General features: G+C 34.9%; 42 protein-coding genes, 1 tRNA gene and 1 pseudogene (1 of these 44 running past the window's edge). 22 read left to right on the top strand and 22 right to left on the bottom strand.

All coding sequences use genetic code 11. The annotated features are described in order from the left end of the window. The 6 genes in view from purH to rodA are tightly spaced (at most 57 nt apart) and all read left to right on the top strand, a layout consistent with a single transcriptional unit that may run on beyond the window. A protein-coding gene (gene purH / locus BMW63_RS02680; protein WP_074720942.1) for a bifunctional phosphoribosylaminoimidazolecarboxamide formyltransferase/IMP cyclohydrolase crosses the window boundary here: on the top strand, positions 1-86 show its 3' end. The gene continues 1,441 nt to the left of window position 1, outside the view; the window shows 86 of its 1,527 coding nt (coding positions 1,442-1,527); its start codon lies off the left edge, out of view; it ends in the stop codon at positions 84-86. A gap of 55 nt (positions 87-141) precedes the next feature. After that, complete coding sequence (locus BMW63_RS02675; RefSeq protein ID WP_074720940.1) at positions 142-1,170, top strand: rod shape-determining protein; 1,029 nt, start codon at positions 142-144, stop codon at positions 1,168-1,170. A 57-nt stretch (positions 1,171-1,227) separates the two neighbouring features. Then, positions 1,228-2,052, top strand: coding sequence for a rod shape-determining protein MreC (gene mreC, locus BMW63_RS02670; protein ID WP_074720938.1), 825 nt, complete (start codon positions 1,228-1,230; stop codon positions 2,050-2,052). After that, entirely contained in the window at positions 2,045-2,551 is a 507-nt protein-coding gene (locus BMW63_RS02665; protein WP_074720936.1) for a rod shape-determining protein MreD, read from the top strand. The genes mreC and BMW63_RS02665 overlap by 8 nt, the downstream gene beginning before the upstream one ends. Then, positions 2,548-4,482 (top strand): penicillin-binding protein 2, encoded by a 1,935-nt coding sequence (gene mrdA, locus BMW63_RS02660; protein WP_074720934.1) that lies wholly within the window; start codon positions 2,548-2,550, stop codon positions 4,480-4,482. Before BMW63_RS02665 ends, mrdA begins: the two co-directional genes overlap by 4 nt. 17 nt (positions 4,483-4,499) lie before the next feature. After that, positions 4,500-5,735 (top strand): rod shape-determining protein RodA, encoded by a 1,236-nt coding sequence (gene rodA, locus BMW63_RS02655; RefSeq protein ID WP_074720932.1) that lies wholly within the window; start codon positions 4,500-4,502, stop codon positions 5,733-5,735. A gap of 23 nt (positions 5,736-5,758) precedes the next feature. Here the strand turns inward: rodA and BMW63_RS02650 are convergent, their stop codons facing one another. The 3 genes from BMW63_RS02650 to BMW63_RS02640 are packed head-to-tail and all read right to left on the bottom strand — an operon-like array spanning position 5,759 to position 9,925. Then, the gene (locus BMW63_RS02650) at positions 5,759-6,586 is read right to left on the bottom strand and encodes a DNA/RNA non-specific endonuclease (RefSeq protein WP_074720930.1); all 828 of its coding nucleotides are present in this window, start codon (positions 6,584-6,586) and stop codon (positions 5,759-5,761) included. Positions 6,587-6,599: 13 nt separating this feature from the next. Then, positions 6,600-7,706, bottom strand: a complete 1,107-nt coding sequence (locus BMW63_RS02645; RefSeq protein ID WP_074720928.1) for an ABC transporter permease — start codon at positions 7,704-7,706, stop codon at positions 6,600-6,602. A gap of 17 nt (positions 7,707-7,723) precedes the next feature. Then, on the bottom strand, positions 7,724-9,925 hold the full coding sequence (locus BMW63_RS02640; protein ID WP_074720926.1) for a carboxy terminal-processing peptidase: 2,202 nt from the start codon (positions 9,923-9,925) through the stop codon (positions 7,724-7,726). Between the two features lie 206 nt (positions 9,926-10,131). Between BMW63_RS02640 and surE the strand changes: the two are divergent. The 4 genes and pseudogenes from surE to BMW63_RS02610 all read left to right on the top strand — a co-directional run bounded on the left by surE (position 10,132) and on the right by BMW63_RS02610 (position 15,043). Further along, a pseudogene (surE, locus tag BMW63_RS02630) lies at positions 10,132-10,910 on the top strand (5'/3'-nucleotidase SurE). Positions 10,911-11,253: 343 nt separating this feature from the next. Beyond that, on the top strand, positions 11,254-12,363 hold the full coding sequence (gene lpxB, locus BMW63_RS02620; RefSeq protein WP_074720922.1) for a lipid-A-disaccharide synthase: 1,110 nt from the start codon (positions 11,254-11,256) through the stop codon (positions 12,361-12,363). A 51-nt stretch (positions 12,364-12,414) separates the two neighbouring features. Continuing rightward, positions 12,415-12,912, top strand: a complete 498-nt coding sequence (locus BMW63_RS02615) for a C40 family peptidase (RefSeq protein WP_074720920.1) — start codon at positions 12,415-12,417, stop codon at positions 12,910-12,912. Positions 12,913-13,006: 94 nt separating this feature from the next. Beyond that, entirely contained in the window at positions 13,007-15,043 is a 2,037-nt protein-coding gene (locus BMW63_RS02610) for a ComEC/Rec2 family competence protein (RefSeq protein ID WP_074720918.1), read from the top strand. Positions 15,044-15,045: 2 nt separating this feature from the next. Here BMW63_RS02610 and BMW63_RS02605 read toward each other — a convergent pair whose 3' ends face one another. From BMW63_RS02605 to BMW63_RS02580, 6 genes are all read right to left on the bottom strand, one after another. Beyond that, positions 15,046-15,504: a hypothetical protein gene (locus BMW63_RS02605; RefSeq protein ID WP_074720916.1), complete on the bottom strand. Its 459-nt coding sequence runs from the start codon at positions 15,502-15,504 to the stop codon at positions 15,046-15,048. 98 nt (positions 15,505-15,602) lie between these two features. Continuing rightward, positions 15,603-16,070, bottom strand: coding sequence for a thioredoxin family protein (locus BMW63_RS02600; RefSeq protein WP_074720914.1), 468 nt, complete (start codon positions 16,068-16,070; stop codon positions 15,603-15,605). 51 nt (positions 16,071-16,121) lie between these two features. Then, complete coding sequence (locus tag BMW63_RS02595; protein ID WP_074720912.1) at positions 16,122-17,663, bottom strand: peptide MFS transporter; 1,542 nt, start codon at positions 17,661-17,663, stop codon at positions 16,122-16,124. A 23-nt stretch (positions 17,664-17,686) separates the two neighbouring features. Then, positions 17,687-19,201, bottom strand: a complete 1,515-nt coding sequence (locus tag BMW63_RS02590; protein ID WP_074720910.1) for a peptide MFS transporter — start codon at positions 19,199-19,201, stop codon at positions 17,687-17,689. Positions 19,202-19,223: 22 nt separating this feature from the next. Then, the gene (locus BMW63_RS02585) at positions 19,224-20,738 is read right to left on the bottom strand and encodes a peptide MFS transporter (RefSeq protein ID WP_074720908.1); all 1,515 of its coding nucleotides are present in this window, start codon (positions 20,736-20,738) and stop codon (positions 19,224-19,226) included. A gap of 7 nt (positions 20,739-20,745) precedes the next feature. Next, positions 20,746-22,914 (bottom strand): S9 family peptidase, encoded by a 2,169-nt coding sequence (locus BMW63_RS02580; protein ID WP_074720906.1) that lies wholly within the window; start codon positions 22,912-22,914, stop codon positions 20,746-20,748. A 180-nt stretch (positions 22,915-23,094) separates the two neighbouring features. On the opposite strand from BMW63_RS02580, the gene BMW63_RS02575 reads away from it, so the two are divergent. Both BMW63_RS02575 and BMW63_RS02570 read left to right on the top strand, forming a co-directional pair. Beyond that, entirely contained in the window at positions 23,095-24,411 is a 1,317-nt protein-coding gene (locus BMW63_RS02575) for a hydroxymethylglutaryl-CoA reductase, degradative (RefSeq protein ID WP_074720904.1), read from the top strand. Positions 24,412-24,523: 112 nt separating this feature from the next. Continuing rightward, the gene (locus tag BMW63_RS02570; RefSeq protein ID WP_074720902.1) at positions 24,524-25,441 is read left to right on the top strand and encodes a GYDIA family GHMP kinase; all 918 of its coding nucleotides are present in this window, start codon (positions 24,524-24,526) and stop codon (positions 25,439-25,441) included. Between the two features lie 98 nt (positions 25,442-25,539). Here the strand turns inward: BMW63_RS02570 and BMW63_RS02565 are convergent, their stop codons facing one another. The 6 genes from BMW63_RS02565 to BMW63_RS02540 form a co-directional block, all read right to left on the bottom strand. Then, entirely contained in the window at positions 25,540-27,636 is a 2,097-nt protein-coding gene (locus BMW63_RS02565) for a peptidylprolyl isomerase (protein ID WP_074720900.1), read from the bottom strand. A 107-nt stretch (positions 27,637-27,743) separates the two neighbouring features. After that, positions 27,744-29,003, bottom strand: a complete 1,260-nt coding sequence (locus BMW63_RS02560; RefSeq protein WP_074720898.1) for a hemolysin family protein — start codon at positions 29,001-29,003, stop codon at positions 27,744-27,746. A gap of 3 nt (positions 29,004-29,006) precedes the next feature. Continuing rightward, complete coding sequence (locus tag BMW63_RS02555) at positions 29,007-29,201, bottom strand: DUF6526 family protein (RefSeq protein WP_074720896.1); 195 nt, start codon at positions 29,199-29,201, stop codon at positions 29,007-29,009. Between the two features lie 18 nt (positions 29,202-29,219). Then, positions 29,220-29,774 carry an LPS export ABC transporter periplasmic protein LptC gene (gene lptC / locus BMW63_RS02550; RefSeq protein ID WP_074720894.1) on the bottom strand — a complete coding sequence of 185 codons (555 nt, stop codon included), beginning with the start codon at positions 29,772-29,774 and terminating at the stop codon, positions 29,220-29,222. 41 nt (positions 29,775-29,815) lie between these two features. Further along, positions 29,816-31,060 (bottom strand): BamG family beta-barrel-assembly machinery protein, encoded by a 1,245-nt coding sequence (locus tag BMW63_RS02545; protein WP_074720892.1) that lies wholly within the window; start codon positions 31,058-31,060, stop codon positions 29,816-29,818. Next, positions 31,053-31,787, bottom strand: a complete 735-nt coding sequence (locus BMW63_RS02540; protein ID WP_074721160.1) for a type III pantothenate kinase — start codon at positions 31,785-31,787, stop codon at positions 31,053-31,055. The genes BMW63_RS02545 and BMW63_RS02540 overlap by 8 nt, the downstream gene beginning before the upstream one ends. Before the next feature lie 126 nt (positions 31,788-31,913). On the opposite strand from BMW63_RS02540, the gene BMW63_RS02535 reads away from it, so the two are divergent. Beyond that, positions 31,914-31,986: transfer RNA gene (locus BMW63_RS02535), tRNA-Phe, on the top strand. Positions 31,987-32,924: 938 nt separating this feature from the next. Here the strand turns inward: BMW63_RS02535 and BMW63_RS02530 are convergent. From BMW63_RS02530 to BMW63_RS02520, 3 genes are all read right to left on the bottom strand, one after another. After that, a complete protein-coding gene (locus tag BMW63_RS02530) occupies positions 32,925-33,464 on the bottom strand; it encodes a lipid-binding SYLF domain-containing protein (protein WP_074720890.1) in 540 nt (179 codons plus the stop codon). A 169-nt stretch (positions 33,465-33,633) separates the two neighbouring features. Further along, positions 33,634-34,248, bottom strand: a complete 615-nt coding sequence (locus tag BMW63_RS02525) for a 3'-5' exonuclease (RefSeq protein WP_074720888.1) — start codon at positions 34,246-34,248, stop codon at positions 33,634-33,636. Further along, on the bottom strand, positions 34,249-36,168 hold the full coding sequence (locus BMW63_RS02520; protein WP_074720886.1) for a DUF294 nucleotidyltransferase-like domain-containing protein: 1,920 nt from the start codon (positions 36,166-36,168) through the stop codon (positions 34,249-34,251). A gap of 218 nt (positions 36,169-36,386) precedes the next feature. Between BMW63_RS02520 and BMW63_RS02515 the strand changes: the two genes are divergently transcribed. The 8 genes from BMW63_RS02515 to acs all read left to right on the top strand — a co-directional run bounded on the left by BMW63_RS02515 (position 36,387) and on the right by acs (position 47,422). Continuing rightward, positions 36,387-36,806, top strand: a complete 420-nt coding sequence (locus BMW63_RS02515; RefSeq protein ID WP_074720884.1) for an IS1/IS1595 family N-terminal zinc-binding domain-containing protein — start codon at positions 36,387-36,389, stop codon at positions 36,804-36,806. A 108-nt stretch (positions 36,807-36,914) separates the two neighbouring features. Beyond that, on the top strand, positions 36,915-38,153 hold the full coding sequence (locus tag BMW63_RS02510; RefSeq protein WP_074720883.1) for a hypothetical protein: 1,239 nt from the start codon (positions 36,915-36,917) through the stop codon (positions 38,151-38,153). A 27-nt stretch (positions 38,154-38,180) separates the two neighbouring features. Continuing rightward, the gene (locus tag BMW63_RS02505; RefSeq protein WP_074720881.1) at positions 38,181-38,441 is read left to right on the top strand and encodes a DUF4212 domain-containing protein; all 261 of its coding nucleotides are present in this window, start codon (positions 38,181-38,183) and stop codon (positions 38,439-38,441) included. 28 nt (positions 38,442-38,469) lie between these two features. After that, the gene (locus tag BMW63_RS02500; RefSeq protein ID WP_074720879.1) at positions 38,470-40,221 is read left to right on the top strand and encodes a sodium:solute symporter family protein; all 1,752 of its coding nucleotides are present in this window, start codon (positions 38,470-38,472) and stop codon (positions 40,219-40,221) included. A 269-nt stretch (positions 40,222-40,490) separates the two neighbouring features. Continuing rightward, positions 40,491-43,199 carry a sensor histidine kinase gene (locus BMW63_RS02490; protein ID WP_074720875.1) on the top strand — a complete coding sequence of 903 codons (2,709 nt, stop codon included), beginning with the start codon at positions 40,491-40,493 and terminating at the stop codon, positions 43,197-43,199. A gap of 2 nt (positions 43,200-43,201) precedes the next feature. Beyond that, on the top strand, positions 43,202-43,564 hold the full coding sequence (locus BMW63_RS02485; RefSeq protein ID WP_074720873.1) for a response regulator transcription factor: 363 nt from the start codon (positions 43,202-43,204) through the stop codon (positions 43,562-43,564). A gap of 17 nt (positions 43,565-43,581) precedes the next feature. Further along, positions 43,582-45,498: an acetate--CoA ligase gene (locus tag BMW63_RS02480; protein ID WP_074720871.1), complete on the top strand. Its 1,917-nt coding sequence runs from the start codon at positions 43,582-43,584 to the stop codon at positions 45,496-45,498. A 16-nt stretch (positions 45,499-45,514) separates the two neighbouring features. Beyond that, positions 45,515-47,422, top strand: a complete 1,908-nt coding sequence (gene acs, locus BMW63_RS02475) for an acetate--CoA ligase (RefSeq protein ID WP_074720869.1) — start codon at positions 45,515-45,517, stop codon at positions 47,420-47,422. A 108-nt stretch (positions 47,423-47,530) separates the two neighbouring features. Here acs and BMW63_RS02470 read toward each other — a convergent pair whose 3' ends face one another. From BMW63_RS02470 to BMW63_RS02455, 4 genes are all read right to left on the bottom strand, one after another. Continuing rightward, complete coding sequence (locus BMW63_RS02470) at positions 47,531-50,428, bottom strand: alpha-amylase family glycosyl hydrolase (protein ID WP_074720867.1); 2,898 nt, start codon at positions 50,426-50,428, stop codon at positions 47,531-47,533. A gap of 70 nt (positions 50,429-50,498) precedes the next feature. Beyond that, complete coding sequence (locus BMW63_RS02465) at positions 50,499-51,644, bottom strand: SusE domain-containing protein (protein WP_074720865.1); 1,146 nt, start codon at positions 51,642-51,644, stop codon at positions 50,499-50,501. 23 nt (positions 51,645-51,667) lie between these two features. Beyond that, positions 51,668-53,275 carry a RagB/SusD family nutrient uptake outer membrane protein gene (locus BMW63_RS02460; protein ID WP_074721158.1) on the bottom strand — a complete coding sequence of 536 codons (1,608 nt, stop codon included), beginning with the start codon at positions 53,273-53,275 and terminating at the stop codon, positions 51,668-51,670. A 37-nt stretch (positions 53,276-53,312) separates the two neighbouring features. Continuing rightward, a complete protein-coding gene (locus tag BMW63_RS02455) occupies positions 53,313-56,288 on the bottom strand; it encodes a SusC/RagA family TonB-linked outer membrane protein (RefSeq protein ID WP_074720863.1) in 2,976 nt (991 codons plus the stop codon). A 238-nt stretch (positions 56,289-56,526) separates the two neighbouring features. Between BMW63_RS02455 and BMW63_RS02450 the strand changes: the two genes are divergently transcribed. Beyond that, on the top strand, positions 56,527-57,552 hold the full coding sequence (locus BMW63_RS02450; RefSeq protein WP_074720861.1) for a LacI family DNA-binding transcriptional regulator: 1,026 nt from the start codon (positions 56,527-56,529) through the stop codon (positions 57,550-57,552). Positions 57,553-57,671: the final 119 nt, after the last annotated feature.

Raw genomic sequence — 57,671 nt, 5'->3', positions numbered from 1 at the left:
CCATAAAAGATCAATTAAGCATAGACTATTGTAATGAGAACAAACTTGCAATGGTATTTACAGGAACACGTCATTTTAAGCATTAATTTGTCTAACTTTGTACGCTCCTAATTTTTAACTTTTTAAACCCCTGAAAAACTTATGGGATTTTTTGATTTCATGACCGAGGATATTGCGATAGACCTTGGTACCGCTAACACTTTAATCATACATAATGATAAAGTCGTAATTGACAGCCCATCAATAGTTGCTAGAGACAGGATCTCGGGTAAAATCATTGCTGTTGGTAAAGAAGCCAACTTGATGCAGGGTAAGACACATGAAAACATTAAAACAATAAGGCCTTTGAAAGACGGTGTAATTGCTGATTTTGATGCTTCAGAAAAAATGATAAGTATGTTTATAAAGAGCATACCTGCATTAAAAAAAAGAATGTTCACTCCTGCTCTACGAATGGTTGTATGTATTCCTTCTGGAATTACTGAGGTCGAAATGAGAGCGGTGAAAGAATCGTGTGAAAGAGTAAATGGCAAAGAAGTCTATTTAATTCATGAACCTATGGCTGCAGCAATTGGTATTGGTATCGATATTATGCAACCTAAAGGTAATATGATTGTTGATATAGGTGGAGGTACGACTGAAATCGCAGTAATTGCACTTGGTGGAATTGTATGTGATAAATCAGTAAAAATTGCTGGAGACGTTTTTACAAATGACATCGTATATTATATGCGTACGCAACACAATCTATTTGTTGGAGAAAGCACAGCTGAAAAAATAAAAATACAAATAGGAGCCGCTATCGAAGACTTAGAAACTCCTCCAGAAGACATGTCTGTTCAAGGAAGAGATTTACTTACCGGTAAACCAAAACAAGTAGAGGTTTCTTATAGAGAAATCGCTAAAGCGTTAGACAAATCGATTCAAAGAATTGAGGATGCGGTTATGGAAACTTTATCTCAAACTCCTCCAGAATTAGCAGCAGACATCTACAATACTGGGATTTACCTTGCTGGTGGTGGTTCTATGTTGCGTGGATTAGACAAAAGAATTTCTCAAAAAACAGATCTACCTGTTTACATTGCAGAAGATCCATTGAGAGCAGTAGTTCGAGGAACAGGTATGGCACTTAAAAACATTAGTAAATTCAAAAGTATCTTAATAAAATAAGTTTTTAAAGAATTCCGTTTAGAAGCAAATCCTGAAACAAAATAATTATACAAGAGAATGCAGCAAATATTTAATTTTATATTCAGAAACAGTACTAGAATACTGTTTTTGCTGTTATTGTGCATTTCGTTTTTGCTTACTATACAAGCTCACTCTTACCATAGAAGTAAAATAATAAGCTCCGCTAACTATTTAAGTGGCGGCGTGTATGAAAACATCAACAATGTAAGTGAGTATTTGAATTTAAAAACCCAAAATGATGCTTTGGCAATTGAAAACGCCAGACTAAAAAGTATTTTGTTTGCTACTACCGACTCTATTTCGATTACAAAATTAGAAAAAACAAAGGAAAATCAACCTTACGATATTGTGGTTTCAAAAGTGATTCATAACTCTTACAATGTTCATGAAAACTACCTAACCCTAAATTCTGGCGCTTTACAAGGCGTGAAATCTGATATGGGAGTGATTAATAATTTAGGATTGGTAGGAATCATAGACAATACTTCTCCAAAATATTCCACTGTTATCAGCATTTTGAATGTCAAATCTCGAATAAATGCCAAAATAAAAAAATCAAATCATTTTGGTTCTTTAATATGGGACGGTAAAAGTACTGGTTTCGTTCAATTGATAGATGTACCAAGATTAGCAGCAATTAGAAAAGGGGATACTATCGTAACCGGAGGACAATCCGTTATTTTTCCCGAAAACATCAACATTGGAACAATTGATAAAGTAGAAATCGATGACCAAACTCACTACTATACAATAACTGTTAAGCTATTTAACGACATGACTAATTTAGGTCACGTATACATTATAAAAAGTAACAATAGAGAAGAACTAAATAATCTAGAAAAAACAACGAAAAATGAATAGCACATTGTTAGTCAACATTTCTCGATTTATTTTATTATTGGCCGTACAGATTGTTATTTTTAACAATATGAATTTTTTAGGTTTTATAATGCCACTTCCGTATATGTTATTTATTGTTTTATATCCTGTTAACGGAAACAGAGCAGCGCTTTTACTAGCTAGTTTTCTGTTAGGGCTCACGATGGATGTGTTTTCTAATTCAGGAGGAGTACATGCTGCCGCCTGTTTGACTCTAGCATACCTAAGACCTTCTATATTTAAATTTTCGTTTGGGATTAGTTACGAATACCAAACCATAAAATTAAATGATGTTTTAACCCCTGAACGATTTTCTTTTATATTAATTTCAGTAGTAATTCATCATTTTACGCTATTCATATTAGAAGCGTTCCAGGTCAGTTTCTTCTGGGATATATTAATCCGAACATTATTAAGTACTGTGTTTACTATCATTAGCTGTATCATAATAATATACCTAATCAAGCCAAACAAAAGATGAGAAAATTTCTGATGCCTTCCTTAATTATCGTTGGAGCATTGTTGCTGCTGATTCGGATATTTTATTTGCAGGTGATTAATGACAGCTTCAAATTAAAATCAGATAATAATGCCATTAAAATAAAATATGACTATCCCGAAAGAGGTTATATCTTTGATCGATATGGTAAGCTATTAGTTTCAAATCAAGCATCTTACGACATCATGGTAATTCCACGAGAGTTAAAAAACATTGACACGCTGGAGTTTTGCCAATTATTAAATATTACCAAGGAGGATTTTATCGAAAAACTAGCTAAAGCTAAAGTATACAGCCCGCGACTTCCTTCGGTATTTTTACCACAATTAAATAAGAGTGAGTTTGCAGCATTCCAAGAAAAATTAAGGAAATTTGAGGGCTTTTACTTTCAAAAACGCTCGCTACGTGACTACGAAGTAGATTTTGGAGCCAATGTTTTTGGAGGTATCACTCAAGTCAACGAACAATTAATTGCTAAAAATCCTTACTATAATAGTGGTGATTTAATAGGAACACAAGGAGTTGAGGAAAGTTACGAGGAAATTTTGAGAGGAATAAAAGGGGTTAAATATTTTCAAAAAGACAAATACAATAGAGAAATAGGTTCCTATAAAGACGGGAAATACGACACTATCGCTGTACAAGGAGAAGATATAAATCTTACTCTTGATGCTGAACTACAAAAGTACGGTCAGCAGTTAATGATTAACAAAAGAGGAGGAATTGTAGCTATCGAACCTAAAACTGGTGAAATTTTAGCTCTTGTCACCGCACCATCTTACGATCCGTCGATTTTAGTTGGGAGACAACGCTCTAAAAACTATACCTTATTGTATTATGATTCTATAGCAAAACCACTTTACGATAGAGGGCTTTTGGCAGAATATCCCCCAGGCTCTCCCTTTAAGATATTAACAGGATTGATTGGGCTACAGGAAGGAGTGGTCGACGAACAAACAACATTTATGTGTCATCATGGTTTTAGTTACGGAAGAGGGCGCTTTATGAAATGTCACAGTCATCTCCCTAGTCAACAGTTAAATAACGGAATTTACAATTCTTGTAATACTTATTTTGCTAACGTCTACATGAGAACTATCAATAAATATGCGAAGCCATCGGTTGCTGTGGACGTCTGGAGCAATCATGTGAAAAGTTTTGGTCTTGGCCAATTTATGGGTTACGATTTACCAACAGGAAAAAGAGGTAATATTCCGGATTCAAAAACATACAAAAGAATCTATCCTAACGGAGGCTGGAGAAGTACTACCATTATATCAAACTCTATAGGACAAGGAGAAGTTCTTATGACTCCCATTCAATTAGCCAATATGATGGCCACGGTTGCTAATGAAGGTTATTATTACACACCTCATATCATCAAGAAAATTAAAGGAACAGCAATTGACCCTAAATTCAAGGTAAAACATCAAACAACTATCGACAAAAAATATTTCAAACCTATGATTAGCGGTCTATTTGACGTTTATAATTTAGGTACAGCTCGTGCATTGCGAGTAGAAGGAATCGACATTGCTGGTAAAACGGGTACAGCAGAAAATTTTGCCAAAATTGGAGGAAAAAGAGTAAAACTTGAAGATCATTCCATTTTTGTGGCTTTTGCTCCTAAAGACAACCCCAAAATTGCCATAGCTATACTAGTTGAAAACGGGGGCTATGGAGCTGCAATAGCAGGACCAATCGCCAGCTTAATGATCGAAAAATACCTCAGAAAAAAAATTACAAGAACAGATTTAGAAACTAAAATACTGAACACTAGCTTAAAAGACAGATATGCAAAATTAGGAGGAATGAAGGAAGCAAGTGCCATCGAAACTACCCCTAAGGATTCTATTGGAAATAAAAATGGGATGACCAATTTTTCCCCAATTGATTCTATTAAACAAAATTAAAAAGAGATTCGTTTCAAATGAAAAACCAAAGTATAAAGAAAAATCTTGACTGGACATGTATACTAATTTATAGTGCACTTGTGATAATGGGTTGGTTAAACATCTACTCCTCCTCCTTGTCCTCTATAGAAGACACATACCAGAAACAGCTTTTATTTATTATATTGACTATTCCACTAATTTTCATACTACTTACTATTGATGGTAAATTTTATGAAAAATATGCGAGCATCATCTTTGGCGTCTCACTCCTTTCACTAGCAGGACTGTTTTTATTTGGAAAAACAATAGCAGGACAGCGATGCTGGTATGCAATAGGTGGTTTCACATTACAGCCCTCTGAATTCGCTAAAGCAGCAACTTCTTTAGCTTTAGCAAAATTTTTAAGTGACTCACAAATTAATTTAAAAGAAGTAAACCGTCAAATACAAGCATTAGCGATTGTGTTTTTACCCGTTCTTCTTATCTTACCACAGCCAGACCCTGGTAGTGCGCTCATTTATAGTATTTTTATTATTGTTTTATACCGTGAAGGACTCCCATCTTGGTATGTATGGACCGGTTTTGTTGCTATTACTTTATTTGTGCTAACATTAGTTTTACAACCACAATACGTAATATTACTATCACTACTAGTGATCTTAATCATACATTTTAAATCAAGATTAGGAGATCGAAATATCGTTCTAAGTAGTATTCTATTTGCGATAATTTCAGGCTTTGTATTGTCTGTTAGTTATGTTTTTCAAAATGTATTTAAACAACACCATAGAGATCGCTTTAATATATTATTAGGTAAAACGGTCGACTTAAAAGGAATTGGATACAATACTAATCAATCAGAAATTGCAATTGGTTCTGGAGGATGGCTAGGAAGAGGTTTCCTTGAAGGAACTCAGACAAAAGGAGGATTTGTACCAGAACAACATACCGACTACATTTTTACCACTGTTGGTGAAGAATGGGGCTTTGCAGGATCTCTTGTGGTAATTGCACTATTTGTAAGCTTATTTCTTAGGGTTATTTATTTGGCCGAAAGGCAAAAAACAAAATTTAGTCGGGTCTATGGATATTGCGTAGCGGGTATATTATTCACCCATTTCTTCGTAAACATCGCAATGGTAGTTGGTGTTTTCCCTACAATTGGAGTTCCGTTACCTTTCTTTTCCTATGGAGGATCAGGACTTTGGGGATTTACTATTTTACTCTTTATATTCCTTAAAATGGACGCCAATAAAGTAAATGAATGGTAGTCTAGCTAAAGAAAACTTGATTCCTAGTTAAAAACCCAACTACTATAATCAGTGTTCTTTTCTAAGTCATTTTCAATTATATCTTCTAGCTTCGGGAAAAAATCAATCCCCGTTAGTTGTTCAATTTTATCCACGGACACTACAAAATTATAGAGTGGCTTTTCGCTTGGTTCATTTGGAACTAGAAAAGCAATCATTCTATAATCACCATTACTCCTTTTTAATACTATTTTGTAGAAAGAATCTGGAACAACCACTTTTTCTTTACCAATTGTTTTAGTCGAATTCTTAAGAATTCCGCCAGTAACTACATAAACACCATCATATCTAACAGCCCAATAGCGCACTTTTTGTTCCAGCCGATTCCAAAACCCTGTATTAAACTCATGATTTTGCGGAGCAATATTAGATGTATAAAAAGTATCATCGTATGCATCTATATCAAACTGCATGTCTCCTGCAGGACAGAGATGCCCTTTATCATATCCAGAATTTTTATAATTCCTCCAGTCAGCAGAAACACTTTTTACTTTTGGATCTTCAATGAAGTAAGGTCTTCTAAAATTACTTTTGGTGACGTACTCTTTCTTTAATTCATAAGCCATCCACTCTGCCTGCTCCGCTTTTTCGTTATACGAAAGAGTAAAGTACTTGTGCTTGACTATTTCGTTTGAAGAAACTGCTGGTAAATAGTCGAATGCGACATTGAATGTAACTACCGTATTTTTTATTATTAATGTATCAGTCAATAAATTGTTGCTTATTACCTTAGTGCTTTCAAAATCTTTTTTACAAGATGATAAGAGCGACAAACATACTATTGAGAACATTAATAACAGCGCGTACTTCATCTACAAATAATTATTACCCTTTAACATCTAAGGCATCACGCAAAGCATTACCCATCATCATAAACGCTAATGTTATCAACATAATCGCAATACCGGGCACCATTGCTAAATAGGGCTTACCTAAAATAATATAACTATAATGGTCTTTTATGATACTCCCCCAACTAGGAATTGGTGGTTGCGCCCCCAAGCCCAAAAAACTAAGCCCGCTTTCCACTAAAATAGCTGAAGCAAAATTAGCAGCTGAAATTACAATTACCGGTGCCATAATATTAGGTAATATATGATTGAATATAATTCGAAAATTACCAAACCCTAAAGCTCTGGCAGCGGTAACATATTGCATTTCCTTCACACTTATCACTTGACCACGCACGACACGCGCCACCTCAACCCACATTGTTAAGCCCACTGCAACAAAAACCTGCCAAAACCCTTTTCCTAGTGCTAAGGTTATCGCTATTACTAAAAGAAGTGTAGGTATCGACCAAATGATATTGACCAACCACATAATTAATGCATCCACTTTACCGCCAAAATACCCGCCTATTGCACCAAAAAAAATTCCTACAATTAGAGAAATTACGACGACTACAATACCGATAGAAATCGAAACTCTCGAACCGATCAACATCCTGCTAAGCAAATCTCTACCATATTTATCTGTACCCAGATAAAAAGTTCTATTATTAATAAAGTTCTGCTCGACTGATGCAATTGTGTTTTGTCCAGCAAAAGACTTTAGATCAATTTCTTTAACCATTTTTAATGACGGCTCATCATTATACTCAACATACACGATAGTGTTTCCGATGACCTTATAGCTTTCAACAGCGACCTCCGTCACACTATTAGGAAAGCCCATAAAATAATTTTTAACTGTCGTTATTGGTTTTAAATCTAAAGGAATAGACAGCATCGTCACATTAAAACCTGGCGGTTTTGAATGTATGGATAGATGCATTTGATTTGCATTTTCTGAATTATCAGGTGCGAGAACATATGCAAAAATCGAAACGAAAAGTAATATTACGATGAACGCAAAACTGAAAACGCCCCAACAATTCTTTTTGAATTTATGGAGCGCAATTGCAGTTAATGATTGTGTTGTATTATTCATTTTAAAGAAGTATACACTTATGATTTAGCTAGTTTTTCTTTTTTTGGATTAGAAGAACCTTCTTTTTTTAAAATAATTTTCGTTTGTAAATCATCTAAAACATTTAATGCTTCCTCCACATAAATATCTTTAGCTAAATTTTCATGCCATCTATCCCTTTTCTCTTTCAATATACTATCCTTACTAGTCTCAATTACTTCAGATGGTAGAGAAACAAACTGTAATGAATTCTTATATTGCGAAATAGGTTTGTATTTTTTAGCTTTTTCTTCAATTGCATTTTGCGCCATTTTAAATTTTTCTATATTTAAACTGTACGTGTTTTCATTACTTCGGCTATCGATCCATTTAGCATTATCCTCGATTAATTTAAATTGCTCATTATGTGCAATTCTTTCTTTACTATTCAAAACGGCTTTGTTGAAATTAGCTGTTTTATCCCATACCGTATAAGATGCAGCATCAATCTTATCCCAAGGCATAGCATGCTCTACATCTCGTTCTCCCATTTTTAAATAAGCATATCTATCTGGCATAACAATATCACTACTCACCCCTTCTAATTGGGTTGAACCTCCGTTTATTCTATAAAATTTTTGGGTTGTTGTTTTTAATGCCCCTAAATCTCCAACATCACTATTTCGTACAAACTCATTTAGATCGATAACATTTTGTACCGTCCCTTTCCCATATGTTTGTTTGCTACCAATAATAATTCCTCTTTTATAATCCTGGATTGCAGCAGCTAATATTTCTGAAGCTGAGGCCGAGAAACTATTAACCATAATTACTAACGGTCCATCCCATTCAATTTTTTTATCTCTATCGTACAAAACTTCCTTCTTTCTTCCGGCTGATTTGATTTGAACAATAGGACCTTGCTCGATGAACAATCCAGCAATATCAACAACAGTAGATAACGAACCTCCGCCGTCATCTCGAACATCCAGAACAATACCATCTACTTTTGCTCCTTTTAGTCTCTCAACTTCTAAAGCAATATCTTTCCCAGCATCTCTACCTTCTTTATTTTCAAAATCAATATAGAACTTAGGCAAATAAATGACCCCGTATTTCAAGCCATTTTTAGTCACAATGCTAGACTTAGCATAAGTTTCCTCAATCTCTACGATGTCTCTAATTATAGAAATAACTGCAATTGTACCATCCACTTTTTTAACGGTAAGACGAACTTCTGATCCTTTAGGACCCTTAATTTTTTTGACAACATCATCAAGTCGCATTCCTACAACATCAACAGGAGTCGCATTTCCTTGAGCTACCTTCATTACTAAATCCCCTGCTTCGAGCTGTTTTCCTCTCCAAGCCGGACCTCCTGAAATCAATTCAGATATTTCGGTAAAATCATTCTTCTTTTGAAGACGTGCCCCGATACCTTCTAATTTTCCACTAATACTTACATCAAAACGTTCTTTTTCTTCCGGAGCAAAATAATTAGTATGTGGATCAAAACCTGCCGTGATAGAATTTATGTAAACTGAAAACCAATCGTCTCGGTCTAAATCATTCATAAAACCAAAATATTCATCCAAAGATTTTTTAGCACTTTCACGTGTTTCTTTTTCTAATTCAACAAATGTTTTCGGCTTTTCATTATCCTTAGATATGTCACTTTTTACGTCAATGCCTTTACTTTTGTTTTCTTGAATACGCAAACGATCTGTCAAAGATGCAAGCGCAGATAATTTGATTTGCTTTCTCCATCTTTCAGTAAGTTCAGTAGTGTTTTTTGCATAAGGCGCTTTGTCATAATCAGTGTCAAAGCTCTCATCAATTGAATAGTCAAAAGGCACAAGCATTATCCCACTATATATTTTTTTACTTTCCTCCATTCTTTTCATCAAGCGATCGTAAGAAAGGTTAAAGAAAGTCAAGTCCCTATTAATTAATGCATCATCTAATTTCAATTCAAATTCTGAAAATTCATCAATATCAGATTGTAAGAAAAAACGTTTTGATGGATCTAGAGCCTGAACATAATCTTTATAAATACCCTTTGAGAACGTATCATCTATAGTTGCTGGATCGTAATGCCATCTTTCAAGTACAAAAGATAATAATTCTAATCGTAGTTTGTCTTTATCAGGATTGGCATCAACCCCTGATTTTAAATTAAATGCAAATAATGTCGCCGAAAGAAGAACAATTGCAAGTAATATTTTATAATTTCTTTTCATAAAGTTAAGAATAGTATTCATCCAAATTTTTAAACTAATATACGGTAAAAACTATGCCACCCCCCGCAAGTCCTCCATAAATTTTTGTTAAAGATATAAAATTGTTTTTTTGTTTTGCTTTATTCATCCAAGTTAATAAATTTTGTTTTCTTTGTTTGAACAATACAAATTTATCCACTGCAATTTGCTTGCCAAAGCACGAACTATAGCCTAAAAAAAACAAAAACATGGACAAAGCAAAACCTTTAATTTTAATAACAAACGACGATGGCGTTTCGGCTCCTGGACTCCGAGCATTAATTGCCGTAATGGCAGAGATAGGAGATGTTTTGGTGGTCGCACCGGACAAACCTCAAAGCGGGATGGGTCATGCCATAACCACAAACAGCACCTTATATCTGGACAAAATTTCGAAAGAAAATGATGTTATCCAAGAATATAGCTGCTCTGGAACACCAGTAGATTGTGTAAATTAGCGGTAAATGAAATCCTAAAAAGAAAACCAGATTTGTGCGTATCTGGAGTAAATCACGGTTCTAATTCTTCCATAAACGTAATTTATTCAGGGACAATGAGTGCCGCCGTCGAAGCTGGTATTGAAGGAATTCCCGCAATAGGCTTTTCTCTTTTAGACTTCAACTGGAACGCCGATTTTGAGACTATGAAACCCTTTATTCGAAAAATAACCTTAGAAGTTTTAGAAAACAGCTTGCCCAAAGGAGTGGTTTTAAACGTGAATTTTCCGAAATTAACAAAAGAAAACATAAAGGGAATTAAAATATGTCGTCAAGCGAAAGCCCGTTGGGTAGAAAAATTTGATAAAAGACAAACCCCACAAGGAAGAGATTATTATTGGCTTGCAGGGGAGTTTGTAAACCAAGATAAAGGCGAAGACACTGATGAATGGGCTCTAGAAAACGGATATATTTCTGTGGTTCCCGTTCAGTTTGACTTAACAGCACATCATGCGACACAAGAACTTAACACCTGGAAGTGGAATGAATAAAACCGCATTATTTAAAGTATTTCTACTTGGTATTAATTGGGTGCTTTTATTTACACTACCTTGTTTACGCCTTATAATTTCATACAAAGAATTCAAATTATGAAAGCTCAGGGGACGTTGGGTAAATTAATTACACTCGGTTCTATTCTAAACTTAATTGTCTTTACTGTTTTTATTAAAGCTCAACAAAGATCATATCGCGCGAGGCGTTGTACTAGCAGTAATTGTTTTAACCATTTTGACTTTGTTTATTTAAAAATAATAGCTGATTTGCTTGATTGATGAACATTCAACACCTAATTTTGAATACCGAAGTTTTTTAAAACTAATTCACGTCCTTAAAATGAAATACTATATTCTAGCCGGAGAGGCATCAGGCGATTTGCACGGTTCTAATTTGATTAAAGAAATATTCAAACAAGATAAAGAGGCACAAATAAGATGTTGGGGTGGTGATTTAATGCAACAGGCTGGAGCCCAATTAGTTTCTCATTACAAAGAACGTGCTTTTATGGGCTTTGCGGAGATCATAAAAAACCTTTCTTCCATCTTAGATTTTATAAAGACTTGCAAAGAAGACATTCAAAATTACAAACCCGATGCCTTAATATTTATAGACAATTCTGGTTTTAACCTTCGAATTGCTAAATGGGCAAAACCCGCAGGATTTAAAACCTTTTACTACATAAGCCCACAGGTCTGGGCATCTAGAGCGAGTAGAGTAGAAACGATTAAAAACACTATTGACCATATGTATGTGGTTTTACCCTTTGTAAAACCTTTCTATGAAAAATATAATTATGATGTAACCTACGTAGGACATCCATTAATTGACGCTATTCATAATCACCCATCAATAGATTCTACGGTTTTTAAAACTGAAAATCAATTGAGTGAAAAACCTATTATTGCTTTGCTTCCTGGTAGTCGCAAACAAGAAATTACCAAAATGCTTACTGGAATGCTAAGTATTGTTGATGATTTTCCAGATTATCAGTTTGTTATTGCTGGTGCGCCAAGCCAAGATTATTCCTTTTACCAACAATTCATCAAGAATGAAAATATAAAATTCATCTCGAATAAAACCTATGATTTATTGAAGAACGCTACAGCTGCGTTAGTAACTTCGGGAACCGCAACTCTAGAAACAGCCTTGTTTAAAGTTCCAGAAGTAGTGTGTTACAAAGGAAGCTGGGCTTCATACCAAATTGCAAAACGCATTATAACATTAAAATACATTTCTCTTGTCAATCTAATTATGGATGAGGAAGTGGTCACTGAGTTAATTCAGGAAGACTTTAATAAAAAAAATATTAAAACAGAATTACAAAAAATACTGCAGCCCATTTATCGCACACAACTATTGCAAAAATACGATGTCTTAGAAAAAAAACTAGGCGGTACCGGAGCAAGCGAAAAAACAGCCAAGCTGATTGTTGCAGCCTTAAAATAAATCTATTACCAAACAATTAGTAGCGATTGAATCCTTAAAAGCCAAAATCATTTGAAAAAGTCATTATACATACTAACTGTCCTTGTTTTCTTTGCCTCGTGCAAATCTTCTTCGCTCGTTACCCGCTCGTCCGCTGACAGCAAGAAGGAAAATTCAAATCAAATTATTGATAAAATAATACGTTCAGCATCCGAAAATATCGGGATTCGCTATAAAACGGCAGGAACTACAAAGACAGGTTATGATTGTTCCGGATTAGTCTACTCCACTTTTGGTTTATATGACATCAATCTTCCGCGATCATCTTATGAACAATCAAAAATAGGAACTGAACTAGGGCAAAATCTAAAAAAGGCCAAAAAAGGAGACCTGATTTTTTTTAAAACAAATAGAAGATCTCAAATTAATCATGTGGGAATCATTACTGAAGTGGAAAACGATGATATAAAATTCATACACGCTTCTACCTCAAAAGGAGTTATCGTCTCTTCTATGAGGGAATCTTATTATCAAAGCACTTTTGTTCAAGTGAATCGTGTTTTAAAATAAAACAGAATATCCATTTTCTTTAGCGCCAAAATCTGAATTTTTCAAACAATAAAATAAACAGTTTTTTATTGTTAAAATTCTGTACTTTAGAACAATGAAAGTACTGCAGTTCCCTTTGGCGAGAATTACAATAGGTTTTGTATTAGGGATAGCAATCACCTTTTACATAAAACCCGCTCCTGCGTTCCTTTTTGGTTTATTAGCTATCACTTTGCTGCTCTTTTGCACAAGCTATTATTTACAAAAAAACATTCTTAAAAACACAATCTATTTTGGATTAAGCAGTTATCTACTATCCTTTCTGATTGGAGGTGCGACCCTGATAGTTCACACTGATTCTTATCAACAAAGTAACTACACACACAATAGCAGCGTTTTTGAAAAACCACAGTTTGTGTCTCTAGTGGTTAGAGAAAAATTAAAGGGAAGCCATTTTAGCGACCGCTATATCGCTCTCATTAATCAAATTGAAAATAAGAACTACTCAGGAAAAATACTGTTGAATATTAGAAAGGACAGCGCCCATCCTAGCTTTGAAACTGGAACTTTACTAGCCATTAAAGGCGTACTCTATAAAAACAAACTACCAAACAACCCTAATCAATTCGATTACGGCGAATACCTTTCGAAAAAACAAATTTACGCCCAACTATTCACTGACGCTGATCAGATCAGTATTAGTGCCGACTTAAAGAAAGACATCTGGTATTATACTTCTAAATTGCGGACAAAAATTATTCATAATCTAGAGAAAAACAATTTCCATAAAAAAGAACTAAGTGTCGCTATCGCTTTAATTTTGGGTCAAAAACAAGACATCTCCCCCGATATTCTCCAAGACTACCAATATGCTGGTGCGATACATATTTTATCGGTTTCAGGATTACATGTTGGATTCCTCTTGCTATTTTTAACTTTTATCCTCAGCCCGATTCCCAACACAAAAAGAGGTGCCTTACTCAAATTATTTCTAATTCTATTATCATTAGCCACTTTTGCATTAATCGCGGGGCTAGCTCCATCGGTTGTGCGCTCCGTAACTATGTTTTCATTTGTAGCCATCGGATATCAATTGCGCCGTAGTGTCAATATTTACCATACCCTACTAGTTTCTATATTACTGATTTTGCTCTTCCAGCCATCTTTTTTGTTTGATGTTGGTTTTCAACTTAGTTATATCGCTTTGTTCTTTATACTTTGGCTACAGCCGTTACTAGCTTCAATATGGAAACCAAAAAACAAACCCCTAAATTATATTTGGGGAATTCTCACTGTTTCCTTTGCGGCACAAATTGGCACCATGCCTTTGAGTATATACTACTTTCACCAATTTCCAGGTTTGTTTTTCATCACCAACATCATTATCATCCCTTTGTTAAGTTTTATGATGATACTGGGAGTTTTAGTTATGACATTAGCCGCTTTTAATTGCGTTCCGTTTTTCCTTTCCAAACCACTAGAATGGGGCATTCATTATCTGAATAAGATAGTCAATTCGATAGCCTCTTTCGAACAATTTATAATTAAGGACATTCCATTAAACAGCTACTTATTACTCAGCTCCTATTTGCTTATTGTGACAATTATAATTTGGTTCAAAAAACCCACCTTTCATAAATTGATATTCGTTTTCCTTACTATCATTAGCGTACAGATTGCATATGTGCATACCCAATGGCACATCGAAAACGAACAAGAATGGGTGATTTTTAATCTAAAAAGAAACACGATGATAACGGAGCGTCATGGACACAAAGTAATACTATTTGCAAACGACAGCATTACAAAAACCTCAAAAAACAACAGTATTCTTCAATCATATTTAACGGCAAATTTCAGTGTATTGGGCACCAAAGAGAAAATGAAAAACACTGCCTTTTTTAAGGAAAAAAGCATTCTGATTTTGGACAGCACAGGAGTCTATCCAAATAATATAAGACCTAGTCTAATTCTACTAACCCAGTCTCCAAAGATAAATTTAGACCGTATGATTCAACTATTGAAACCAAAACTGGTTGTGGCAGATGCATCAAATTATAAAACAATTCAAAAATACTGGAACAAAACTTGTAAAAAACAAAAAATCCCTTTTCATGCTACTGCTGAAAAGGGATATTATATCTTAAAATAAACTTATTCTTCTACAGATCCAATAAGAATTTGTTTCGAGTTTAAAATCCAAGACTTAACTCCACCCGGCCTATAGCCTGTTTTACCAAGTAATTGATAATTTATCTTATCTTTTCGAACATCAGCTTTTGAAAAACAAATAGCAGGTAAATCTTCCACTCCGAAAGCTCTCTTTAATGACAAATTACGTTCTAAAAATTCATTTGAAGGATCATTTGTAAGATCTAATTTTACCAAAACAACGTTATCTCTTGACCAAAGTGCAAAATCTAAAGTGTTAAAGATCTGAGCATCTAATGGCCCTTTATTAGAATTGTTATCTGTAAACAAAAGCAACATCGGTTTGCGTTCTTGATTGCTAACTGGAATCGCACTAACAACATCAACATTCCAATTTAAAACTTGAGAATGCATACCATAAGACAACAATAATAAAAACGAAATAAGTAATTTCTTAGTCATAAAATTCGGTTTGAAAAATTTCTATAAATTTAACAAAAAAAAAGAAATATTTCACTAGTAAGAAAAAATAGTATGCGAATTCTATAAAAATAATAAAATTACGATTTATTGCCGTTTATAATCTTATCTGCAACTGCTAACCAAGCTGCTGGACCACCGGCCACATAACCGGTATTACCTAATCCTTCAAAATTGACTTTCCCTTCAATATTTTTAGCATTCGCGAAATAAATCGTTGGAAACCCTTGTATTCCAAAAGCTTGTTGCAATTCATTATTCTGTTTTTTCACTTCAGGAGCTTGAAAAGTTCTTCTTGGATAATCTAACTCTACGAGAATAACGTTCTTTGCTGCCCAGTTTGCAAATTCTGGTGTCAATAGCACTTCTTTTTGTAATCTGATACACCATCCGCACCAATCACTACCGGTAAAAAACAACAATAATGGTTTATGCTCTTTATTTCCAATCGCAATTGCTTCATTAACATTCGTGTGCCATTTTAATTCTTGTGCCTCTGAAGAAACGATCCCTATAAAGAACACTATTATTAGATATATTTTTTTCATAAATTATTTATTTTCTGCAAATTAAACAAAAACGATACCATAAAATGCCGCCTACTTTACTCCATGCATTAATTTCTTCATCAATGGAGTTAACAACACCATTATTATACCTATTCCGATAGAAACTACGGTGAAAATCATGAAAAAGGTAGACAAGCTATATTTAGTACTAATAGTTTCAATCATTCCGCCCATAGAACCAGCAATTTTATTTCCCATTCCAATGAACAAGTAATATACTCCAAACATAATTCCAATCCAAGTTGCAGGAACTAATTTACTCACATACGATAATCCCACAGGAGAAATACATAATTCACCAAGTGTATGGAATAGATAAGCTGCAATTAACCAAAACATACTTACTCTAACTACAGAATCAGGATTAATTCCCATACTTCCATAAGCTAGAAATCCAAACCCTAAGCCTAACAAAGTCATCCCAAGACCAAACTTCATAGGTCCTGAAAGATTGTATTTACTTTCCCACCATTTAGAAAAAGCAGGTGCAAAACATACAATAAATAAAGAGTTTAAGATCCCAAACCAAGTTGCTGGAACTTCAGTACCTATAGCAGCATACTCTCTACCTACTTTCCAAAGAACGATTCCCCAAATTATAACAAAACTTGTCGCTAAAATAATATTCCCTAAAGCATATTTTTTAAAAGTTTGCTTGAATAATTTTATCAAAACATAACTAATAACCAGAAGTGGAATTATCGTTAGTAAAGCATCCGCAATTTTAAACATAAAAGCACTTGTTCCAAACAATTCTCTTTGAGTATACTTATCTGCAAAAATAGTCATTGAACCTCCAGCTTGTTCAAAGGCAGCCCAAAAGAAAATAGTAAAAACTGAAAATATTAAAACCGCAATAATTCGATCACGTATAATATTAGCAGGTGTATTTTCTGCTGCAGCTTTTTCTTTAGATTCTTTTTTGGAGGCTGTTGTTGGCTTCAGACCTATTTCTCCAAAAATATTTTGGGTGAAATAAAACTGCAACATACCAAAAAACATAAAAATTCCAGCTAATCCAAAGCCCCAGCTCCAAGAAATTTTTTCTCCTATATAACCACAAAGCATAATCCCCAAAAAGGCACCGGCATTTACACCCATATAATAAAGAGAATACGCCCCGTCTTTTTTCTCCGGATGTTTCTCATATGCATAAGAAATAATTGAGGTCATATTAGGCTTAAATAAACCATTCCCTATAATAAGAAATCCTATACCAATATATAAAAACAAAGGGGTTTCAACTGCCATCGAAGCATGTCCTAAAGTCATTGCAAAAGCTCCGAAAATAACGGCCCAACGATATCCTAAATAGCGATCGGCCAAAAACCCACCAACAACTGGGGTAAAATATACTGACATTGTATACGTTCCATATAAAGCTAATGCATCTTCAACGCTCCATGCCCAACCGCCTTTAGCGATTGTTGACGTTAAAAAAAGCACTAATAAAGCACGCATTCCGTAATAAGAAAAACGCTCCCACATTTCTGTAAAGAAAAGAACGAATAATCCCGCAGGATGCCCTAAAACATTACTTTTAAAAAAATCTTCGTTAGTATTTTGAACCATGTTCTTAAATTATTTAATTTATATTATTTTTCGTTATCCTCAGCACCGTGAGTTAAACGATTTAGTGGTTTTAGTAACATTAAGAACAAAGTACCTATAACAATCGTAAAAACTAAAATCCCTAAAAATACTGAATACTCTCCTAATTCACTAGCCGATTCTCCAATAATACCAGCTACTTTATTCCCTAAACCTGTTGCAGCAAAATAAACTCCCATCATTAATGAAGCATACTTAACCGGCGATAATTTAGTGATAAATGACAAGGCTACAGGTGAAATACATAACTCCCCAATAGTATGGAATAAATAAGCCATTACTAACCATAACATACTTGAAGAACCTACTTTTTCAAATTCCATCGTAGCAAAAACCATGAATAAAAATCCAAATCCCATGATTATAATACCAATTGCCATTTTAAATAACGAAGAAGCTTCTTTCCCTTTTAATTTTCTTTTAGCCCAGTAAGAAGCCACAATAGCAGCAAAAATAATAATAAATCCTGCATTTAAACTTTGGAACATCACCGTAGGAACTTGCATACCTAAAAGTATTCTATCCGTTTTTGAGTCGGCATATAAATTCATTAACCCTCCAGCTTGCTCATAAGCTCCCCAAAAAATGATTACCATGATAAAAGATAATAGCAAAACCAAAAAGCGATCTTTATCTTGTTGTGAATCTAATTCTTTGTAAATCATCATCATTAAAGCAGCAATCACTGTCAAAAAGATAAACAGTAAGCCAAATCCCCATCCTAAACTATACCATCCAAATAGAGAAACTACGGCTAATATAATCGTTAATGTCAATTGTTTTTTTGAAGTCAATAAATTTTGAAAAAGCGCTCCATACGAACTTTCATCAACTGTATTTTTTTCTTGAATTTCTAAATTACCTACATGCGTTAAGTATTTTTGTCCCCACAAATAAACAACAAGTCCTAAAACCATTGCAATTCCGGCTAAACCAAAACCTGCATGCCAGCCCCATTGTGCTACAACAAACCCAATAACCATTGTGGCTAATAAAGAACCTGTGTTAATCCCAATATAGAAAATACTAAATCCTTTATCCCTGCGAATATCTCCTTGTGCGTATAATCCTCCTACCATCGTAGAAATATTAGGCTTTAATAAACCAACACCTAGAATAACTAATCCTAAACCGGTATAAAATGCCCAAGTATCAGTAAATACTAAAACACCGTGACCAATACATAGTATCACAGCACCAAGTAAAACTGCTTTCTTTTGACCTAGTAATTTATCGGCAATCATTCCACCCGGAATAGACATCACATAAACTAACATGGTATACCATCCGTATAAGGCAAGTGCTTCTTGACTTGTCCATCCTAAACCTGGGCCTCTTGAATCACCCATTGTTTCTGTAGTCATGTAAAGAACAAGTAAAGCTCTCATTCCATAATAAGAAAAACGCTCCCACATTTCTGTAAAAAACAAGATGTATAGTCCGATCGGATGACCGAACAAAGTTGATTTTAAATGAGCGTCTGCAGTAGTATTTGACATAATTTGTTTTTTGGTTTGTATTTTATTTAACTTCTTGCATTAATTTTTTCACCAGAGGAGAAATTGCAATTAAAACTAATCCAGCAATTAATGCATAAATTGCTAAGTCTTTATATCCATCGGCATATACCGTTAATTTTTCTAAATTTGACGCGTTTTCAGAAGCTTCGGCAATATTAGCTCCGAGTATTCCCGCAAAATACTGGCCATAAGCACTAGCTAGAAACCACATTCCCATCATTACAGCCTGTGTTTTGTGTGGTGATAGCTTAGTCATTACTGACATTCCTATTGGCGATAAGCACAGTTCTCCAAAAGTAATTATAAACCAGCCAAAAGTAAATAAATCTAAAGAAGTTTTTCCAGAAGCATCGGCAAAGAACTTGGTGTAATAAAATACATAAAAACCACCCGCTAAAAATAAAAACCCTAATCCAAATTTAACAACCGTATTAGGTTCAATTTTTATTTTGTGCATCCACATCCATACCAAACCTACTAACGCTGCAAAAACAATCACAAAAAACGAATTTGCTGAATTGTTAACTCCATTAGGGTCTAAGGGTATTCCTAAAACTGTATTATTAAGATTATGTGCTGCGAATAAACTTAAAGAACCGCCACTTTGTTCGAAAAAAGCCCAAAAGAATATGGAGAAAATAATAAATACTAAAGCCGCTACTAACTTTTTATTTTGTGCCAATGAAAAATTTCTCATCTCATAAAACAAATACAACAACGAAGCAGGGCCAATAATGAACATGAATATATCTGTATACTCTGTGTTAGAAACCATCGTCATAACTACTGGAATAATTACTAAAGAGCCAATGTAAGTAACAATTTCAAGTGTTTTTCTTTTAGATTTTTCTAAGTCAGCCAAAGGAGAAAGTCCTATTGATCCTAAACTTTTTTGTGTTTGTGTAAAAGTCAACAAACTGATCAACATCACAAATGCTGCAAATCCGAAGGCAACATTCCATCTCAAATGTTCTGGAACGATTGAGGTTAACATCGAACCATTGGCGACAGCAATACACAAATAACCACCAATTAAAGCCCCTAAATTCACACCTGCATAAAACAATGAAAAACCAGCATCTCTCCTGTGATCCTCATCTTTATATAGTTTTCCCACCATAGTAGAAATGTTAGGCTTAAAAAAACCAGTTCCTATAATGGTAAAGCTAATTCCAAAAAAGAAAAACTGTTTTGGATCATAGGCAAGAATCATACTTCCAACAATCATTAGTAAACCACCCCAGAAAAGGGATTTTCTATACCCTAGAATTTTATCGGCAAAAAGACCCCCGATAAAGGTAAATGCATAAACAAAAGCCTGTGTTGCACCATACTGTAAGTTAGCAACTCTATCATTCATGGCCAGTTGATTCACCATAAAAATAACCAGCATTCCACGCATTCCATAGAAACTAAAACGTTCCCACATTTCGCTAAAAAACAAGTACCACAACTGTTTTGGGTACTTGCCTTTAAAGTTTTGAATCTCTTCTAAAGATGGATTTGTAGTATTCATTTAAGAATTAAAGATTTTCTTTAATAAAATTAGTCATCTTATTGTATAACTGAATTCTGGTATTTCCTCCATAAATCCCATGATTTTTATCAGGGTAAATCTGTGAGTCGAATTGTTTGTTTGCTTGAATCAAGGCTTCCATCATTTGCATTGAATTTTGAAGGTGAACATTATCATCACCACTACCATGAATCAAAAGAAATTTTCCTTTCAATTTATCCACATGGTTGATCGGTGAATTCTCATCATACCCACTTGCGTTCTCTTGAGGAGTCTGCATGTAACGCTCTGTGTAAATACTGTCATAAAATCTCCAGTTTGTTACTGGCGCAACTGCAATTGCCATTTTAAATGTATCATTGCCTTTAAAAAGACAATTAGAAGCCATAAATCCACCATAAGACCAGCCAAATATACCAATTCTAGATTGATCTACAAACGAATAATTTCCAATCACTTTTGCAGCGTCGATTTGATCTTCCACTTCATACTTTCCTAATTCTAATTGCGTCACTTTCTTGAAGTCAGCTCCTTTAAAACCAGTTCCCCTCCCATCGACGCAAGCTACAATATATCCCTGCTGAGCAAGCATCATAAACCAATACTCATTAGAACTTCCCCATCCGTTTACTACTTGTTGTGATCCTGGGCCTGAATATTGAAACATAAATACCGGATATTTCTTTGAAGCATCAAAATCCTTGGGCTTAATAATCCATGCATTTAATTCATTTCCTTTTTCTGTTTTTAGGACAAAAAACTCTTTGCTAGGCAAATCGTAGTTTTTTAATTTTGTTGCCAATGCCCCATTATCTTCAATGACTTTTATTTGCTTTCCTGTTTTAGCTTCATTTAACGCATACGTCGTTGGTTGAGCAGCGCTAGAAAACGTGTTAATATAATATTGAAAATTAGGACTAAAAGTAGCGTCATTCGTTCCTATCGCATTGGATAAAGCTAATTTACTTTTGCCATTCAACGCTATTCTATAAATTGCTCTGTTGATTGATCCGTTCTCCGTAGACTGATAAAAAACAGTATTTGTTTTTTCGTCAAAACCATAATACGAAGTTACCTCCCAATTCCCCTTGGTCACTTGATTGCGCAATTTTCCGTTCTTATCGTATAAATAGATATGATTAAAACCATCTTTCTCACTCGTCCAGATAAAACTGTTGTCGTTTAAAAACGTAAGATTATCTGTGACATCAACATATGCTTTATCTTTTTCATTCAAAACTACTTTTGAAGTTCCCGTTGTTCCGTCAATAAATAGTAAATCTAGATTATCCTGATGACGGTTTAATACCTGAGCCGATAATACATTGCTATCATTAGTCCACTGCATGCGAGCGATATAAAAATCACTATACTTACCCAAATTGATTTCTTTGGTCGCTTTCGAATTAGAATCGTATACATGTAAGGAAACTAGAGAGTTTTTCTCTCCCGCTTTTGGATATTTAAACGTTTCGATTGTAGGGTACAAATCTTTGTGAAACATAGACATGGAAAACTCCGGAACTTCACTTTCGTCAAAACGAATATAAGCCAGTTTTTTGCTGTCCTTACTCCAGTCAAAGGCTCTTACAAAAGCAAACTCTTCTTCATAAACCCAGTCTGTAATCCCATTAATGATCGAATTTTTCTTTCCGTCAGTAGTAATTTGTGCAGTTGTTTTTGACGCTAAGTCATAAACATAGAGATTGTTTTCTCTCGCAAAGGCAATCTTTTTTCCATCAGGAGAAAAAGTGGGCTCCTGCACTTGAAAATCGAACAACTTTGTCAGTTCTTTAGTTGCAGTATTGTATAGAAAATAATCTGCTGTAAAAGAATGTCGGAAAATCTGATTTGAATTACAAGCTATCAAAATCATTTTTTCAGTCGCGTCAAAAGTATAACTATCAATCATCGGCATACCCGCATGATCTTTTGTGTTGATTAAAGTGGCTGTTTTATTAAGAGTCCCAAAATCATACAAGTCTATTTGCATCGTTCTAGAGGAGCGATCTACATTTAATACTGTATATTGATTTGTATTTTTCAAGGACTGCAATTCGTCCATTCCTTGAGCACGAAAGGTTCCGCTAAATATTTGCTCAACTGAAATTTTTTGCTGTCCAAAAACCGCGAAACATAAAAATAAAAATAAGACCGAAAACTGCTTAGACTTCATACTATTAAGTTATATGTAAAAATGAGCCCAATTTTAGTGAAAAAATTACAATTATATCACATTTGAAGTGTTAAATATTAAAAACAATATTTTAAAGCATCCTTTAATGACGATAATTTAATGGATACAAAACCTCGAAAAACGTATCTTTGCAGCTAATTACCCTATAATCTATTGAGAATGAACAAGCCCGTTGCCGGATTTTCAAAATTATCCAAAGAAGAAAAAATAAACTGGATCGCCAAAGAATATTTTTCAACTCCTTCAGAAGCCATTGCGTTACTGAAAAACTATTGGAACTCAGACGAAAAAATACAGAAACTACACGATGAATTTATAGAAAACACCATCACTAATTTCTATATTCCACTTGGTGTCGCCCCTAACTTTCTAATTAACGAAAAATACACCACCATTCCGATGGCAATCGAAGAAAGTTCGGTGGTTGCTGCAGCTTCAAAATCAGCCAAATATTGGTCTACTAGAGGTGGATTTAAGGCAACAGTAATTAATACCGAGAAAATAGGCCAAGTCCACTTTCTTTATAAGGGTGATGTTTCAAAACTGGAATTGTTTTTTGCTCAAAACAAAGCAAAATTCTTTTCTGAAACCGAAAGCATAACGAAAAATATGCAAAAAAGAGGTGGCGGAATTCTGGACATTATCTTAAAGGACAAAACTAACCTTCTTCCTAACTACTACCAACTCCATGCAACTTTTGAAACCAAAGACAGCATGGGAGCTAACTTCATTAATTCCTGTTTAGAGCAATTTGCCAAAACATTAAAAGAAGAAACCCAGACCTACGTGCTGTTTTCAGAACTAGAAAAAGACATTACGGTAATCATGAGTATCCTCTCTAATTACGTACCCAATTGCATCGTTCGTGCCGAAGTTTCTTGTCCCGTAGCCGATTTAGCCGAAAAACACATACTCAATCCACAAGATTTCGCAGAACGCTTTGTACAAGCGGTTCAAATTGCCGAAGTAGAACCTTTTAGAGCCGTAACCCACAATAAAGGAATCATGAACGGTGTCGATGCTGTGGTGCTTGCTACAGGAAATGATTTTCGTGCCGTTGAAGCTGGAATCCATGCTTATGCAGCAAAATCAGGTCAATACTCTAGCTTATCCCACGCTAAAATTGAAGACGGCATATTCACCTTCTGGCTAGAAATACCATTGGCATTAGGAACCGTAGGCGGACTAACTACTTTACACCCCTTAGTTAAGCTATCATTAGAAATGCTTAAAAAGCCGTCGGCTAAAGAGTTAATGCAGGTCGTTGCAGTTGCTGGTTTAGCACAAAACTTTGCTGCTTTGCGTTCCTTGACCACAACAGGTATTCAGGACGGTCACATGAAAATGCATTTAAACAACATCTTGAATCAGTTTGAAGCTAACGAGAACGAGCGTATCTTGATTCAAAAACACTTCAAGCACCATGCGGTTTCACACAGCGCAGTTGTCGACTTTATTGAGAATTTAAGAAAATAATAATTAGAAGCTAATCCCGCTATACGCTAAATCTTTACTTGATTAAAGAAATCAAGTAAAGGATACCGCTGCTATCGGGGCTAAAAAAAATACTGCAATAAATTCACCCTAAATGAAAGAAACATTCTATAGTAACGGAAAACTTTTGATTACCGGAGAATATCTGGTTTTAGACGGTGCGAAAGCTTTTGCATTACCTACTAAATTCGGACAGAACTTAATTGTCGAAAACAACCCTAATCATGAAATTCATTGGAAAAGCTTTGATGCTGACGGACAAATCTGGTTTGAAGATACTATTTCGTTTTCAGAAATCCAGAATCAAGTACCACAAGAACCCGATACTATAAAGACAACTTTATTATCTATTCTTCATGAAGCCTATGTATTAAATCCTAGTTTTATAAAGGATGATTCGGGATATACCATTACTACTCAACTCACTTTTCCAAAACAATGGGGACTAGGAACTTCGTCTACTTTAATAAACAATATTGCACAATGGCTAAAAATTGACGCCTTTGTACTGCTGAATAATAGTTTTGGAGGTAGCGGTTACGATATTGCCTGCGCGCAAAACAACGGACCTGTTATATATCATCTGGAGCGAGCCAAGCCTATAGTGGAAAAAGTGCTTTTTAATCCTAACTTTCTGGAAAATTTGTACTTTGTCTATCTCAATAAAAAGCAAAATAGTAAAGCAGCAATTCAATCATACTATAGTCAGAGAAACAACAATTTGGAACAAATAATTGCCACTAACAATCAAATAACGCAAGCGGTATTAAATGCAAATACACTTAAAAATTTCGCGAATGCTTTACAAGAACACGAGGCAAAACTGAGCATAATTCTAAAAATGAAAACGGTTAAAGAAACGTTATTTCCTGATTTCAATGGTGTAGTAAAAAGTCTAGGCGCCTGGGGTGGTGATTTCGTGATGGTTCTTTCTGAGTCAGATCCGACGGATTATTTTAAACAAAAAGGTTATGAAACCGTCATTCCTTATGATGAAATGATACTACGTTAGATTGGCAATAAACAGTACTTCAAAACTTATTCAAACTAAAAAAACCCGATACAATGCATCGGGTTTTTTTATGAAATTAATAATTACTTTATATACATTTAGTAATTAAATTGTTTTCTATTGTCTTCAATTTTTGCATTGTCTTTAAGCGCTGGTAAAACTCTGTTTACATCTCCAGCAGACTGCGCTTTAATTTTAGCTACATAAGGAGAATGATCCTTTAATGCTGGTGCTTTCACTGTGCTTATGTTTTTAACAACATATACTCCAGTATTTCCTTCTACAGGTGCAGATATTTTATTTGCTTCCAATGCGAATGCATTTCCAACTACTTTTGGCTCTAGTCCTACGCCTGTTAACATTGGGTTTTCCATAGTAACATCAGTTGCTTGTAGCACAGTAGAGCCTGCTGCTTTAGCAATAGCCTCAATAGAGCTTCCTGTCATTTTAGCTTTGATTAACTCCGCTTTTTTCTTGTTTTTTAGAATTGGCTCTACATAAGGTTTAACTTGAGTAATAGAAACTAAACCAGAATTATCTATGTTTTTAACTGTTGCGATAACATGTCCAACGTTAGCTACTTCAAATCTTTTTACTGCACCTACTTTAGAATCATCTTCAAAAGCCCATCTTACAATCGCTCTTTGATTTCCTAACGGTCCAAAATTCTCATCCATTGGTTTCACAGTAACTCCTGGAACTACTGCAAGTCCCATTCCTTTTGCTACGGCATTGAAATCTTTATCAGTTGCATCCATTTCAAATTTTGTCGCTTGTGTAAACGCTTTATCTGCAGTAGCTTCTGAAGCTTCCAGTTTTAAAGCTACCGTCGCTAAACGAATTCCATCTTGTTTGTCAGTCACTTTGATAATGTGAAATCCAAAAGGAGTTTCTACCAAACCAATTGAACCAATACTACTATTGAAAACAAAATCGTTAAATGGTTTTACCATTTGATTTTGACTGAAATATCCTAAATCTCCACCTTGTTGTGCTGATGAATCATCTGAGCTAGAAAAAGCCAACATCATAAAACTATCTGGATTCGCTTTTACTTGAGCTAATATAGATTCTGCTTTTGCTTTTGCTTCTTCTTTTGTTCTTTTTTCTTTTTTGTTTGGAACTTGCGTTCCTTCATAACTAATTAAGATATGACTTGCCTTTGCATTCACTCCTAGTTTTTTACCCATCGATTTTGAAACACAGTAGTAGTTCCCAAAAACGTACGGTCCATAAACTGCTCCAGGAGCAAGATTAAATAACTGATCTGCATCAACAGCAGGTAAATCTTTCTTCGCTACATAAGTAGAATCGTAAGGCACATCTGAATTTGAATTTACAAATTCGATAGTGTTTTTAGCAGCTCTAAATCCCGCCAAAGTATCATTTTTAGCAGTTGCTTGGTTGTAAACTACACTTCCTGACAATAATCCAGTAATTTTATTTTTTACTTCAGCTTCGTCTTCTTTTGAAGCTTTATCTTCAATTAAAACATACTCTACTTCACGAGTTTCGTCTGCTTTGAATTTCTTTACATTTTTCTTCATGTAATCTAATATTTCAGCATCAGTCACTTTTACGTCACTGTCTTTGATAGTAGAATATAAACCGGCAACATAAGCAAAATTCACTTTGTTAGCTTCCATTTCATATTTTAACTTGCCTTCGCTTTGCGTCGTGTAAACAGCTGATTTTATCAAACTGTTATAGATTTGATATTTGGCATTAAGCTCAGCATCTTTCTCTCTGTCTTTCAAGTATTGTGCTTGAGCAGGGTTAGATTTGAAGTATTCTTTAAATTTAGCGATATCAAACATACCCGCTTCATTTACAAACATTGGGTTTTTCCCAATATTAGGATCAGCTTGTAAAACCGCCAATAAATGCTTTTCTCCAACTCTTAAACCTAATTTTTCAAATTCAGAAGTTAACAAAGCTACAGAAACCTCTTGGTCCCAAACTCTGTTTGCTGCTGCTGTAGAAGTAATTCCTTGCTGACTTTTTTCAACATTACTTACTTTAATTCTGAAATCTTCAAATGAAATATCCTTTCCATCGATACTCCCTACATCTTTTGATGTACTGTTAAAGCTTCCACTGTTGAATAAATCGCCGATGATAAATGCAAATAATGCAAATGCAATAACTGCAATCATTAAAGCGGAACGTTGTCTAATATTTGATAAAACTGCCATTTTTATTGTTGTTAATTTTATATTCAGTTTGCGAAAATACAATTATCTAATTAATAATTATACTCGTAGCGTTTTATTTTACAAAAAAAATACTTTTATAAAATAAATCAGTCCTTTATGGTTAATTTAACCAATTCTATTTTCTTATTTGTAGCCTCTTCTATTACAAAATGGTAAGTACCAATGGTAATCACCTCTCCTTTTAACGGAATATCGTTAGTGAAATCGACAATAAAACCACCTAGAGTACCATAAGAATCACTTTCAGGTATGTTAAGCTTATAGGCTTGATTCAGATATTCTACATCAAATCGAGCCGAAAAAACATAAGTGTCATCACCCAGCTCCTTCTCAATCAGCTCTTCATCTGAATCATGTTCGTCTTCAATCTCTCCAAAAAGCTCTTCCACGATGTCTTCAATCGTTATTATACCAGAAGTTCCGCCATATTCATCCAGCACTACCGCAACACTTTTTCGCTTTTTAGTAAGCAAATTCATAACATCTTTAATGTAAATTGTTTCAGGAACAAATTCGACAGGAATAACGACAGCTTTAATACTTTTGGGTTTCTTAAACAAATCAAAGGAATGTACGTAACCTACAATATCATCTAATGAATTTTGATAGACCACGACTTTAGAATACCCTGTTTCGATAAACAATTCTTTAAGTTCTGCTATTGTATCAAATAAATCGATGGCTACGAGTTCCGTTCTAGGACTCATAACATCTCTAGCCTTCACCCCTGAAAATTCCAAGGCATTTTGAAACATTTGAATTTCTGAATCTACCTCATCATCATCCTCAACGCTACTCATTTGCTCCGTAATATAATTTCCAAGTTCCACTTTACTAAAATAAAGTTGTATTTGATCACCGTCTGTTCTAAAGAATTTTTTTAAAACAAAATCAGAAACCCAGATTAAGAAAGTAGAAATAAAATAGAAAAGTACATAGAAAACATAGGCTGGTAGCGCAAAAAACTTGATTAGACCATTTGCATAAATTTGGAAAAAAACTTTCGGTAAAAACTCTGCTGTTATTAGAACTATCAAGGTAGACAGCACCGTCTGGATAAGCAAATTCAATAAGTCCGAAAAATGATATCCTAGCGAATCTATCTGACGCATCAGTAACGCACCCATAAAAAAACCATAAACTACCAGCGCAATATTGTTCCCAATAAGCATAGCGGCTATGAATTTTGAAGGTTTTTCGGTAAGTTTAGTAAGGATTTTAGAAAGAAAATTATCTTGTTTTTTTTCTATTTCCAGATAAATTTTATTCGAAGAAATAAATGCAATTTCCATTCCAGAAAAAAAGGCACTTAGTATTAGACATACTATTATGACACCAATTTCCATAGATTAGGATTGGTCATTACGATCCTGCATCTTCTTTGCATATTTCCTTCTGAAAAAAAACATAAAAATTGCAAGTCCGGCAATCATCACACTTAACCAAGGAGTAGCCTCAGGATCGCTCCATTTTACAATAGCTTCATAAATGAAGTACAAAGCAAAAATAAGATAAATGTAAGGCGTGTATTTTAAGTAACCCATAATATAAATATTTGATTTTTATTGAGCCGAATCAAATTCGCCCGTTAATCTTTGTGAATTAATAATCTTGAAATCTTTACTAAAATCTATTCCTTGTCCGTTTGAAGATCCTTTGATATCTGTAAATTTAAACTTTTTTTCAGTAAAAAACCACTCATTTTTTTGATCGTAGTACAATTGCTCCGTTTCGAGTGTTTGCCCTTGTTCAGTTGTAATCTTTACTTTTCCCTGCAAATCAATTATACCAGTAACCTTATAAGATATAGCATAGTTTGACGTAACGCGAGTCTTTTTTCCTTTGTCATCATACAATGTGACATCTATCCCTTTAGGAAATTCCGTAAAAGGAAAATTAACAGTAGAGAAATCCAACATTTTAGGACTAAGCAAAACAACTTTAATAAGCCCCGAATCAGTATACTTTAAATTTACTTTATCAGCATCTCCACTTGGCGTAAATTCCGTGACATTGATTTTTTGAACTTCCTTGAAATTACTTTCACACCCAAAAAACGTAGTCACAGCAAAAACTGTGACTACGTTAATTATTTTATATCTTTTAAATAAATCCATACGTCAATATCGACAAGGTGAAATGTACTGTAATCCTTTTATTATTGGAATTTTCTTTGAACGAACCATTTGTCATTCAATGAAAACCCTACACTAATGTTAGCATAATTCTCTTGAACCAAGTTTGATGATGTAGTTCCTCTTTTCCCTAACTCGAATCCAATATTTACATTAGACAAAGTACCCGTAATAGGCAATCCCAATCCTAAAGTAAGTCCAACATCATTTATAGATTCCCCACTAACGACCAAGCCTGTTTTTTCATATTTCAAACCCCCTCGATAAACAATTCTTTTTGCATAACTTGAAAATGAATTGTAATTAGGAATATAATACCCTCCTAAACTCACATTTCCGTACTTTCCATATCCTACATTACCAAAGTCATTATAGGTATTAGCTTGTCCTGAAGATTTTGAATAAGCCACTTTCCCACCAATTAACCACTTGTGAGATTCACCAATACCTGCACTTAAGGTTGTCTTGCTTGAAAACTTCAAGTCAACATTATTTTTTTGTTCTCCCAAAACATCCACAATATTAAACCCTGAATTGTAATCTACAGTAGCTATATCCCTTGTATTTTGAGATGTCAAGGTGTTTTGGAATGTGTAATTAAGACTCCCATACACATTTAGCTTATTCTTTAACTTAACCTTATACATCGCTCCAATGTCGAAATTTACCCCAGACAAATCAGCCCTGTTTTTCTCGCTGGTTCCCACAGGAGTTCCAGTAATGAACTCTAAACTATTCGTTTCAATTCTTCCAAAATTATACTGAACATCAGCTCCTATATTAAAATTGGAATTTACTTTATACCCCAATCCAAGAAATGCTTTATTCAATCCTCCTGTACCATTATATCTTCTATTGATTGTATTAACATCTTCCGAAACAGACTCAATTTTATAGCCTACAGAAGAATAAGGAATTAATCCAAATCCAACTCCTATTTTTCCGAAAGGCAATCCAACCGCAAGATAATCTAAAGTTGTTCTTCTTGCCTTTTCACTCTTAGAATCTGATTTTAATGTTGTCGTATTATAAGTTCCTCCTAGTGTAAAAGTGGTAAGCTTTAAATTAGCAAAACTTGCAGGGTTTTGTAAGTTAATATGAATACTGTCTTGTTCTACCTCTACTCCAGCCATAGAACGACCTTCAGCTGTTCCTTTAAATCTAATGTCTCCAATTCCATAATAAGAATAAGGTGATGAAGTACCTTCTTGAGCAAAGGAAACTAACGACAAAAGCAAACAAGCGCTTATTATAATTTTTTTAATCATTTTTGATTTTATATTGAAATGTTTGATTCAAACTTTCTAAAAGAAAATTTGAATTGGCAAATATGGTATTTTTTAATCGTTTAGCCAAAAATTCTGTATCCCCACCCGTTAAAATTATTATAAAATTTGAACAAAGACCTCGATATTCATCAATGAAACCATCAATCTCATAGACTAATCCATTTACAACTCCAGAATGAATTGATTGCGAAGTTGAATTCCCTACTAAATCTTTAGGACTTTCTAACGACAACAATGGTAGCTTAGCAGTAAAATCATGCAATGATTTATATCGTAATTGCAATCCTGGGGCTATAGCACCTCCAAGATATTTGTCATTCTCATTTACAAAATCAAATGTAACACAGGTTCCAGCATCAATGACTAATCTATTTTTCCCCGGAAACTGAAAAGTTGCTCCAGCAGCAAGAACCATTCTGTCAATCCCCAGAGTTTTTGGTGTTTCATACCCATTAACAAATGGAAAAGAGTCATTATGAGAAATAAAATAAACCACAACCTCTTTTTCAAACTTTAAAAAAGCCTGTTTTTCGACATTTCCAACGGATGCCACAACCAAATGGGAAGTATTTATAAATTTTTTTAAAATATTTTCAATGTTTTTTTGGAGCTCCTCTTTCATAAAAACGAAATGCTGTAAGAGCTTATCCCCCTCAAAAACAGCAGCTTTAATTCTTGTATTCCCTACATCAACTGTTAAAATCATAATTTGAATTTTGATTTCGCGAAGATACGAATTGATTTTTTTAAAAAAATGTATTGGATATACTAAAAAACATTCTATCTTTGCACCCGCAATCAGCAAGCATTACAGCTTACGAAAAGCAACAATGGTGCCTTAGCTCAGATGGTAGAGCAATGGACTGAAAATCCATGTGTCCCTGGTTCGATCCCTGGAGGCACCACTTTAAAACCCGAATAGAAATATTCGGGTTTTTTGTTTTAAAAATCTATTTTATGCATTATCTCGGATCAAGTTCAAAACTTGGGGAACAAGCAAATAAAGTATTGAATAATCAATATTTATGTTGTTGTTTTTAGAATTAACAAAAAAACAGATTACTACTTGCTTAAAATCAATTCGTGAAAAATTAAATAAAGATTAATCAACACCTAAGACATCCTGGTAAAATAATTTTCGTGCAGCTACTAAAAATATTAATATTATATGTAGATTTGCATATAAACAAAAACCCACCTGCTCCTGCAAATGGGTCTAAGTTTTAAGATTACTTTTTCCAAGCTAGGATAAGTTTTCTAATCTCTTTTACAAACTGGGCTACAATGTAGATTGCAAGCCAACAACCTAAATATTCAATTATATTCATATCTCGTGAATTATAAGTTAAACAAATAGTTTAACACAACTAAGTCAAAGTGTCCAGCTTTGGCTTTTTTGTTTTAAACTAACTACTGCTTTAATAGTTTTTCAAAGATAAAACCTTTTAAAGTAAAGATGAAACCAAGTTATTAACATAAGTTTTAAAATAAAAAAAACTTAATTTAATAGATATAACCATTAGTCGTTTAATTACAAGTATGATATTTATACTGTAAAAATACGTCTATCCTTTATAAATCCATTTGTTAACAACTTATCGCATAGGTTTTTTTTTTATAAATCTACTTTTTAAATCAATTTACTACAATAGCTAAGCTGACAAGTCTTATAATATTTGAGACTTAATTATATCATAAAAAAAAGGAGCAAATTGCTCCTTTTTTCTTTTCAGCTCAATAATCGCTTATCATATTTACAAACCTTCATTACATTATGAATGAGCAATATCTAAACCAAAGCATAAATTCCGTTAGCACTAGTCATAACTAACAGCAAAGTCGCTTACAAATCATTAAACTTAAATTGCTGTCCACCCACTGACGCTTCATACATGAGCCCACCTTTCTGCATCGTAAATACCATAACGCCTTCAGCATACTTTACATTTGCCGAGGCTCCAGCCGTTACCGCTACTGCCGAAACTTGAGCTGCAAACTCTAATTGACTGTCTTTAAATCGTTCCATATCCTTTTTAGACTCAAAAAATATCACCTCCCGATATGCTTGTCCACCTGCTTGAAACCCTATACTCAGTTGCGATAGCTTTGCCATACCTACCAAGGCACTTTGCTCATAGACCACTCCATTTCCAGCTGCTCCTCCTATGCCAAACCCACCTTTACCTACATTAGGAAAGACGGCATAGCCATACGCTTTTTCAAAAAGTCCTTCCATAAGAGGATCCGTTTTAATAAACTCCACTTTCGCCATCTTGCTATCGGCAATAATTTTATTCTTCTTCGCACGAGATTGCCCGAACATAGGTGTAATCGTCATTGCGCAAGCCATCAATACTATCCAAATAACATTTACTTTTTTCATAGCTTCTATTTTAAATTGTTATCAAAAAAACCAATTCCGAATACGGACACTTTCAATCATTAACTAAAAAGTGAAATATGGTTCTTCAAATTTAAAATAACTTTTCCAAATAACAATCAAATAATCTGACTATCAATAACATACATAAGTAAATCACAAAACTACAATACTACTTCCATTTGTTTTTAAGTCGCAAAAAAATCAATGCTGTTATGTACGCGTCCCCAATTGCCGTGTGTCGGTCACTACTTTGGATCTTGAAAATTCCACATAATTCATCCAAACCTGTATGCTGATCTTCCTGTAGCCCTTTAAATTTTTGATATATCGCATCAGTATCAATACTTCTATTTTTAAGCTTACCCAGCCCCATTCGTTTTAATGCCTCATTTATCATTTTAACATCAAAACTCACATGATGACCCACAAGTACAGCATCCTTTATAAAAGCGAGAAATTGCATCACTGCTTCAGTTTCTGTTATTTTTTCTTCCTTCCCTTCTTTTAAAATTCCATGAATAGCCACTGTTTCTTTTTTAAAAATATCTTGAATCAAAAACAACTCTAAATAATCGCTTACACTAATGGTATTTTCATAAATACCAACAGCACCAATCGACAGAATCACATCTGTTCTATAATTCAAGCCTGTAGTTTCTGTATCAAAAGCCACACTGCGTTGTTCTAAATTATTTTTTACTTTAGAATCAAAACAGGACAAATAGCTTTGCCAAAATTCAGGATAGACTTTTTTATCTTTTTTAAACCAATTAAATAGCTTCATTTAAGTAAAATAAGTGAGTTGAAATCGAGTTTTGAGAATTTCCTGCACCTCGTGTATCGGCTGAAAAGCATTTTTGAGCTTTACCTTATCTAGCTTTGATAATTTATTTAAGTCTAGATATCGTCCACCGGAATTATTTGCAAAACCTTCTTCAGTTCTAAATTTTAGCAATACAGAGAACGCCTCTGAACAAGCCTCATAAATCGCAGCGTTTTGCGGCTCTAAAGCTGATAATTCTTTAAACCGTACCAAAGTATTATTAGTCCCAGTAATTTTTTGATTCAAACACAGTAATCTGGCCGCATCAATTAAAGGCATTAACCCCCGACCTTTAACATCAAAACTATCTTTATATTCGCCATCTTTCTCTACTAAAAACTGCCTAAAGAAACCCAATGGAGGTGGGCTTTTCATAGCATCTCCTCCTAAATAAGCAAAGAAGATTTGATTATTATCTATATTTTTAAAAATAGCCTCCGTAATTGCGTCAACTAACGTTTTATCTCCATAAACAAAGTCATAATCAAAAAAAATGGAGCACATTAGAATCCCTTTCTCTCCCGGGCTGTGAATCCAAGTCTCATACTGCTCCTTCCATTCTGTTACTGACTTGCACCATAATGGATTACTCGCACTCATTTCAGCGGGACAAAATTCGTAGCCTACTACATTTAATACATTCGTCACATTTTCTGCTAATTTTATAAAGTATTTTTTAACCTCATCATATCTATCTGCGGCTACATCTTCAAAAACCAAGGCATTATCTTGATCTGTCAATAACAATTGTTCTTTTCTTCCCTGGCTTCCTATATTCAACCATGCAAATGGAACGGGAGGCTGTTCCTTCATTTTTAAAATAGACAATTCAATGGCTCTTTTTGTAATAGCCGTATTAATCTCCCCTACAATCTGACAAATATGTCCGATAGGAATATTTTCATATAACGCATTCTGAATCAACTGCGTTAAATTCTCTCTAATCCCTTGAAGTTCTAAAGCAGTATTTGCACGTTTTGTTTGTTTCACAAGCACTCCAGGGTTATTAGCCTGAGCAGTAAAAACATCGTGCTCAGAAATAATCCCTATAATTTCTGATGCTGTCGTACCATCTGAAGTCACACACAAATGCCCAATATTATGCTGCATCATTAGCAACTGGACCTCAGCAACAGATCGATTTGATGGTACAGTAATTACCGGTGTTGACATAATTTGGTCCGCGGTATCATTGATAGCAAACATTCCCGTAGCAATTTTAGAACGCAAATCTTTGTCGGTAATAATACCAATTGGCAATTGATTCTCTTCAATAACAACACTTCCTATTTTATACTTCACCATCATCTCAGCTATACTTTTTACAGTTACTTTTCTGTTAGCCGTGATCGGGTTTTCAGTATGCGAAATGGGTTTGAAATACTGAATTATAGCATCCTGTTCGTTATAAATTACATTTTCTGAAATCAGTTTCCCCTTATTCTCTTTGTCGTAGGGATTTCGTGTATTAGACGCGAAACTTTCTAATAAAAACTCAGAAACCTCCGGATTCTGAAAAATATAGGCTTTAAAAACAGCAATTGGAATAGCATAAAGCAAACTTTCTTCCCGAGCCATGGCATCCATCAAATAATTATCCTTAGCAAAGAAAGGACGCAACCCTAGAATATCGCCTTCATCACATTTATCGATGAGGATTTCTTTTTCATCATAAGAAATCGACAAGCCCACTGCTCCGTCTTTAACAATATAAAAAAAAGAATGAGGCTGGTCATTCACATTAAAAAGCACCTGATTTTTCTCCAAATAAACCACCTGAGATTCTTTGGAGATGGTAATCAAATCAGGCATACTAAGACTCAAAAATGGAGGGTGTTTTTTTAAAAAATCGGCTACTCGTTCTGCTATTGAATTTTTCATAAACTGTTTATTGATATCTAAAATTACATAAAATAGACAAGGTTCTAACTATAGACTAATTAAACTCCAGAAAAAGTAAGAGCAAATCTCGCTTAAAACCGCTAAAACCTCAACAAATTATTGTTATAAATAAACTTCCTATAAATTAAACCCATTTTATTTACATTATTCGTTTAGTATAATTGCTAATTTACTATATTTATGCAAATTTTATATATATGGAACTTTTAGCCTGTCCGAAATGCCAAGGAACCCACATCATCAAAAGCGGTGTAATCAACAATAAACAAAGGTATTTATGTAAAAAATGCAATTATTTTTTTACTGTTAATAAAATCGGAAAAAAGATCGATGATTACTATGTCACCAAAGCATTACAGCTGTACCTAGAAGGATTGAGTTATCGCGAAATCGAGCGTATTATTGGGGTGTCCCATGTTACCATCAGTAACTGGGTAAAGTCTTTTAACATAAAAAAACCTTCTCATGCTAACTACCATCCTACTTACAAGATTTTTAATCACTTAGAACTAGTAGAATATATCAAAAACAAAGATTTACTATCAGGAGCAGGAATGATAATAACCGAGTTAGGGGATAAGTTTATGCTTATAAAATGGGAACGTTTCAAAGATTAACTATAGCTTTTTACACAAATATATACCTTACTTTTTTTTCTTAACAAAAAATTAGACTTTGGCGGTCTAGAAACTAACCACTTCTCTTAACCAAACTAATAATTAATTATGAAAAAAGTTTATTTGATTGCAGCAGTCCTGCTTCTATCCTTAAAAGGCTTTTCACAAGGCTCTCCTGATTATGGAGCCGGAATGAAATTTAACCTTGATGAGGATGGCTCAAAGTATCTTAGAGTGATATCTTGGGCGCAAATTTGGGGACAATACAATTCAGACCGTCCACTTGACGGAAACGGGAATGAACAAGCTGACTTAGATTTCAGTGTAAGAAGAGCACGTGTATTGTTATATGCACAAATTAATAAAGACTTTTTAATTGTAACTCATTTTGGACTTAATAGTCTAAACGCAGATTCAATGAGTCCAACGGGAAAAGGTGATGGCTCACAATTATTCATGCATGATGTTTGGGCTCAATACAGCCTTGGAAAAGACAATGCTATTGGGGGTGGATTACATTACTGGAACGGAATCTCTCGTTTGAACAACCAAGGTACCTTAAACCTAATGACCTTAGACAACCAAAGACAAGCTTGGGCGACTTTAGGTTTATCTGATCAATTTGCCAGACATATTGGGGTATACGCCAAAGGAGCTTTTGGGAAATTTCAATATCGCGTTGCTATAAACGGTGCGGAAACTAACAATTTACAAGCCACTACAGTACCAACAAATAATGGTCCAGCAACTTATACTGGTACAAGATTATTGGGTTCAAAAGAAGCAGGAAGAACATACGCTGGTTATTTTGAATATGGCTTTTTAGATTCTGAAAGCAACTTCTTACCTTATAAAGTAGGTACTTATTTAGGAACAAAAAAAGTATTCAACATAGGAGCTGGTTTCTTTTCACATCCTAATGGTTCTGTAATTGCTGATGCAGCTGGAAATTTAAGCGGAGAAAACGTTACTATTTTCGGACTTGATGCTTTTTATGATGTGCCAGTAGGAACTCAAGGCGCTGCTCTTACAGCATATGCCTTATATCAAAACAATGATTACGGAAAAGACTACAGACTAGGGACAACTTATGAAACAGGATCAATGGTTCATGGACACCTAGGTTACGTTCTTCCTGGAAAATCAAAAACTCGCTTTCAACCGTATGTGTCTTATGACCAAAGACAAATAGATGCTATAAACGACAATGCTTCTCAAGTAGGTATTGGTGCTAATGCATTTTTTAGCGGTCATAATTCTAAACTAACTTTAGAATACCAAACTTTAAAATATGGTACAAACAAAGCCGTAAATACAATTACGCTGCAAGCAATGATTTACCTATAATCTATTCACTTTTTAATTACAACTATCATGAGCGATAAACAAGACAACGCAACTGCGTATTGGAAGGAAAACCTAAAATACCTTCTAATCTTATTAAGTATTTGGTTTGCTGTTTCCTACGGGGCAGGAATCCTTTTCAAACAAGCATTAGATTCCTTTAAATTAGGTGGCTTCCCACTTGGTTTCTGGTTCGCACAACAAGGTTCAATTTATGTATTTGTCATACTAATATTTGTTTATGTTTATTTAATGAACAAACTAGACAAAAAATACGGCTACGACGAATAATTTAAAAACTATAAAAAAATAAAATATCATGGATTTACAAACTTGGACCTATATACTTGTTGGAGTAACATTTGCCCTCTACATTGGGATTGCAATCTGGTCGCGTGCGACATCGACTAAAGAATTTTATGTTGCCGGTGGAGAAATTTCGCCATTAGCAAATGGTATGGCTACAGCCGCTGACTGGATGAGTGCCGCTTCCTTTATATCTATGGCTGGAATCATCTCTTTTGATGGATATGACGGGGCCGTTTATTTGATGGGCTGGACGGGCGGATATGTATTACTTGCCCTATTACTTGCGCCTTATCTAAGAAAATTTGGGAAATTTACTGTGCCAGATTTCATTGGAGAACGTTATTACTCTAATAGTGCTAGAACCGTTGCTGTCGTTTGTGCACTAGTGGTTTCTTTTACCTACGTAGCCGGGCAAATGCGTGGTGTGGGTCTCGTATTTTCTAAATTTTTAGAAGTTGACATCGACACTGGAGTTATCATAGGAATGGTAATTGTTTTGTTCTACGCCACTCTAGGAGGAATGAAAGGGATTACATACACCCAAGTAGCACAATATTGTGTCTTAATATTCGCCTTCATGGTTCCTGCTATCTTTATTTCTATACAAATGACAGGTAACCCAGTTCCGCAATTAGGAATGGGAGGAAAAGTTTTAGGGGCTGACACCTATTTACTTGACAAATTAAACGGTCTTTCTACAGATCTTGGATTTGCAGTATATACTGATGGAACAAAATCAATGATAGATGTATTTGCAATCACATTAGCCTTAATGGTTGGTACTGCAGGATTACCTCACGTTATTGTTCGTTTCTTTACCGTTAAAAGAGTAAAGGATGCTAGAAAATCAGCTGGATATGCATTGATTTTAATTGCCATATTATATACTACTGCACCGGCAATTTCTGTTTTTGCAAAAACAAACTTAATTGAAACTGTTAACGGAAAAGACTACACTTCAATGCCAGCCTGGTTTACTAAATGGGAGAAGACCGGCTTATTAGCTTTTGAAGATAAAAACGGAGATGGTAAAATTCAATATTATAATGATGCCTCTAAAGACACTGCCTTTTTAGCAGCTGAAGAAGCAAAAGGAAATAAAGGTAGCGAGTTAGTTATTGATAAAGATATCATGGTACTTGCTAATCCTGAAATTGCTAACTTACCAAACTGGGTTATTGCATTAGTTGCAGCTGGAGCATTAGCTGCTGCCTTATCTACTGCTGCTGGTTTATTACTAGTAATTTCAGCGTCTGTATCTCACGATATTATCAAAAAAATGATCAACCCAAATATTTCTGAAAAAGGAGAACTTTGGGCTGCCCGTGGAGCTGCAGCAGTTGCAGTAGTTATTGCAGGTTATTTTGGTATCAATCCTCCAGGTTTTGTCGCCGCAGTTGTGGCGCTCGCTTTTGGATTAGCCGCTGCATCTCTTTTCCCTGCGATTATCCTTGGAATTTTTGATAAGAAAATGAATAAAGAAGGAGCTATATCAGGTATGGTTATCGGACTTTTATTGATGCTTTTCTACATGTTGAAATTCAAATTTGGTCTTTTTGATGGTGGACAAGATGCTGTTGCCGGTTTAAAAGAAAGCTGGTGGTTTGGAATTTCTCCTGAAGGTTTTGGGACCATAGCAATGATTGTAAACTTTGCCGTAGCATTTACTGTTAAAAGTTTTACACCAGCGCCTCCACAAGATGTTCAAGATATTGTAGAGCACATTAGAATTCCTTCTGGTGCTGGCGAAGCGACACATTAAAAATTATTAAATAGGTTATAAAAATTATTTTTAAACTATACAATCTCTACATTTGTTTGTAGAGATTGTATTATTTAACAACATGAAAAAAAGACACGAACAAAAGTTGGTTATCCTTTCAATGCTTTTAATATTAGCATTGAATATTCCGCTATTGCTATTATTTGATAATTCAAAATCTCTTTTTGGGTTTCCAATAATCTACGTGTATATCTTTTCGGCATGGTTGTTCTCTATAGCGATATCGTACATAATCATAAAAAAATATTATGAGTAGTATTGGTCTCTTATTGATTTTAACCCTCTATGTATCGATTCTCTTTTACATAGCGCATTGGGCAGAAAAAAGGAATAATTCTAAATGGACTACAAACCCTTATATCTATTCTTTTTCCTTAGCGGTCTACTGTACTGCATGGACTTATTATGGAAGCATTGGTGTTGCTGCACAATCAGGTTTAAGTTACCTCCCTATTTATTTGGGCCCAGTCATTATCATACCAACTTGGATGATAATTCTTAAGAGAATTGTACGCATTTCAAGAGTAAACAAAATATCTAGTATAGCCGATTTTATTTCTTTGCGTTATGGCAATAGCAGGTTTCTAGGAGCACTAGTAACCTTAATATGTATTTTTGGAGTTTTACCGTATATTGCATTACAACTAAAATCCATTTCCGACACTTTTAATATTGTAACCAACACACAGTCGAGTTCCAATATCTTTAGTGATACCACGACTTACGTATGTCTTGCACTGGCTTTATTCGCATCCTATTACGGAACAAAATATGTCGATGCTTCCGAGAAAAGACGCGGAATTGTCACCGCTGTTGCGATGGAATCTATCTTAAAATTAGTCTTCTTTTTAATCATTGGTATTTATGTAACTTACTTTGTATTTGATGGCTTTGATGACATCTATGCTAAAGCAGCACTACTTGATAACTTTGACAAAAAAAATACTATCGGGGGACTATCCGAAGGTATCAATTGGTTTTTTCTTTGCGTTTTGTCCATGTTTGCTATTTTTCTTTTGCCAAGACAATTTCATACCGCAATTGTTGAGAACAATAAGGAAACACACATTAGAACAGCGATATGGCTTTTCCCATTGTACTTATTACTTTTCAATATTTTCGTCTTCCCTATTGCTTGGGGTGGCAACATTCTTTTTGAAGGACAAGGTTTAAATGCAGATACTTATTCGCTATTGATTCCACAGTTCTTCAACAATAATACCTTGACCGTTTTAGTATTTCTAGGTGGGTTTTCGGCAGCCATTTCAATGATTATTGTTTCGTCCATTTCCTTATCCACTATGCTAAGCAATAACTTACTGATTCCTTATGGATTTGTGGGTTCATTAGAAAATACTTCGCAAGAAAAAAACAACAAAAGAATCTTAAACTCTAGAAAAATAGCTATTTTTTCATTGATCATTCTAGCCTATTTCATCTATAGATTTTTTGTTTTAGATTACTCATTAGTTTCTATAGGTTTAGTTTCATTTGTCGTCATTGCACAATTGGCACCCGCTTTTTTTGGTGCTTTATTTTGGAAAAGAGGTTCTAAAAAAGGTGCTATAACAGGTATCGTTCTTGGTTTCCTTGTCTGTTTTTACACCTTATTGCTTCCCTATGCCATCGGAATCACATCTTCTTCTAGTACATTCATTCAAGAAGGACCTTGGGCAATTGAAATATTAAAGCCTTTTCAGCTTTTTGGACTGGATTATTTAGAGCCTATTCAACATGCCTTTTTTTGGAGCATGCTGCTAAACACGATGAGTTATCTCGCTGTTTCAGTAAGTTTCAAGGGAAATTACAGAGAGCGCAACTATGCCGAAATGTTTGTGGATATCGATAAATACATCACAAATCATGAGAATGCATTTGTATGGAAAGGAACCGCCTACATCTCCGACATTGAAAAAGTCTTGCAACGTTTCCTGGGGCAGGACAGAACAAAACGTGCACTGAACATTTTTAACGTAAAATACAATATCGATAAAAACATCACCACTGCCGATGCCCGATTTATAAAATTTGCAGAGAATTTATTGACCGGTCATATTGGTACGGCTTCCGCCAAAATTTTAATTTCAAGTGTTATTAAAGAAGACAAAATAAGTCTTCCAGAAGTATTACGTATCCTAGAGGAATCGAAAGAACGCATTATCATCAACAAAAAACTGACCGATACTTCGAATGAGTTCAAGAAAATATCAGATCAGTTAAAACACGCAAATGAGGAACTCATTCAAAAAGACATTCAAAAAGACGAATTTCTGGACACCGTTACGCATGAACTCCGAACACCCATTACTGCGATACGTGCGGCAACCGAAATCCTACATGATGACGATGATGAAATTCCAAATGAAGTAAGAAAACAATTTCTGAAAAGTATTATATCAGAATCAGATCGCTTGAATCGCTTGATTGATAAAATTTTAGATTTAGAAAAATTTGAAACAGGTAAGCATAAAATTTACCTATCAAAAAACGACATTTCAAAAACCATAAAAAATACAATAGACTCGGTCAGCCAATTAATAAAAAATAAAAACATTAGTGTAACATTCAATGCCGCTTCGCAAGAAATAAAAGCCTTTTATGACGAGGAAAGAATCATCCAGGTGATCCACAACCTATTATCAAATGCTCTAAAATTTTGCCCTGCAACCGACGGAGAAATTACGATTACCGTAACTGAGAATAACAAAGATGTAGAAGTCCGCGTCCACAATAATGGCAAGGCGATAAAAGTAGAAGAGTTTGAACCCATATTTGATAAGTTTTATCAGTCTCGAAATCAAAATGTAAAAAAACCTGTGGGAAGCGGCTTAGGACTTGCCATTTGTAAACAAATTATAGAACACCATAAAGGGAACATTTGGGTCGAAAGTACCGAAGAAAAGGGTGCTACATTTATTTTCACATTACCCAATTACAATACAACTGAAAAACAATAGAGATGAAGAAAATTTTAATTGTAGATGATGAACCCAATATTGTTATGTCACTGGAATATACATTCAAGAAGAATAATTTTGAAGTTTTTATAGCACGCGACGGACAAGAAGCATTAGACATTCTAGAGAAACAACTTCCGGATGTTATCATCCTCGATGTCATGATGCCCATGGTTGACGGTTTTGCCACATTAGAACAAATAAAAAAAGACAAACGATTACAACATTGTAAAGTCATTTTCTTATCGGCAAAGAACAAGGAAAAAGACATTGAAAAAGGAATTTCATTAGGAGCAAATCTCTATGTGACAAAGCCCTTTTCAATAAAAAAATTAGTAGAACAAGTACAGGAATTAATTCAATAATTTAGAATATCTTCATCATGAATTACAAAGAATATTACGCAAAAAGCATTTCTCAACCTGAAAATTTCTGGAAGGAGCAAGCAAACACAATCGAATGGTATAACAAACCTGAAATCACCTTGTCAGAAGATGAGAACGGCTATCCTTTATGGTATAAGGACGGCGAATTAAATGTATGCTACCTCGCGCTGGACAAACACATTCAGGATGGCTATGGTGATCAAGTGGCAATTATCTATGATTCCCCAGTGACCCAAACCATAAAAAAATACACGTTCTCAGAAGTAAAAACCGAAGTAGCAAAACTCGCCGGCGGAATGCAATCCTTAGGATTAAAAAAAGGACATACAGCCATAATTTATATGCCGATGATTCCCCAAGCTGCTTTTGCAATGTTAGCTTGTGCTAGAATTGGGGTAACCCATTCGGTAGTTTTTGGAGGTTTTGCACCGCATGAATTAGCAATCAGAATAGATGATTGCAAACCTCGTTTGATTATAACGGCCTCCTCTGGAATAGAAGTGGACCGCTTAATCACCTACAAACCCTTAGTGGATGAGGCTATTGAACTGGCTTCTCACAGACCAAAAAAAGTAATCGTATTCAACAGAAAACTAGGCGCCCGAATTCCATTTAAGAAATATGATGTGGATTATGATGCTTTAGTTTACGGTTCTGAGGAAACGCCCTGTGTAGCTGTTAACGCCTCACATCCGTTGTACATTTTATATACTTCTGGAACAACTGGAAAACCAAAAGGAGTGGTCCGTGACACTGGTGGTTGCGCGGTTGCCTTAAAATTTTCGATGCAAAAAATCTACAACATAAAAGAAGGTGATGTTTTTTGGGCAGCATCAGATGTGGGCTGGGTAGTAGGTCACAGTTTTATCGTTTATGGTCCTTTAATCAATAGAAACAGTAGTATTATTTTTGAAGGAAAACCAATAAAAACGCCAGATGCCAGTACTTTTTGGAGAATTATTGACGAGCATAAAGTAAATGCAATGTTTACGGCTCCAACAGCCATTCGCGCCATCAAAAAAGAAGACCCAAATGGGGATTTCATAAAAAAATATGATTTGAGTTCTTTGAAAACACAATTTTTGGCCGGAGAACGATGTGATATTCCCACGTTAGAATGGTATAATCAACATATTCCCGTTCCTGCAATTGACCATTGGTGGCAAACCGAATCAGGATGGCCTATGATCGCTAACATGTTGGGAGTTGAAAGTTTACCCATAAAACCCGGGTCTGTGGGTAAAGCAGTTTGTGGTTATGATATTAAAATATTTGATGAAGAAGGAAATGAAGTACAAGCCAATCAACAAGGATATGTGGTCGTAAAACTCCCATTGCCTCCTGGAACGCTACTTGATTTATGGAAGGATAACCTCCGCTTTAAGGCAGGCTATTTAGAACAATTTCCAGGTTATTATTTTTCAGGTGATGGAGGATATAAAGATGAGGACGATTACATTTATATTACAGGAAGAGTCGATGATGTTATCAATGTTGCGGGACATCGTCTTTCAACAGCTGAGATGGAAGAAGTAGTCGCGTCGCATCAATCCGTTGCAGAATGTGCAGTTATTGGAATCAACGATGCCCTAAAAGGACAAATCCCTTTAGCATTGGTGGTAACCAAATTATATGATGATACCGAGCATTTTCAGCTAGAACATGAAATTATCCAGATCGTACGCCAGCAAATAGGTGCTGTTGCTTCATTGAGAAACGTAGTTATCGTGAATCGACTGCCAAAAACACGCTCTGGTAAAATTCTTAGAAAACTCATGCGAAGCATCGCAGACGGGGATCAGTTTCAAATTCCGTCAACTATCGATGATGAAGCCATCATCGATGAAATCACCGAGGTCTTACAAAAATATGAAATCGGTACTTTTAACAAGAACAACAATCTAACTAACTAAATACAACAAACAGATTATGAGTCGCTATAAAATTAACAATCTAGAAGAATACTTCAAAGAATATAAAAAATCAGTTCGTGAGCCAAGAAAGTTCTGGGACAAAATTGCTTCCGAAAACTTTACTTGGTATCAAGAATGGGATAAAGTCGTTGATTTTAATATGGCTGAAGCCGAAATTAAATGGTTTGTCGATGCCAAAGTAAACATCACTAAAAACTGTATTGACAGACATCTTGCCAAAAAGGGAGACAAAACCGCAATCATTTTCGAACCGAATGATCCTAGTGAAGAAACATTGCATATTTCTTATAACGAATTGCACCAACGCGTTTGTAAAATGGCCAACGTATTGCGGGAACAAGGAATAGAAAAAGGAGACCGTGTTTGTATTTATTTACCAATGATTCCTGAACTAGCGATTACCACTTTGGCCTGTGCCAGAATTGGAGCTATCCATTCCGTTGTTTTTGCTGGATTTTCAGCATCAGCAGTGGCCACCAGAATAAATGACAGTGATTGTAAAATGGTCATCACTTCAGACGGTGGATATCGCGGGAACAAAACGATAGATCTGAAAGCAATTATCGACGAAGCATTAGTAAACACGCCTTGTGTTGCTAACGTATTAGTGGTAAAAAGAACCAACAGCACTATAAACATGCAAGAGGGACGTGACCAATGGTTACAACCACTTTTAGATGCAGCTTCAGATAATAATACTGCAGAAATCATGGATGCCGAAGATCCATTGTTTATTCTATACACTTCCGGTTCTACTGGAAAACCAAAGGGAATGGTGCATACCACAGCAGGGTATATGGTTTACACCGCCTACACTTTTAAAAATGTATTCAATTATGAAGAAAACGATATCTTTTGGTGTACTGCAGATATTGGCTGGATAACTGGACATTCCTATATTTTATACGGTCCTTTATTGAACGGAGCTACGACAGTAATTTTTGAAGGAGTTCCTTCTTATCCAGACTATAGTCGTTTTTGGGAAGTTATTGTTAAACACAAAGTCACACAGTTCTATACTGCGCCAACTGCTATTCGTGCTTTGGCAAAAGAGAGTTTAGATTTCGTACAAAAATACCAATTAGACACCTTAAAAGTAATTGGCTCTGTAGGAGAACCTATAAATGAAGAAGCTTGGCATTGGTACAATGACCATGTGGGTGACAAACGATGTCCCGTAGTCGACACTTGGTGGCAAACAGAAACAGGAGGTATTATGATTTCGCCTATTCCTTTTGTGACTCCTACAAAACCAACATATGCTACGCTTCCATTACCAGGAATCCAACCCGTATTAATGGATGAAAAAAGAAATGAAATAGAAGGCAATCAAGTAGTAGGTAGTTTATGTATTAAATATCCATGGCCAGGAATTGCCAGAACCATTTGGGGTGACCATAAAAGATATAAAGAAACTTATTTTTCTGCTTTTCCAGGTAAATATTTTACGGGTGACGGGGCTTTACGTGATGAAGTGGGCTACTACAGAATTACAGGTCGTGTAGATGACGTGGTTATCGTTTCCGGCCACAATCTAGGAACTGCACCTATTGAAGATGCCATTAACGAGCATCCAGCGGTTGCGGAGTCCGCGATTGTAGGATTCCCTCATGACATCAAAGGGAATGCATTATATGGTTTTGTTATTCTAAAAGAAACAGGGGAATATCGTGACAGAGAAAATCTAAGTAAGGAAATCAACCAACAAGTTTCAAACCAAATTGGGCCTATCGCCAAGTTAGATAAAATTCAATTTGTATCTGGCTTGCCTAAAACACGTTCGGGTAAAATTATGCGACGAATCTTGCGTAAAATTGCCGAAGGTGATTATTCAAATTTTGGAGATACCTCAACGCTACTAAATCCTGAAATTGTAGAAGAAATCAAAGAAGGTAAAATTTAATATTTAGTTTTTAATTGTAGTTGGAAACTGCTTCATTTATGGAGCAGTTTTTTTGTATAAAAAAAGCTGCCTTTTGAGGGACAGCTCTTTCAGAAATCAAACCAAACATTATTCTTTCATAAATTTCATCACTTGAACTTCATTGTTTTCATTTAATGCTTTTACAATGTAAAGTCCATTGCTCAAATCACTTATTGCAAACGGAGCCTCTTTAGAATGAGTCGTATTAAAACTTTTAACTAATTGTCCTGCCATTGAAAAAACCTGAACTTGAGTAGTATTTGTATTTAAAGTAAAATAACTAGAAGCAGGATTTGGATATAAATATATTCCAGACTCACCTTCGTAATTTGCTATTGCCAAAGAGGCTACTTTGTTTCCATAAATTCTAAAACCACCAGCTTCAACCGTAATAGCTGCTGTAGCATCCGTTACATTAATAGTCGAATTATCCATTAAATTATACCAAGTTCCCGTATATGGAAACCCAGTCGCTACAGCCTTAGCAGTCACATCAAAATTAGCAAGTACCAAAACATCTTTCAGCTGAGTGCTTGCAAGAGCAGCATTTGTTATTTTAATAGTTTGTGATAATGATGAATTATTATTTATCATTGCAGTACCTGCAAAAACAGGCTCTGTTGTTTTCAACCTAATCATCCTTGCCCAATCCGTATAAATTTTATTTCTACCGTTGTTAGCTAACCAACTATTTGTCCACTGTGGTTGTGGTTTTGTATTTAACTTACAATCGCCAGAAATAGCATCTGATGGCGCATTTACCGTTCCGTTATTACAACTAAATATAGAGGTATCCCATCCCAGTTCTCCAAAATGCCAAATCATTTTTGGTCCTGGAACCAATAAAGAAACGGCTCCAATAGCTGACATTCGTGACAAAGCAACATCTAATGTTTTTACATTATGCGCCGGGTTTGCACTATTTCCATACTGCACATTTTTATACATTAGGCGCTCTTCATCATGGCTTTCGGCATAACCCATCAACCTGTTCGCTGTAAATCCACGACTGGCGCTCGTCATTCCATAAATGTTTGCAGCGTAACCCATTGATAATTCATTATAATTATCAGTCATTTTACCCCACATCATGATTCCTTTACCGATTCCGTCTGCATCACCAGAAACACGGTAATTAGCCCATTGTTGTTCTTCACTATTGGTTCCTAAATGTTCAAAAATAATATAGTGCGTTGGGTCCAGACTCCAAGAATAGTCAGCATACATTTTCAAAACGTCTACTCTATCTTGTTGGTACGCATTGGTACAATTATCTTGACCACCTGCAACACTTGAAGGACAGTTTTGAGTAAAACCTTTCGTTAAATCCCAACGGAAACCATCAATTTTATATTCTTGAATCCATTGTTTTATAACTCGTTTCACATAATTCTGCGTTCCTGGCAACTGATGGTTAAAATCCTCACCCACATTATAACTGTGTTTAGCCTCGGTATTGAAATAAGGGTTTTCAACTGTTGGCGATCCCCAGCCGTCACCGTCAGGGTCATTCATCCACATTCTCACCATTGGGTTTCGCCCAAAAGCATGATTCAATGCAACATCAAGAATTACCGCAATTCCGTTTTGATGGCAAACATCAATCATTTCTTTTAGCTTACTTGAACTCCCGTAAAATTTATCTAAAGCCATGTGAAATGAAGTGTTATATCCCCAACTTTCATTTCCTTCAAATTCCATTACTGGCAATAACTCAATCGCATTAATCTTTAAATTCTTAAAATAATCAATTCTGTCAATTATACTTTGGTAATTTCTGCCTGCATCAAAATCTCTAACTAAAAGTTCGTAAACTACTAATTTTTCCTTCTCTGGTTTCACAAAATTTGTTGTTGCAGTACTCCACGCATAAGGCGTTTGTCCTGTTTGCAAAACCGTCACTTCTCTTTCTTGTCCTAATGGATAGACAGGCATATTAGGATAACTTGCAGCTGGAATACCTGGATCATCAAACGGTGATAAAACCAAGGTAGAATAAGGATCTGCTGTTTTTACCAACGCAGGTGAATTAGCAATTGGAGTGGTTTTTCCTACCCAATACTGATACGTATAATTTACCCCCGATGTTAGACCCGTAAGTTCTAACCAAAATTTCCCAGATGTAGGATCTTTTTTCATCGAATAAGCATTAGTAGGTTGCCAGTTATTAAAACTACCAGCAACATATATAAAATCTTTTAATGGCGCATCAAGTACCAAAGTGGCTTTGGTAGCATCTGCAGTATTATAGTTAATTCCTTCCAATAAACCTGACGGAATAGTTTCTGAAACTGCACCAGGGTTTACAATGACTGTAAATTTCTTAACAAGAGTAGTTGATCCTTGCGTCACTTCAAGTTCATAATTTTGATTAGAAGTAATATTAGTATGGTTAAACGAATAGTTTGCACTACTTCCATTAGTGTTAATACTTATCCCATTTGACTTTAAGTTGTAACTAGCATTTCCACCGGTGTTATTTGCAGCAATATTTAAACTTCCTCCAGAAGTAATTATTGTCGAACTATTTTGTGAAGGAGCAGTCAGAGTTACTTGAAAAGCACCTACTTCTGCATATAAATTTTGGGATTTTTTATCTCCTGTACCATCTTTGGCTTTTATCAAAAAACCTATTCTACCTATTCCTGATCTATTATAAAAAGCAGTAGGGGTTATTGTTTTGGTATAAGTATCAGCAACACTATTATATATAAATTTATTAGCGTCATTTGCAACAGGCCATGTACCATTTGTGGGGCAATCTAAGCTATTAGCGTCATTGATATCATATGACCAAGACCACAGGTACAAGGCATTTCCAGTTACTCCCCAAGTGGCTTCATTTATACTAATTCCATTAATGGTGATCGTGATTGCTGTTGTCTCTTCGAAAGTAGCTGGACTTATGCTGTAAGTAACTGCCTGTTGTTGAGCAAATGTTGCCATTGAACAAAAAAACAGTACTAAAAGTAATTTTTTTTTCATGGTATTTCCTTTTTACAAAAAAATAAAAAAAGGGCTATCCAGAAGACAGCCCTTTTCATATTTAAAAAAATTAGTTTAATGTAATCGTTTTATCAACAGTATTGATTTTAAAAATTCTTACTCCTGTTGTTCCAGTATATTTAAAATTACTGTCACCATCGCCGGCATTTTCTAACTCTGGCGAAATAGTGTATCCTGAGTTTGAATAAAAAGTAAAATTATTACTAGTACCCCAATTTCCATCATCAGTTCCGTCATTGCCTAAAAAAACTCTGAAAGCTGCTCCTGATTTTAGCGTAAGAGGTACCTCATACACGCCGTCTTTTATCAAACCTAATTCTGTTTCGCTGTTTCCAGACCAACTCCATCCTCCGGGAGTTGCTTCTCCAACTAACCAATAGGAATTTGCAGCGGTTTCTCCTTGAGACAGTGTAAACGTTTTTGCGTTTTGATCTATTTTGATACGATACATCCCTGGATTTCCATTGAATTTAAAGTTTGAATCACCATCATTAGCATTTTCTAAGTTTGAACTTATTTTATAACCTTGATCTACATAATAAAGATAATTTCTTCCTGAACCCCAATCTCCATTTGTAGTAAAGAATCTAAAAGTGTCATTAGCTACATTTACAGCAGCTACTAATACGTTATCATTACAAATTAATGTTAAAGGACTATTCCATCCCCAACCTGCAGAAACGATTCCAGCTCCAACAGCAAATTGATTTGGACAATTGTTAGCCACAGCGGGCTCATAAGCGTTAACCAAAATAGTTAATGGTATAGCAGAAATCATTTTTTCAGCACTTGCAACACTCGACATCACTTTAACATCATAAGATCCTAATTCTCCCGCAACACCACCTAATAGAGTTACGGCATCATTCAATTTTTTAACAGTAATTGAAACCTCAGTACCATTACTAGTTGTTGCAAGAACTTGCGCAGCTGTAAAGTCACCGCCTTTAACATCCATCAGTAAGGTGTATTGTACAACCACATTATTAGAATATTTTGCCGCAGACCAAACAAAGCTATCGGCATCCTGATCTTTATTCTCTTCCACCAAAACAAATTCTTTATCATTTTGAGGGGTGACCATCTCTGGAGTAGAAATAGACAAAAGAACGGGTCTGTTTTCTACATCATCACCAGTACAGGAGATGGCTAAAACACAAACAAAAGCGAATAAAATTTTACTTATATTTTTCATTTTATTATGAATTAATGGATTGATTAGTATCCTGGATTTTGCTTTAAAGTTGGGTTTGCTTGAATAACTCTTGCAGGGATAGGCATTAAATCTCTGAATGATTCTGTACTAGTCCCGTCTAAAGAACCACCTTTCCATTGCCAAATTTTTGTTCCTCCTGTGAATTTTCCAAAACGGATCAAATCAGTTCTTCGGTGACATTCCCAAAACAATTCTCTTCCTCTTTCATCCAAAATAAAGTCTAGAGTTACAGCTGAAGCTAAGATTTGTTGTCCACTTGCTCTTGTTCTTAATTTATTAATATAACCAACTGCAGTATTTATGTCTACTCCACTTGCTCCTCTTGCAGCACATTCAGCATACATTAAATAAACATCTGACAATCTAAACATGGGAAAATCAATATCTGGAACATCATTTCTTTGGGCAGCTGAACCATCCGCATTCTTATTAATAAATTTTGTGACAGCATAACCATCTGTAAAGGTCCCTACATTAGCAATATCTAAAGTCTGTCCCTCGGTATAAAAAGTTCCTCTTTTATCGGAAGTTGCAGTTGCATCTGGAAAAAGGGCAACAAACTCTTTACGAGTTCTTATCCCTTGCCATCCCCCGTCCATACCGCGTGCAGCAGGATCAATACTACCTCCAATAGAAGCGTGCATAATAAAACTCATTCCTCCTCCAATTGCTCTAATAGCATTACCGTCACCTACAATAGGAAAGATAACTTCGCTTTGCGCCCCATTACTATTATTATCAGCAGAAAACAAATGAGCATAAGGCACATTAGCAAATGTGTATCCTGAGTTATCAATGATATCTTTGCATAAAGCAGCCGCTTCATTAAATTTAGGTGTATCGGTATAAACTTGAGCATTTAAATAAACCTGAGCTAATAAAAATTTAGCAGCAGTTTTATCTATTCTACCATATTCATTGCTTTTAGAAGCCACCAAGCTATTGTCTAAATCAATCAATTCTGATTCAACAAAAGCAAAAACTTCAGCTCTTGTTTTTTGTTCAGGATAAAAGAATCCTACAGGATCATTTTCTGTAGTAATAGGTACATTACCAAATAAATCCATTAAGTTGTAATAGGAGAAAGCTCTTAAGAAACGCGCTTCAGCTCTAAAAGTAGCAATTTCAGCCTTTAAGCCAGCATCAACGCCTCTGGCTGTTAATTTTTCATCAGTCGTTTGTCTCAAAAATTCATTTGAAAGACTAATTTCATAGAATGCTCTTGAAAATGTTCCTGCCAAAAACTCATTAGCAGGAGACCAAGTTTGTGCATTCATCGTTGGCAAAGTTCCATCAGCCCAAGCAATAATTGCTTCATCTGTAGGTAACTCTTGCATTACAAAAAGTAATCGCAAATAACTACTAAAATCTCCTCCAATTCCGGCAATATCTGGAGATCCATCTCCATCATTACCCCCTACATACAAACCGGCATACATTTTTGCTAAAACTTGCTTATATGATGCTGGATCTTGAAAAAAGGTTTCTGATAAAAATTCATCATCATCCCCGGGCGTAACATTTAAGTCGTTCGTACACGAAGTAAGCGTCATATTTACTCCTAAAATGAATAGGAAAAAATAAGATATATATTTAAATGATATTTTCATTTTGTTTATTTTTAAATTTTTGTTTATCAGCATAGCATTAGAAATTGGCATTTACCCCAAACAAGAAAGTCCTAGCTCTTGGATAAACGTTATTATCAATTCCGTTAAATCTTTCTGGATCTAAACCATTATATTTCGTCAATATTAAAACATTTTGAATTCCAGCAGTAAACCTCAACGAAACCGCTTTTAATAGCGTTTTGTCAAAAGTATATCCTACAGTAACATTGTCTAGTTTTATGAAAGAAGCGTCTTTTACAAAATAGTTAGACAAATAACGCTGAGTTCCATTATCTTCAAAGTTAAAACCAGTATTGTAGTAATCTGAGCTTATATTCGATAAATCTGTTTGTCTTCTTAAACCTGCATCTGAATATCCTAAATTAGAACTCACATTATCAAAAATGTAATTTCCTAAACTGGCTCTCCAGTTCATTGTAAAATCAAACTTTTTATACTGTAAAGTAGAAAACAATCCAAAAGTGTAGTCTGGTGCTGGTTTATGATATCTATAACGATCCTCTACATCAATTTTTCCGTCTTGATTTCTATCCACATAAGCACCTTGAATTGGTCTTTTGTTGGCATCATATAACTGCTCATACACTAAAAATGAATTTGGTGCAAAGCCTACTGAATTAATTTGAATTTTATTCCCACTACCCCCAGCAATATTGTCTCCTGATAAGTAGCCTTGAAAACCTGGAACTGTAATTCCTAAATTAGAAATTTTTTGATCAATAAAAGTAGTATTGAAAGCTACATTCCAAGTCAAATTATCGTTTTTAACAATATCAGACTCGATACTAAATTCTACTCCTTTTGTTCTAACGCTTCCCACATTGAAGAAACCTTGATTTCTCAGGTTAGCCCCGTCAGGAACAGCAATATCAGCTAATAAATCAGTTGATTTTTTGTCAAAATAATTAATAGATCCAGTTATCCTATCGTTGAAGAATCCATAATCTAAACCTACATTTTTCTCGGTCAATTCTTCCCATTTAATACTTTCATTATATCCTTCTGGCCTAGCAGTTGAGTAAATGGTGTTCCCAAAAATATATTGTGAATTAATTGTACCAAGAGTTACTCTTCTTAAATAATCGTATTGAGCAGATATATCTTGCTGTCCCGTTGTTCCATAACCTACTCTTAATTTTAAGTTAGACAACGTTTCATTATCTTTTAAAAAGGCTTCATCAGATAAATTCCATGCAAAAGCTGCTCCTGCAAAATTTCCCCATCTGTTTGCTTCAGAAAAACGGGAAGTTCCATCTCTACGATAATTCAAAGTCAATAAATACCGACTGTCATATCCTAAGTTTAAACGTCCAAAATAAGATTGTAAGTTAATATCCGGATCAGTGATTACATCTTCATTAGGATTAGGTTGTATCGTTTCTCCAGATTGATAACGCTCTTTTTGAAACAATTGGTAGTTATAACCGGCCGTTGCATCCACATTAAATTTACCTACTTCTTTAGTGTAATTAAAATAAGCATTTAAGTTTTTATTTTGAAGTGCGTCCGTATAAGTCGAGTAATTCCCTAAATTCACATAACCTGAATCAGTAAATGCTTTTGGTTGGAATCCTAAAGCACTTTGCGTACTCACTTCTGTAGAACCACTACTATCAAATCTATCAATTCCTGCCTCAACAACAGCTCTCAAATCTTCAAAGAAATGAAGCTTATAATCTAATCTCACATTTCCCCATTTTCTAGTAGAAGTAGCGCTACGCTCATCTTGATTTAATCTTGCCACTGGATTTCTTGCTGGCAATAATGGTAAGTTACCCGTAGGGTCTAACCATTCATAGTATCCTCCATATCGCGAGTTAGCCTCATAAACAGCTTGTGTTGGATCAAATCCAATTGCGCTTCCAATAACGGCACCTTCGTCTTGAAATCTATTTTTACCAAAAGATAAATTCCCGCTAATGTCAATTTTTAAGTGGTTATCCAATAAAACTGGGTTTAAGGATAATGATGTGGTCGTTCTTTCGAAAGAAGTGTTTTTAAGAATCCCAGGATTGACAACATTACCAACGGATAATCGTACAGGTATTTTGTTAAACAAAGCACCACTTGCTGATATATTGTTAGTACTAGTCAAAGCAGTATGAAAAATTTCATCTTGCCAATTTGTACTAGAAGTCCCTAACAACGCCTTTTGAGCCGCTGACCCTTTCTCATTAACAAAAGTACGAAATTGATCTGCGCTTAGAACATCAACCGTATTTGCTACTGTACTTACCCCAGTTTGCGAACTAAAACTCACTTTTACGCGACCTTTTGTTCCTTTTTTAGTCGTAATTACAATTACACCATTTGCTGCTCTAGAACCATAAATTGCAGCTGCAGAAGCATCTTTCAAGACGGTAAAAGACTCGATATCATTTGGATCAATAGTAGACAAAATACTAGTTGAACCAGAAGGCACGGTATTACTTAAAGGCAAACCATCTAAAACAATTAATGGTTCATTTGAAGCACTCAATGAAGATCCGCCACGAATACGAATATCTGCTTTAGCACCCGGTGCTCCACCTCCTATTACAGTAACCCCAGAGATACGACCACTAATTAAGCTTTCAGGAGTTACATTTTGTCCTTTATTAAAGTCTTTTGCTCCAATTTGAGAAACTGAACCAGTTGCATCTTTTTTCGTAACGGTACCGTAACCCACTTGGATTACTACTTCACTTAATAGATTTGCATCTTCTTCTAGTGAAACCGTTACTGATTTTTGAGCATCATAAGTAATGACTGTGTTTTTATAACCAATGTAAGAAAATACGACTTTATTGCCTTTCTTAGCATTAAGCAATTGAAACTTTCCATCAAAATCAGTTGAAACGCCATTTGTGCTACCTTGTACATTTACATTTACTCCTGGAATGGGCTGTCCTGATATTTTGTCAAGAACAGTTCCACTAAGCGTATTCTGAGCCAGAATACTAAAAGGAAGTAACAGTACTAAAAATAACAACTTTTTATAAATTGTTTTCATACTTTTTGTTTAAATTAAATTGTGTTTTGTGATGTGTTTTTAACTTTTAATTCTACTTCGAATGTTAAATCTATGTAAATTTTCTTGCATTCGACAAAGAGGTTGTTATATTGGTTTACGAAAACGTAATAGTGTTGAAAACTTTCTACATTAATCAATTAATCAAGGGTTAAATTGCCTTTAATAAAAACAAAGCCTATCTTTATTACGAAAATAATTTATTTCAAATAGTACCAATATGAAAAGGAAAGTAACGCTTAAACAAATTGCAAAAGAACTTGACGTTTCAATTTCAACGGTTTCAAAATCACTTAGAAATAGCTTAGAGATAGGAGAAGAAACTCGACTAAAAGTGCAGGCTTTTGCTAAATTTTACAACTACAGACCCAACAATATTGCCCTAAGTTTAAAAAATCGAAAAACGAAAACAATTGGTATTATTATTCCAGAGATTGTTCATCATTTTTTCTCCACTGTGATCAATGGAATAGAACATGTTGCCAACGAAAATGGCTATAGTGTCATCATCTGTCTCTCTGACGATTCGTTTGACAAAGAAGTACGAAACATGGAAATGCTCGCTAACGGTAGCATAGATGGTTTCATTATGTCCTTATCAAAAGAAACCCAATTTAAAGGGGATTACCACCACATTTCAGAAGTAATCGATCAGGGAATGCCCGTTGTAATGTTTGATCGAGTTTCGGATGAAATCCTCTGTGACAAGGTTATTATTGACGATAAACTCGCTGCTTATGAGGCAGTACAAAGTTTAATTGATAAAGGAAGAAAAAAAATAGCCCTTGTCACTACTGTCGATTATGTAAGTGTAGGCAAGCTAAGAACCGATGGTTACACAAAAGCATTATTAGACAATGGACTGCCTTTTAATGAAAAATTAATTATCAAAATTGAAGATGTCGATACCTGCGAAATTATTATTGGTAAACTCCTTGAAGACAAAGCAATCGACGCGGTTTTTGCCGTAAACGAACTCTTTGCCGTCACCAGTATCAAAGCCGCAAACAAAATAGGACTGAATGTACCCAAAGACCTGGCCGTTATCGCTTTTACAGATGGAATTATCTCAAAATATTCTACTCCTACTATTACTACCGTAAGTCAAAGCGGTGTGAAAATGGGAAATCGGGCTGCAAAAATGCTGATCGACAGACTAGAATCAGAGACGGAACAGGAAGAAGATGAAAATTATACGACTGAAGTAATTGAGACCCATCTCATCGAAAGAGAATCTACTAATTAAGATTAGTGCTACAATGTTAGAAACACGAAGTAAATAAAACACAGATAAACTTCACTGAAGAAAATAATACAAAATCTTAACTCATGAAAAGCGATTCATTGCAATCTAACCGCTAGACT

It is taken from the genome of Flavobacterium frigoris, from assembly GCF_900111075.1.
GTDB classification, from domain to species: Bacteria; Bacteroidota; Bacteroidia; order Flavobacteriales; family Flavobacteriaceae; genus Flavobacterium; species Flavobacterium frigoris.
The sequence above is the reverse complement of the archived record's forward strand: the minus strand, read 5'-3'. Positions and strand labels throughout refer to the sequence as shown.

Bases quoted from the DNA above. Each gene is read 5' to 3' on its own strand.
- BMW63_RS02675 (WP_074720940.1), top strand. From the start codon at position 142: ATGGGATTTTTTGATTTCATGACCGAGGATATTGCGATAGACCTTGGT.
- mreC (WP_074720938.1), top strand. From the start codon at position 1,228: ATGCAGCAAATATTTAATTTTATATTCAGAAACAGTACTAGAATACTG.
- BMW63_RS02665 (WP_074720936.1), top strand. From the start codon at position 2,045: ATGAATAGCACATTGTTAGTCAACATTTCTCGATTTATTTTATTATTG.
- mrdA (WP_074720934.1), top strand. From the start codon at position 2,548: ATGAGAAAATTTCTGATGCCTTCCTTAATTATCGTTGGAGCATTGTTG.
- rodA (WP_074720932.1), top strand. From the start codon at position 4,500: ATGAAAAACCAAAGTATAAAGAAAAATCTTGACTGGACATGTATACTA.
- BMW63_RS02650 (WP_074720930.1), bottom strand. From the start codon at position 6,586: ATGAAGTACGCGCTGTTATTAATGTTCTCAATAGTATGTTTGTCGCTC.
- BMW63_RS02645 (WP_074720928.1), bottom strand. From the start codon at position 7,706: ATGAATAATACAACACAATCATTAACTGCAATTGCGCTCCATAAATTC.
- BMW63_RS02640 (WP_074720926.1), bottom strand. From the start codon at position 9,925: ATGAATACTATTCTTAACTTTATGAAAAGAAATTATAAAATATTACTT.
- lpxB (WP_074720922.1), top strand. From the start codon at position 11,254: ATGAAATACTATATTCTAGCCGGAGAGGCATCAGGCGATTTGCACGGT.
- BMW63_RS02610 (WP_074720918.1), top strand. From the start codon at position 13,007: ATGAAAGTACTGCAGTTCCCTTTGGCGAGAATTACAATAGGTTTTGTA.
- BMW63_RS02605 (WP_074720916.1), bottom strand. From the start codon at position 15,504: ATGACTAAGAAATTACTTATTTCGTTTTTATTATTGTTGTCTTATGGT.
- BMW63_RS02600 (WP_074720914.1), bottom strand. From the start codon at position 16,070: ATGAAAAAAATATATCTAATAATAGTGTTCTTTATAGGGATCGTTTCT.
- BMW63_RS02595 (WP_074720912.1), bottom strand. From the start codon at position 17,663: ATGGTTCAAAATACTAACGAAGATTTTTTTAAAAGTAATGTTTTAGGG.
- BMW63_RS02590 (WP_074720910.1), bottom strand. From the start codon at position 19,201: ATGTCAAATACTACTGCAGACGCTCATTTAAAATCAACTTTGTTCGGT.
- BMW63_RS02585 (WP_074720908.1), bottom strand. From the start codon at position 20,738: ATGAATACTACAAATCCATCTTTAGAAGAGATTCAAAACTTTAAAGGC.
- BMW63_RS02580 (WP_074720906.1), bottom strand. From the start codon at position 22,914: ATGAAGTCTAAGCAGTTTTCGGTCTTATTTTTATTTTTATGTTTCGCG.
- BMW63_RS02575 (WP_074720904.1), top strand. From the start codon at position 23,095: ATGAACAAGCCCGTTGCCGGATTTTCAAAATTATCCAAAGAAGAAAAA.
- BMW63_RS02570 (WP_074720902.1), top strand. From the start codon at position 24,524: ATGAAAGAAACATTCTATAGTAACGGAAAACTTTTGATTACCGGAGAA.
- BMW63_RS02565 (WP_074720900.1), bottom strand. From the start codon at position 27,636: ATGGCAGTTTTATCAAATATTAGACAACGTTCCGCTTTAATGATTGCA.
- BMW63_RS02560 (WP_074720898.1), bottom strand. From the start codon at position 29,003: ATGGAAATTGGTGTCATAATAGTATGTCTAATACTAAGTGCCTTTTTT.
- BMW63_RS02555 (WP_074720896.1), bottom strand. From the start codon at position 29,201: ATGGGTTACTTAAAATACACGCCTTACATTTATCTTATTTTTGCTTTG.
- lptC (WP_074720894.1), bottom strand. From the start codon at position 29,774: ATGGATTTATTTAAAAGATATAAAATAATTAACGTAGTCACAGTTTTT.
- BMW63_RS02545 (WP_074720892.1), bottom strand. From the start codon at position 31,060: ATGATTAAAAAAATTATAATAAGCGCTTGTTTGCTTTTGTCGTTAGTT.
- BMW63_RS02540 (WP_074721160.1), bottom strand. From the start codon at position 31,787: ATGATTTTAACAGTTGATGTAGGGAATACAAGAATTAAAGCTGCTGTT.
- BMW63_RS02530 (WP_074720890.1), bottom strand. From the start codon at position 33,464: ATGAAAAAAGTAAATGTTATTTGGATAGTATTGATGGCTTGCGCAATG.
- BMW63_RS02525 (WP_074720888.1), bottom strand. From the start codon at position 34,248: ATGAAGCTATTTAATTGGTTTAAAAAAGATAAAAAAGTCTATCCTGAA.
- BMW63_RS02520 (WP_074720886.1), bottom strand. From the start codon at position 36,168: ATGAAAAATTCAATAGCAGAACGAGTAGCCGATTTTTTAAAAAAACAC.
- BMW63_RS02515 (WP_074720884.1), top strand. From the start codon at position 36,387: ATGGAACTTTTAGCCTGTCCGAAATGCCAAGGAACCCACATCATCAAA.
- BMW63_RS02510 (WP_074720883.1), top strand. From the start codon at position 36,915: ATGAAAAAAGTTTATTTGATTGCAGCAGTCCTGCTTCTATCCTTAAAA.
- BMW63_RS02505 (WP_074720881.1), top strand. From the start codon at position 38,181: ATGAGCGATAAACAAGACAACGCAACTGCGTATTGGAAGGAAAACCTA.
- BMW63_RS02500 (WP_074720879.1), top strand. From the start codon at position 38,470: ATGGATTTACAAACTTGGACCTATATACTTGTTGGAGTAACATTTGCC.
- BMW63_RS02490 (WP_074720875.1), top strand. From the start codon at position 40,491: ATGAGTAGTATTGGTCTCTTATTGATTTTAACCCTCTATGTATCGATT.
- BMW63_RS02485 (WP_074720873.1), top strand. From the start codon at position 43,202: ATGAAGAAAATTTTAATTGTAGATGATGAACCCAATATTGTTATGTCA.
- BMW63_RS02480 (WP_074720871.1), top strand. From the start codon at position 43,582: ATGAATTACAAAGAATATTACGCAAAAAGCATTTCTCAACCTGAAAAT.
- acs (WP_074720869.1), top strand. From the start codon at position 45,515: ATGAGTCGCTATAAAATTAACAATCTAGAAGAATACTTCAAAGAATAT.
- BMW63_RS02470 (WP_074720867.1), bottom strand. From the start codon at position 50,428: ATGAAAAAAAAATTACTTTTAGTACTGTTTTTTTGTTCAATGGCAACA.
- BMW63_RS02465 (WP_074720865.1), bottom strand. From the start codon at position 51,644: ATGAAAAATATAAGTAAAATTTTATTCGCTTTTGTTTGTGTTTTAGCC.
- BMW63_RS02460 (WP_074721158.1), bottom strand. From the start codon at position 53,275: ATGAAAATATCATTTAAATATATATCTTATTTTTTCCTATTCATTTTA.
- BMW63_RS02455 (WP_074720863.1), bottom strand. From the start codon at position 56,288: ATGAAAACAATTTATAAAAAGTTGTTATTTTTAGTACTGTTACTTCCT.
- BMW63_RS02450 (WP_074720861.1), top strand. From the start codon at position 56,527: ATGAAAAGGAAAGTAACGCTTAAACAAATTGCAAAAGAACTTGACGTT.